The organism is Calothrix anomala FACHB-343 (assembly GCF_014696435.1).
Classification (GTDB): domain Bacteria; phylum Cyanobacteriota; class Cyanobacteriia; order Cyanobacteriales; family Nostocaceae; genus Aulosira; species Aulosira anomala_A.
The window spans coordinates 1-57,671 of record NZ_JACJQG010000023.1 but is presented as its reverse complement, the minus strand read 5'-3'; the positions used below and the strand labels follow the sequence as shown (position 1 = coordinate 57,671).

At 40.3% G+C, this 57,671-nt stretch carries 47 protein-coding genes and 1 pseudogene (1 of these 48 running past the window's edge); 23 read left to right on the top strand and 25 right to left on the bottom strand.

The window, feature by feature from the left end; all coding sequences use genetic code 11:
• From H6G08_RS15020 to H6G08_RS15005, 4 genes and pseudogenes are all read left to right on the top strand, one after another.
• On the top strand, nt 1–1,417 hold the 3' portion of the coding sequence (locus H6G08_RS15020) for a molybdopterin oxidoreductase family protein (RefSeq protein WP_190543893.1). The gene continues 773 nt to the left of window position 1, outside the view; the window shows 1,417 of its 2,190 coding nt (coding positions 774–2,190); its start codon lies beyond the left edge, outside the window; its stop codon occupies nt 1,415–1,417.
• Nucleotides 1,418–1,720: 303 nt separating this feature from the next.
• A pseudogene (locus H6G08_RS15015) lies at nt 1,721–2,173 on the top strand (phosphate-starvation-inducible PsiE family protein); the annotation flags it as partial.
• Nucleotides 2,174–2,338: 165 nt separating this feature from the next.
• Nucleotides 2,339–2,800 (top strand): nitrate reductase associated protein, encoded by a 462-nt coding sequence (locus H6G08_RS15010; RefSeq protein WP_190543886.1) that lies wholly within the window; start codon nt 2,339–2,341, stop codon nt 2,798–2,800.
• 588 nt (nt 2,801–3,388) lie between these two features.
• Nucleotides 3,389–4,753 carry a PrsW family glutamic-type intramembrane protease gene (locus tag H6G08_RS15005; RefSeq protein ID WP_190543883.1) on the top strand — a complete coding sequence of 455 codons (1,365 nt, stop codon included), beginning with the start codon at nt 3,389–3,391 and terminating at the stop codon, nt 4,751–4,753.
• Between the two features lie 306 nt (nt 4,754–5,059).
• On the opposite strand, the gene H6G08_RS15000 is transcribed toward H6G08_RS15005, so the two are convergent.
• The 4 genes from H6G08_RS15000 to H6G08_RS14985 all read right to left on the bottom strand — a co-directional run bounded on the left by H6G08_RS15000 (nt 5,060) and on the right by H6G08_RS14985 (nt 11,238).
• Nucleotides 5,060–5,698 (bottom strand): hypothetical protein, encoded by a 639-nt coding sequence (locus tag H6G08_RS15000; RefSeq protein WP_190543881.1) that lies wholly within the window; start codon nt 5,696–5,698, stop codon nt 5,060–5,062.
• 234 nt (nt 5,699–5,932) lie between these two features.
• Complete coding sequence (locus H6G08_RS14995; RefSeq protein ID WP_190544033.1) at nt 5,933–7,519, bottom strand: CHAT domain-containing protein; 1,587 nt, start codon at nt 7,517–7,519, stop codon at nt 5,933–5,935.
• Nucleotides 7,520–7,657: 138 nt separating this feature from the next.
• A complete protein-coding gene (locus H6G08_RS14990; protein WP_190543877.1) occupies nt 7,658–9,946 on the bottom strand; it encodes a PP2C family protein-serine/threonine phosphatase in 2,289 nt (762 codons plus the stop codon).
• A gap of 935 nt (nt 9,947–10,881) precedes the next feature.
• Nucleotides 10,882–11,238 (bottom strand): NAD(P)H-quinone oxidoreductase subunit M, encoded by a 357-nt coding sequence (locus H6G08_RS14985; RefSeq protein ID WP_190543875.1) that lies wholly within the window; start codon nt 11,236–11,238, stop codon nt 10,882–10,884.
• Between the two features lie 1,140 nt (nt 11,239–12,378).
• Here H6G08_RS14985 and H6G08_RS14980 point away from each other — a divergent pair.
• On the top strand, nt 12,379–12,660 hold the full coding sequence (locus tag H6G08_RS14980) for an Npun_R1517 family heterocyst differentiation transcriptional regulator (RefSeq protein ID WP_096644437.1): 282 nt from the start codon (nt 12,379–12,381) through the stop codon (nt 12,658–12,660).
• Nucleotides 12,661–13,278: 618 nt separating this feature from the next.
• Here the strand turns inward: H6G08_RS14980 and H6G08_RS14975 are convergent.
• The 4 genes from H6G08_RS14975 to argB all read right to left on the bottom strand — a co-directional run bounded on the left by H6G08_RS14975 (nt 13,279) and on the right by argB (nt 18,295).
• Nucleotides 13,279–13,974, bottom strand: a complete 696-nt coding sequence (locus H6G08_RS14975; protein ID WP_096644438.1) for a response regulator transcription factor — start codon at nt 13,972–13,974, stop codon at nt 13,279–13,281.
• Between the two features lie 170 nt (nt 13,975–14,144).
• The gene (locus H6G08_RS14970) at nt 14,145–15,113 is read right to left on the bottom strand and encodes a glycosyltransferase family 2 protein (protein ID WP_190543872.1); all 969 of its coding nucleotides are present in this window, start codon (nt 15,111–15,113) and stop codon (nt 14,145–14,147) included.
• A gap of 104 nt (nt 15,114–15,217) precedes the next feature.
• Nucleotides 15,218–16,555 (bottom strand): carboxyl-terminal processing protease CtpB, encoded by a 1,338-nt coding sequence (gene ctpB, locus H6G08_RS14965; RefSeq protein ID WP_190543869.1) that lies wholly within the window; start codon nt 16,553–16,555, stop codon nt 15,218–15,220.
• An 840-nt stretch (nt 16,556–17,395) separates the two neighbouring features.
• Nucleotides 17,396–18,295 (bottom strand): acetylglutamate kinase, encoded by a 900-nt coding sequence (argB, locus tag H6G08_RS14960; protein ID WP_190544030.1) that lies wholly within the window; start codon nt 18,293–18,295, stop codon nt 17,396–17,398.
• A gap of 308 nt (nt 18,296–18,603) precedes the next feature.
• On the opposite strand from argB, the gene H6G08_RS14955 reads away from it, so the two are divergent.
• Nucleotides 18,604–20,004 (top strand): ABC transporter substrate-binding protein, encoded by a 1,401-nt coding sequence (locus H6G08_RS14955; RefSeq protein ID WP_190543866.1) that lies wholly within the window; start codon nt 18,604–18,606, stop codon nt 20,002–20,004.
• Between the two features lie 18 nt (nt 20,005–20,022).
• On the opposite strand, the gene H6G08_RS14950 is transcribed toward H6G08_RS14955, so the two are convergent.
• Complete coding sequence (locus H6G08_RS14950; RefSeq protein WP_190543863.1) at nt 20,023–20,568, bottom strand: shikimate kinase; 546 nt, start codon at nt 20,566–20,568, stop codon at nt 20,023–20,025.
• Nucleotides 20,569–20,655: 87 nt separating this feature from the next.
• Entirely contained in the window at nt 20,656–22,248 is a 1,593-nt protein-coding gene (locus H6G08_RS14945) for an NB-ARC domain-containing protein (RefSeq protein ID WP_313941856.1), read from the bottom strand.
• A 457-nt stretch (nt 22,249–22,705) separates the two neighbouring features.
• Between H6G08_RS14945 and H6G08_RS14940 the strand changes: the two genes are divergently transcribed.
• A complete protein-coding gene (locus tag H6G08_RS14940) occupies nt 22,706–22,903 on the top strand; it encodes a hypothetical protein (RefSeq protein WP_190543860.1) in 198 nt (65 codons plus the stop codon).
• An 88-nt stretch (nt 22,904–22,991) separates the two neighbouring features.
• Here the strand turns inward: H6G08_RS14940 and H6G08_RS14935 are convergent, their stop codons facing one another.
• The 3 genes from H6G08_RS14935 to H6G08_RS14925 all read right to left on the bottom strand — a co-directional run bounded on the left by H6G08_RS14935 (nt 22,992) and on the right by H6G08_RS14925 (nt 26,807).
• Nucleotides 22,992–23,672: a LapA family protein gene (locus tag H6G08_RS14935; protein ID WP_190543857.1), complete on the bottom strand. Its 681-nt coding sequence runs from the start codon at nt 23,670–23,672 to the stop codon at nt 22,992–22,994.
• A gap of 143 nt (nt 23,673–23,815) precedes the next feature.
• The gene (locus tag H6G08_RS14930; protein WP_190543854.1) at nt 23,816–24,436 is read right to left on the bottom strand and encodes a flavin prenyltransferase UbiX; all 621 of its coding nucleotides are present in this window, start codon (nt 24,434–24,436) and stop codon (nt 23,816–23,818) included.
• Nucleotides 24,437–24,452: 16 nt separating this feature from the next.
• Nucleotides 24,453–26,807, bottom strand: coding sequence for a ribonuclease R family protein (locus H6G08_RS14925; protein WP_190543851.1), 2,355 nt, complete (start codon nt 26,805–26,807; stop codon nt 24,453–24,455).
• 780 nt (nt 26,808–27,587) lie between these two features.
• On the opposite strand from H6G08_RS14925, the gene H6G08_RS14920 reads away from it, so the two are divergent.
• Complete coding sequence (locus H6G08_RS14920; RefSeq protein ID WP_190543848.1) at nt 27,588–27,731, top strand: hypothetical protein; 144 nt, start codon at nt 27,588–27,590, stop codon at nt 27,729–27,731.
• A gap of 148 nt (nt 27,732–27,879) precedes the next feature.
• On the top strand, nt 27,880–28,752 hold the full coding sequence (locus H6G08_RS14915; RefSeq protein WP_190543845.1) for a slr1353 family protein: 873 nt from the start codon (nt 27,880–27,882) through the stop codon (nt 28,750–28,752).
• A 210-nt stretch (nt 28,753–28,962) separates the two neighbouring features.
• Here H6G08_RS14915 and clpP read toward each other — a convergent pair whose 3' ends face one another.
• Nucleotides 28,963–29,568 (bottom strand): ATP-dependent Clp endopeptidase proteolytic subunit ClpP, encoded by a 606-nt coding sequence (clpP, locus tag H6G08_RS14910; RefSeq protein ID WP_096644454.1) that lies wholly within the window; start codon nt 29,566–29,568, stop codon nt 28,963–28,965.
• A gap of 753 nt (nt 29,569–30,321) precedes the next feature.
• Between clpP and H6G08_RS14905 the strand changes: the two genes are divergently transcribed.
• The 3 genes from H6G08_RS14905 to H6G08_RS14895 all read left to right on the top strand — a co-directional run bounded on the left by H6G08_RS14905 (nt 30,322) and on the right by H6G08_RS14895 (nt 32,153).
• Entirely contained in the window at nt 30,322–30,477 is a 156-nt protein-coding gene (locus H6G08_RS14905) for a QAALIT motif small membrane protein (protein WP_190543842.1), read from the top strand.
• A gap of 435 nt (nt 30,478–30,912) precedes the next feature.
• Entirely contained in the window at nt 30,913–31,110 is a 198-nt protein-coding gene (locus H6G08_RS14900; RefSeq protein WP_096644455.1) for an NblA/ycf18 family protein, read from the top strand.
• Between the two features lie 239 nt (nt 31,111–31,349).
• Entirely contained in the window at nt 31,350–32,153 is an 804-nt protein-coding gene (locus H6G08_RS14895; protein ID WP_190543838.1) for an LmeA family phospholipid-binding protein, read from the top strand.
• 163 nt (nt 32,154–32,316) lie between these two features.
• Here the strand turns inward: H6G08_RS14895 and H6G08_RS14890 are convergent, their stop codons facing one another.
• The gene (locus tag H6G08_RS14890; RefSeq protein WP_190543835.1) at nt 32,317–32,799 is read right to left on the bottom strand and encodes a hypothetical protein; all 483 of its coding nucleotides are present in this window, start codon (nt 32,797–32,799) and stop codon (nt 32,317–32,319) included.
• A 220-nt stretch (nt 32,800–33,019) separates the two neighbouring features.
• Entirely contained in the window at nt 33,020–34,384 is a 1,365-nt protein-coding gene (locus H6G08_RS14885; protein WP_190543832.1) for a hypothetical protein, read from the bottom strand.
• A 377-nt stretch (nt 34,385–34,761) separates the two neighbouring features.
• On the opposite strand from H6G08_RS14885, the gene H6G08_RS14880 reads away from it, so the two are divergent.
• The 3 genes from H6G08_RS14880 (at nt 34,762) to H6G08_RS14870 (ending at nt 39,027) form a co-directional block, all read left to right on the top strand.
• Nucleotides 34,762–36,837 (top strand): thioredoxin domain-containing protein, encoded by a 2,076-nt coding sequence (locus H6G08_RS14880; protein ID WP_190543829.1) that lies wholly within the window; start codon nt 34,762–34,764, stop codon nt 36,835–36,837.
• 50 nt (nt 36,838–36,887) lie between these two features.
• Entirely contained in the window at nt 36,888–37,517 is a 630-nt protein-coding gene (locus tag H6G08_RS14875) for a molybdenum cofactor guanylyltransferase (protein WP_190544025.1), read from the top strand.
• Nucleotides 37,518–38,124: 607 nt separating this feature from the next.
• Nucleotides 38,125–39,027 (top strand): ABC transporter substrate-binding protein, encoded by a 903-nt coding sequence (locus H6G08_RS14870; protein WP_190544021.1) that lies wholly within the window; start codon nt 38,125–38,127, stop codon nt 39,025–39,027.
• A gap of 119 nt (nt 39,028–39,146) precedes the next feature.
• Here the strand turns inward: H6G08_RS14870 and H6G08_RS14865 are convergent, their stop codons facing one another.
• The 7 genes from H6G08_RS14865 to H6G08_RS14835 all read right to left on the bottom strand — a co-directional run bounded on the left by H6G08_RS14865 (nt 39,147) and on the right by H6G08_RS14835 (nt 45,502).
• Nucleotides 39,147–40,091, bottom strand: a complete 945-nt coding sequence (locus tag H6G08_RS14865; protein ID WP_190544019.1) for an FTR1 family iron permease — start codon at nt 40,089–40,091, stop codon at nt 39,147–39,149.
• Nucleotides 40,092–40,263: 172 nt separating this feature from the next.
• Entirely contained in the window at nt 40,264–40,698 is a 435-nt protein-coding gene (locus tag H6G08_RS14860; protein WP_190543826.1) for a ferritin-like domain-containing protein, read from the bottom strand.
• A 172-nt stretch (nt 40,699–40,870) separates the two neighbouring features.
• Nucleotides 40,871–41,905 carry a ComEA family DNA-binding protein gene (locus H6G08_RS14855; protein WP_190544016.1) on the bottom strand — a complete coding sequence of 345 codons (1,035 nt, stop codon included), beginning with the start codon at nt 41,903–41,905 and terminating at the stop codon, nt 40,871–40,873.
• Nucleotides 41,906–42,306: 401 nt separating this feature from the next.
• On the bottom strand, nt 42,307–42,546 hold the full coding sequence (locus tag H6G08_RS14850; protein ID WP_190543824.1) for a hypothetical protein: 240 nt from the start codon (nt 42,544–42,546) through the stop codon (nt 42,307–42,309).
• A gap of 104 nt (nt 42,547–42,650) precedes the next feature.
• Nucleotides 42,651–43,124, bottom strand: coding sequence for a hypothetical protein (locus H6G08_RS14845; protein ID WP_199322585.1), 474 nt, complete (start codon nt 43,122–43,124; stop codon nt 42,651–42,653).
• A gap of 52 nt (nt 43,125–43,176) precedes the next feature.
• The gene (locus tag H6G08_RS14840) at nt 43,177–43,794 is read right to left on the bottom strand and encodes a hypothetical protein (RefSeq protein WP_199322583.1); all 618 of its coding nucleotides are present in this window, start codon (nt 43,792–43,794) and stop codon (nt 43,177–43,179) included.
• A gap of 715 nt (nt 43,795–44,509) precedes the next feature.
• Nucleotides 44,510–45,502 carry a multicopper oxidase domain-containing protein gene (locus H6G08_RS14835; RefSeq protein WP_190543821.1) on the bottom strand — a complete coding sequence of 331 codons (993 nt, stop codon included), beginning with the start codon at nt 45,500–45,502 and terminating at the stop codon, nt 44,510–44,512.
• Nucleotides 45,503–46,428: 926 nt separating this feature from the next.
• Between H6G08_RS14835 and H6G08_RS14830 the strand changes: the two genes are divergently transcribed.
• The 7 genes from H6G08_RS14830 (at nt 46,429) to H6G08_RS14800 (ending at nt 52,843) form a co-directional block, all read left to right on the top strand.
• A complete protein-coding gene (locus tag H6G08_RS14830) occupies nt 46,429–47,352 on the top strand; it encodes an energy-coupling factor ABC transporter permease (protein WP_190543819.1) in 924 nt (307 codons plus the stop codon).
• Nucleotides 47,345–48,004, top strand: a complete 660-nt coding sequence (locus H6G08_RS14825) for an energy-coupling factor transporter transmembrane component T family protein (RefSeq protein WP_190543815.1) — start codon at nt 47,345–47,347, stop codon at nt 48,002–48,004. Before H6G08_RS14830 ends, H6G08_RS14825 begins: the two co-directional genes overlap by 8 nt.
• 31 nt (nt 48,005–48,035) lie before the next feature.
• Nucleotides 48,036–48,800 (top strand): energy-coupling factor ABC transporter ATP-binding protein, encoded by a 765-nt coding sequence (locus H6G08_RS14820; protein WP_190543812.1) that lies wholly within the window; start codon nt 48,036–48,038, stop codon nt 48,798–48,800.
• 178 nt (nt 48,801–48,978) lie between these two features.
• Complete coding sequence (locus tag H6G08_RS14815) at nt 48,979–49,458, top strand: hypothetical protein (protein ID WP_190543810.1); 480 nt, start codon at nt 48,979–48,981, stop codon at nt 49,456–49,458.
• A gap of 293 nt (nt 49,459–49,751) precedes the next feature.
• The gene (locus H6G08_RS14810) at nt 49,752–50,411 is read left to right on the top strand and encodes a DUF1361 domain-containing protein (RefSeq protein WP_190543807.1); all 660 of its coding nucleotides are present in this window, start codon (nt 49,752–49,754) and stop codon (nt 50,409–50,411) included.
• A 390-nt stretch (nt 50,412–50,801) separates the two neighbouring features.
• Nucleotides 50,802–51,974 (top strand): baeRF3 domain-containing protein, encoded by a 1,173-nt coding sequence (locus tag H6G08_RS14805; protein WP_190543804.1) that lies wholly within the window; start codon nt 50,802–50,804, stop codon nt 51,972–51,974.
• A 50-nt stretch (nt 51,975–52,024) separates the two neighbouring features.
• Nucleotides 52,025–52,843 carry a hypothetical protein gene (locus H6G08_RS14800; RefSeq protein WP_190543801.1) on the top strand — a complete coding sequence of 273 codons (819 nt, stop codon included), beginning with the start codon at nt 52,025–52,027 and terminating at the stop codon, nt 52,841–52,843.
• 118 nt (nt 52,844–52,961) lie between these two features.
• Here the strand turns inward: H6G08_RS14800 and H6G08_RS14795 are convergent, their stop codons facing one another.
• A complete protein-coding gene (locus H6G08_RS14795) occupies nt 52,962–55,340 on the bottom strand; it encodes a putative PEP-binding protein (RefSeq protein WP_190543798.1) in 2,379 nt (792 codons plus the stop codon).
• A gap of 924 nt (nt 55,341–56,264) precedes the next feature.
• Here H6G08_RS14795 and H6G08_RS14790 point away from each other — a divergent pair.
• Nucleotides 56,265–56,702, top strand: a complete 438-nt coding sequence (locus H6G08_RS14790) for an MgtC/SapB family protein (protein WP_190543795.1) — start codon at nt 56,265–56,267, stop codon at nt 56,700–56,702.
• Here H6G08_RS14790 and H6G08_RS14785 read toward each other — a convergent pair whose 3' ends face one another.
• Nucleotides 56,703–57,158: a hypothetical protein gene (locus tag H6G08_RS14785; RefSeq protein WP_242046163.1), complete on the bottom strand. Its 456-nt coding sequence runs from the start codon at nt 57,156–57,158 to the stop codon at nt 56,703–56,705.
• Between the last annotated feature and the right edge of the window lie 513 nt (nt 57,159–57,671).

Genomic DNA, 57,671 nt, shown 5'->3' with positions numbered 1-57,671 from the left:
TACGAGTAACTTTCCTGCCTATGCAGAGGTGATTCGTCATTATGCTCCCGATATCGTGGCGGATCGTTGCGGTATTAGCGTTGCAGATTTGGAAACAGCAGCGCGTTATTGGAGTCAATCCGAGAGGGTGTTGTCTTTGTGGTCGATGGGTGTGAATCAATCCAGTGAAGGGACAGCGAAGGTAAGGACAATTATTAACCTGCATCTGATGACAGGACAAATTGGTAAGCCGGGAGCCGGGCCTTTTTCTTTGACCGGTCAACCCAATGCAATGGGGGGACGGGAAGCTGGCGGTTTAGCGCATTTATTACCCGGTTATCGCTTGGTGAAAAATCCCCAGCATCGCGCCGAAGTTGAGGATTTTTGGGGCTTAAAGCGAGGACAAATTTCACCAAATCCCGGTTTAACGGCGTGGGATATGATTACTGGATTAGAAGATGGCTCAGTGGGATTGCTGTGGATAGCGGCTACTAACCCAGCTGTGAGTATGCCAGATTTAGAACGGACTAAAAAGGCATTGTTGCGATCGCCCTTCACTATCTATCAAGATGCCTATTATCCCACGGAAACGGCTGCTTACGCTCACGTTCTGTTACCTGCGGCGCAATGGGGTGAAAAAACTGGGGTAATGACTAATTCCGAGCGTACAGTCACCCTATGTCAAGCATTCCGCCAACCGCCTAGAGAAGCTAAAGCAGATTGGGAAATTTTTGCCGAAATTGGACGGAGATTAGGTTTTATCAAAGAATTTAGCTATGCTAACTCCGCAGAAGTTTATGCAGAATTTGTCCGCTTAACTCGCGATCGCCCTTGTGAAATGACTGGTATTAGTCATGAAGGATTGCGAGAGTTTGGCCCCACCCAATGGCCTCATCCAGAAGCAGCAGAAACTCCGAGACATGAAAGAAAGCGCCTCTACACAAATCTCCGCTTTCATACCCCTGATGGCAGGGCGCGGTTTGGCGCGTATCACTCACGGGGATTAGCGGAACCACCAGATCCCAATTATCCTTTTGTACTGACTACAGGACGCCTATACGGACATTGGCACACGCAAACCCGTACTGGACGGATTGGAAAAATTCGCCAAATGCATCCCGATCCGTTTATCGAGATTCATCCCCGTGATGCAGCAAAGTTGGGGATTACAGATAACCAATTGTTAGAAGTGCGATCGCGTCGCGGTAAAGCCAAATTTCCTGCTAAAGTCACAAAAGCGATCGCCCCTGGTACCGTATTTGTCCCTATGCATTGGGGCGCACTTTGGGCAAACGAGGCGGAAGCTAACGCCCTGACTCATCCAGAATCTTGCCCAGATTCATTACAACCAGAGTTAAAAGCTTGTGCAGTACAATTAGTACCCATGTCTGTGGAAGTGACATTTAAAAATTTTCAACTCCAGTCCTCCCAATGGTAAGCTGCTAAATAGATTTCTCAATTTTGATTGAGAATATAACCCATAGTTAATATTCAATAGTTACGATTATTTTTTTAAATCCTCTAGATTTATCTATAGGATTTTTGTTTTATGTTTGAATATTTACTATGGATCAGAAAGAGTAATTTCACAAATAAGCAAACTATTCATTAGTAAGTTGGGCACTGCTTAACATCCACTCAAATCTTGAATGGGACAGTTATCGGCAGTGCCTAGCCTACAATAATTTATTTGTATTTTTATTTTTGATAATTAAATTTAGCTAAAAAATAGGGGCAGCAAATGAGGAGACTATTCAAAAATTTGGCAGAAAATACCAAAGATGAGAAATTTATGCACTTTATTGAAAGTATCGAAGTGCTAGTTTCCAAGATTTTATCTTTATTAATGGTATTGGTAATTTTGGCAGCATTAGGAGATTTGGTGATCTTTCTGGCAAAAGAGTTATTTACTACCCCATACGGCAAATTTAATACTACCTTATTTAAGATATTTGGTTTATTTCTCAATATTTTGATAGCTTTAGAAATCTTAGAAAATATCACTGCCTACCTGCGTAAGCATGTAGTTCAGGTAGAATTAGTAATTGTTACATCTTTAATCGCTGTCGCTAGAAAAATTATTATTCTTGACCTAGAAAAAGTGTCAGGAATTGATATCATTGGGTTAGGTATAGCAGTTTTAGCTCTATCAATTAGTTATCTCATAATTCGTTATAGCAATTCCCATTCTCGAAAAAATAAGGTAAACTCATCTCCTTTGGTGTATAAAGAACTTGATAAATCCAAGAAAATAATCAGAAAAGACCATTCTTGATTTCAAGATATATATCTTAGGAAAATAGAGACACAAATAATTCATACTGCTGCCATATCCCCTTTTGTCGATCGCAAATGACAAATGACTAATCATCAAACTTTCTTTGATTTTGAAGCAGATTTCGTTGAATCCCTCCGTTGCATCCCCATGCAAGTGCGCTACAAACTAGATACTTGTGGTATCAAACTCAAGTTGTCTGATTGGCATCAAATGTCTCAGGCTGAACGAGAAGCTTTAGTTGAATTACCTTGCACTACAGAAACAGAAATTCAATCTTATCGCCATTATCTCGAACAGTTAATTGTCACTCGTACAGGTGTACCAGCTAAACAATTACCCATTGAACCCCATCCGGAGTGGATGGACTCGACTAATTTACCAGCTAGCGTTCAAGAAAAAGCTCAAGAAGTAGGTGTTGCGATCGCAACTCAACAATGGGAAGCTTTAACCCCTCTACAGCGATTTGCGCTGATTAAACTCAGCCGTTCCGGACACGAGAACAAAAACTTTCCCAAAGCGGTGAGAGAATTTCATTTACTCTGAAACTAGAGGCTAGTACGCATCAACAGTCAACAGTCAACAGTCAACAGTCAACAGTCAACAGTCAACAGTCAACAGTCAACAGTCAACAGTCAACGATATTTTCAAACTAGGTACAAGAAAAGATTAATTTTCATAACCTAGTAGTGTAATTTATCACATAAACTTTAGCATCAAGATAGCATTGAGGTTACACCATTGGGACAAGATTTAATGTTAGGGTTGTCAACAGTCCACAATCCATAGTCTATAATTTGTTGACAATTGATCGTTAAGCATCTACAGCCTCAACTCCAAATCAACCAAAGATATAGTCTTAGTGCTAACAATCTACAGCTTGTCAGCACGCGATCGCATAATTTTGGTTTTTACGGAGAAAATTTCGGATTGTTGAGCAGTGAGTGAAGCTATATTGTATTTAGCCATGCCGCAGTTACAGTAATCCAGTATGATGAACAAATTTAAAGTCACAATTCAGGTACGGCAGATAATTTTTTTTGCAACATTTAAATGAGATTGCTGTAAATTGGTTAGGCTTAAGTTCTAATAACAAGTAATTTCCGAATTCTTTGAGACAAGCAATCTAACTCGATGACAGGCAAAAACGCAAGACATAATGCATTTCTGCGGCTAGTGTCTGGTAATGGGGCACCTCTTAGGTCAGAATTCCGCTACTCGCTGCTCCCAAGTCAAGAGATGATCGTTGGACGCGACCCCAGCTGCCAAATTGTCTTGGATGCCATGATGTATCGGATGGTATCTCGTCGTCATGCTGTGGTTCGTCCGCTCTCTTCCCCAGATAACAAATTTAGCTGGCTTATTTGTGATTTAAATAGCGCTAACGGTACGTATTTAAACGGACAGCGCATCCAAGGTTGTCAAGAATTACAGCCAGGCGATCGCATTTCTTTAGGTGCTGACGGGCCGCAATTTGTGTTTGAGCATGATTATGTACCCCAAGCCACAATCATGACCAGGCCAGCCACACCTCTGCCATCACCAGGGAGTTATCCCGCACCCTTAAAATCTGATTCGGTGAGCTTTACTCAACTGTTCCCGATTATTTCCACTGGTAAAGATTTAACTCGTAAAGCTTATCTCATACCAGGAATTTTAACAGTAGTATTTGTGGTATTAATGTTTGCTACGGTAGGCAGACCACAAGCCAATCAAGTGATTGTTGCTAGTTATATAGCCTTTGCCGCTTATTACTTTGTATACCAACTCTGCGGTAAACAAAAGCCTTGGTGGGTACTAGCATCTGTAGCTTTAGGTACCGCAGTAATATTGAAAAGTCCCCTATTGGATTTGTTTATTTTTGTATTTCGCGGTTTATTGCCTGGGAACTTACCTTCATCTCAGGATACACTAACCTTCACCGAATTGCTGATACGGATGTTTTTTGGTGCAGGTTTAATGGAAGAATTACTGAAAGCATTACCTGTATTAGCAGCCTTAGCTATTGGCCTGATATTGCCCTCACCTTGGCGAGAACGCATAGGTATCTGGGAACCTTTAGATGGCATTCTCTTAGGAACTGCTTCGGCAGTGGGTTTTACTTTATTAGAAACTCTTGGTCAGTATGTGCCTGTTATTACTCAAAATGTGGCGCAACAAGCGGGAGTAGGCACTGGTCAACTCGTAGGTTTACAATTACTAATTCCGCGAATTTTAGGTTCTGTAGCCGGACACATGGCTTACAGTGGCTATTTGGGCTATTTTATCGGTTTAGCTGTACTCAAACCCCGTCTAGTTTGGCAAATTCTCCCCATTGGGTATGTAAGCGCAGCTGCACTTCATGCCTTATGGAATGCTACTGGTTCAATCAATGCCTTGTTATTGGTAATTGTTGGGGTATTATCCTACGCCTTTTTGATGGCAGCAATTTTAAAAGCACGTGCCCTTTCACCCACGCGATCGCAAAATTTCGCTACTCGCTTCCTCGGCCCTAAATGAGGGAGGAGGGAGAAGAGGAGGACAAGGAGGACAAGGGAGACAAGGGGGACTATTGACCATTGACCATTGACCATTGACTATTGACCATTGACTATTGACCATTGACCATTGACCATTGACTCTTTTCTACCTTGAGATAGATAGCGCTGCTTCCGCAATCAGCCTATAGTTGGAATTATACTAGGGAAATTGTCTTTAAAAATAACGAGAAAAAAAGTATAAGACCCGCAATACAAGCGTCGAGTGCGGGCAAAAGCAAGAAGTCGCCTGAATTAACTGACCCCTAAAGGATAAAAGACAACTGATTTAGGATTCTGACTGAAAGCTGTGAAGTTGGGTCAGAGCATAGTAAGAAATCGCTAAACTAACCTTTGCTCGCTCGACATCGGATAAACTTTCCCATTCCTTATTTTCAAATTTACTCATCACAGATCCTGGGTTATGTGGTTCTCCGCTACGCATAGCATAGGCATAAGGACGGGCTAAAACTAAGAGATCTTCTGCTGCCCAAGTTGGTAACACTCCTTGAACACACTCCACTAATTGCTCGCCAAGAGATTGCTGGGAGGTAAACATCTCAGTGGCTTTTTGGGCAATGTTATTTAGCCATTCTTGGGGTATGGCTGCGGCAAAAGCTGCTTGGAGATTAGCGAATAAAGTCTGACTGCTATTAGCTTGTTCCGGGGAATCAGTCGCATCTTCTGGCCATAGTGTATCAAGTTGTTGGTAAAAACCATGCGATCGCGTATTTAGCTCTTGTTCGTCCCATAACTCATCACTGAGAAACTGCTGTTCTAAAGCGCAAAAATAAGCATCTGATTCACTATCAGCAGGGTTCCAAGGGTAAGTTGCATCTTCTACTTCTAGTAAAGCGGCGAGGAAATCTAATTCGACTTGAGATGGTGAAGAAGTAAAATTAGCTGAGTTGTTAATATTGTTAATCATTTGTCGCCTCCGAGTTGATGATTGAGTTGATTATTTAGCGGTATTGACAGCTACAACTGTTCTTATTCCATTTCCGCAAAAATCAAATGAAATTTGCTGAGGATGAAACTATTTTTTCAGGCTGTTATTTTTTGGATAATCATTGAAATGCGATTAGTAATTTGGATTTACACAAACTACATAAATCACTCCTGTCTTGACAAGAAATCAAAACACGTTAGGTGTATGAACTAATTAGGAGTCTTCAATAATAAACTCCCAAGTTTCACCTCTGGAACTCCCAAACTTTAACTGCATTCCTGAGGTTAAAGGTACTTCCTCGCGGAGGATTTGTTGCCAGCCATTAGAACTAGAAACCCAGGTTGTACCGTAGGTAGATAAATCTTGTAAATAATAAGTTCTAACTGGATTTGTCCCGCTAAAAGTATTCCGACATAAAATTTCCGCATGGCGTTTAGACACAGAAGGTTCGGGAATGACAAGATCGTTGTCTTTAGTCCGACCAATGCGGGTGACACCAGAACGCAACAAGCAAGTTTTATCTGGTACTGCCAGCGATCGCAACGAAGCTGTAGGTACCGAAGCAATTATACTCGGAATTGTCGTATCTGGTAGTTCGGTAATTCCTTCATCAAAACTTTTAATGAGTTCGCCATCAAAATCAGGATGGAGATAGAGAACTGGTAAAGTCCAGGCTGGTTGATTAAACCTATATACTGTTAACAAATGTTGTCTAGCTTGGGCGACAGCTTCATCGATGGATTTACGCGATCGCAATGCTTCGGTAAAAGCTTGAATAAAACTGTGGCTTTCCGCATCCGCAATCTCATCTCGCATTCCCAAAACTGCCGGTACACCATGACGAATTAACACTTCTGCCAAACTGCTAGAAGGTATGGCTTGTTGATTAACCGCTGCCGGTCTTGCTAACCAACAAGCATTAAACACTGCTAATTTCACACCATTGCGAGTCAATACCTGAGCTAATTCTATGCCATTAAGAGTCATCCCCGGTCGTAAAAATAGTAAACCCCCGTCTGGATCGGGTAAACCATGACCGGCATAGAAAAAGACATTGTATGCTTTAGTTTCTAATTCTTGAATTAATTCCTGTGGTTGGGGTTGCAGCAATGTAGTTACCATACATGGTGCATATCCCTGAGAATAACTACCTAAAGGCCCTGCTTTAGTCAGAGTTTGTTTTAAAATTTCTGCTTCTTTTTCTAGTTGCAGATTTTTATTTTCATTTTCGCCTAATACCAACAGAATTTTCAGCGTCTGTTCTATACGTAAAGGCGGTAATGATTCAACTTCACTCGTAGTTCGGCTAAAGAGTAAATCTTGTGACAGCGACATTACCGATTGACCGGCTTCACGCTGCATAATTTCCCAAGGTAAGGCAATTAAATCCGGATCGCGAATTTCTAAGCGAAAGCGCAACCGAGTATGCTGTCCCATAGCTATACCCCGACTGCGTTCTAAACTACCGAGAATTGGCCCGTCAAATAACCAGCGCCACAGACTCATTCCCAAGTATTGCATCAGACGACTGCTATAACCTGCTGTTTGCCCTGAAGGGGATGAAGTCAAATTTATTGGTAATGGGGCTTTCTGTGGGAGGGATGCACCAGAAGCAATATTTAAAGGGTTATCACCTCCGAACATTTCCTGCCATTCTTGCCAAACTTGAGAGAGTTCAACTGGCCATATACAGTCATGCAAAACATAGCCACTAGGATAAGGCGCTTTAACTACCCAAATGGCGAAATTATCTGTGCCAGTGTTGGTCAAACGAGCGATCGCCAGGTTCAGGCATGGCAATGAAGTCATTAAACTTAAATGTGAAAACAATTATTTTCAATAACAGTTTTTCCAGGTAAAAGTCTTTACCTTGGCAGTTTTTGATTTTGGTTACTACCTGTATTATTTCAGGTTTTATCAGTTTATGGCGCAATTCCACTAAGTTGCATCACCGTCGGCTTGTGGTTTAGTTACAGGTGGCTGATTTGTTGGCTCTGGCTTGTTGGAGACACATGGATTTGGGTCATCTGCTTTTAAGACAGTCAAATCAGAGGCGGCTGCTGAAAGTTTAAGTTGAGATAGTCTAATCTTGACTTTTTTAGGGGGTACTGATGAAGCCGAAGGATTTTCTGGGACTGTATTTTGGGTTTCTTCATTATTTGGACAGACTCGGAAATCCACCAAAAAGTCACCTGGTTGACCATCTACAGAAATAGGTTTTTTATCAATTACTTGAAAAAAACCTTGAGGTAACTTTTCTTTGGTCGTTTCTCTTTGTATTTCTTTGTTAGTTTGAATTACCCAACCTGCCGCCAGATTATCAATGGTTCGCTCTGTTGGCGATGGATTGGGATTTGGCTGTGAATTAGGGCTGGGGCTAGTAGTAGCAATTTGCTGTTTCCCCTGGCGTAATTGCATGACTAAGTATCCCAAACTACCAACTATCGTCACCAACATTAAAGGTACAATCAACTGTAGCGGTAGTTGAGCAAAGCCGTTACGCCGCTTGTATTCATCAGGAATAACTTTGGTTTTATTGTTGGGATTGCTGACTAAATTCGGCTGTGCTGTTGTCGGATATGGTTCAGTAGAATTACCAACAAATGAGCTTTCCGGGATGATGGCTGTTATACTTAAATCTGGTTCTGTATATTTCGCCTGATAATGTACTAAAGCAATGGTGACATTATCGTGACCATTTTTAGTATTGGCGATTTCGACTAATTTCTCTGCCACGCTAGCAATATCTGCTTCGGCTTTGAGAATGGGTAAGATTTCTGTTTCCCAATAATCTTCGATCCGGTCAAAATCACTTAAGCCATCGGATGTGAGTAAAAATACAGCATCTTCATCGAGAATAAACCTCTGGGCGGTGGGATGAAGTGATGTACTAGGACTCATCCCTAAGGCTTGGACTAAGGAACCAGAACCACTTTGTTGTATGGCTTCTCGATAGAGAGCATAGCCTAACCTAACTTCGCGGGAGGCAACATCATCATCTAGGGTAACTTGATAGCAACCTTGGCGGGTAATCCAATAGGCACGACTATCACCCACATGGGTAATATAAATTTCATGACCAATGGGTAATGCCATGACGATAGTTGTACCCATGCGTTGACGACCTTGGCGATTTTCGCTGTCGTTGCGCTGGCTAATTTTATCATTGACGACTGCTACCGCCGATTCTAAGTCAGTTAGCAGCATTGAAGGATCGATATGATCGGCCGGAACTTGTGTGAGTCGCTGTACCTGCTGTTGAATTGTTTCAATGGCTAAATTTGAAGCCACATTACCACCTTCATGACCGCCAATTCCATCACAGACAATGGCTAAGGCTGTAGATTGAGGCGGTTTGGTAACTAAAGTCCCACTGAGAGGATAACAAGCATCTTCATTGCGTTGGCGACTGGGGCCTGTATCGGTTTTGGTAAAAATTTTAATATTAGAGGTTTGCGATCGCCCTAATTGACCTAGTCCTCGATCTAATGCTGCAATTAATTGTTCGGCTGAATTTATTTCTTCTGCTATTAAAGAACTACTAATTTTGTGAATAAATTCCGCTATGGCTGGTTTTGCTGTCTGCTCTAACTGCTGCCAAAATTTCCCTAATTCCGATAAACTCGGCTGGATACCAGCGTCAGAATGCAAATCTAACAAGCGGACTAAAGTACCTTCTACTCTAATTAAATCTGGTTTAAGTATAGTTGTCGCCACACCTTCACTTAACAGTGGTTGCCACAGATTAGCTAATTGCCACAGCCAGTGCAGTTGGCGTATAGAACTAGCATTACCCCAAGCGGCGATTAAATTCGGGTAGAGTTGGACTTGTCGCCCTGTACTATCGGTAAATATTGGCGGTTTTTCTAAAAGTAATATTTCTTGTTGAGAGCGTCCCTCAATGGGCGGTATAACTCCATACACCTGGGGCACTTGTACGCGATAAGGTATGAGCCGCAAATAAGGTCTAATTACAGACAAACTCTCTAATTCTGGTGTCTCAGGAACTAACCCCGGTCTGATATCTAAGACCACAGAGCGATCTATAACTAAATAGCGATCGCCTAATATCTCTCCTGGGGTGGCAAAACTCAAGCCTTCACCCTGCACCCAAAGATAGCGCTTAGGTATAGCTGTAGAACACCGCAAGCAAAACTTATGGGTCAGGGGATTGGGAGATTGACAAAGTTCATTTGGGCAGTAGAGCGTGGGAGCATCATTTTCCATAGTTTTTTCACCGATCGGCAATTGGCAATTTCTTCAACAGCATTGGCAGCGACCGTCTAGACCGCTCGTGTTTTTTGAACCTGGTATATGCAACACTTTGGTTCAATGATTTTAGCTGGTGGATCGCAGTGCTAAAACTTAATGATTCTACGATCTACTTATTCAAACAACTTACTCCTCAGTCAAACCTACAGCCCCATCATAGCCTCTATAACCTCTATCACTTTCTTGTCTCCACAATCCGCACAATGAATTTTCACCCTGTCACCAAAGTTTAACCCCAGCATCACGCTATTGCTGACTATTGTTGAATGATTTGATTAACAATAGGCAGATCGTGCTGGTATTTCTTTAGTTTATAATTTACAAGCTAGGAATTAACTTTAATTAAGAATTAAGATAGCTAAATATATATATCAAATAATTAATCGCTGCCGGAATTTTAAGAAATATTGCAGTCATCGATCGCAAAAAGTAAAAAGCCGATTGAGCATTTTTACTGTCTGGCTTAGGCGTTATTAGCCCTGGCTGTCTGTAGAAAGTAAATTTTGGTAACCTTCTCACAGCAAAGTTGGCACAAGATTGGGCGCTTTGTCATTGATTGTTGATTTTTCTGGCATCATTACAGGCTCTCACTAGTGATGTTTTGGCGGTAAAATTTGCGACTTCAGAATTTCCTGCCTTCATCAAGAATATTAGCAGATACAAGCCAGATATAAGATTAGGGCATTGTTACCCAATGCCCTAATGAATCAAGAGATACAAAAAATTATAAGTAAGTTGTTACGCACTTAGATCAAATATCTTCGCCTTAGGGCTGTCCAGGGTCAAGAGTCAAAAGTCCAAGCTGGCTTTTGACCCTAAACTCTGGACTTTTGACAACCTGAGTGCGAAATATCCACTTTAAATGCGTCACAGCTTAACTTTGGACTTGATTACTTATCGTCAACTGCTACTTGGGGAAGTCCCATGCTGTAGTTAGTGACGCGACTTTGCAGATTGTAGCTGATTTCGCCTTTTTGCAAGAGCGATCGCAAATAATGCTCTAGGTCGGAACCAACGCGACGTAAGTTGTAGTCCGTTAAATCAGCGCCACTAGATGCTTCTACTAGTTCATCAAACTTGCGATAAATCTTTTGTAGGGCATCTTCATTCCAGTTAAATTCATTATCTGGGTCAACATCTAAAGTTAAGACCTGATTACTGGGAAGTAGTTCGCCATCCTGGTCAAGTTCTGCCGCAAAAATGCGAATATGCCTAGTTGTAGACTTGAGCAGCGTCGGGTTGTCCATAAAAGGTGTAAGATTTTGGTTGACTACACTGAAATCATTGTAGACCTTATGCTAGAGCTTAAATGCCCGCCATCTAAAGCAATTCCTCTTGATTAGTCAGGCAGAAGCTCAAAATGCGTGCATCAACAGCATCTGCTGATAACTCCAGTAAGGGAGGTTTATTCAACGAGAAATGGCAGACACAATTTCCGCCAACTTCATGATGGGTGGGTTGTTTTCATTTCTTGTGGAAATCTCAACTTATTGTAGTGGTAAAACAATCATATATTCAGACAAATGTCAATATGTTTGCCCTCAGAATTTATGCAGCATCAGGGTAAGGTAATTAGGGCAAACAGGCAAAAGGTTTATGGCTAATTTGACTGACTTGTTGCTGTTTTGAGAGTAGTTAGTTAACTTTGTCCTAATAGACATTTAATCCCTTCAGAAATCGCCACCAGAAGCCACTGCGCTCAGGCGGTTTACCGGAGGCTAACTTCACAAACAGTAGCTTTCCCAAGATAGTGCGTCTCCTCAGGGTGGAACACAGCTTTAGCGAGCAAACTCAATTTTAATTTATGGATAAATATTCCATTGCCTTACATCTGCGACTTTTGCCGCAATTTTTTCATAGACTGTCATTAGTCTGTTGCAATGTTTATAATTCTGATTCAGAACACCAACAAAGCGGGAATTAGTTGGATGAAATAAATGTACATCTAGTAAATTTACGTACTTATGGTAAAACTACCTCTAGCTTTCATCAAAAAGCAAAAATTTAGTGATAACACGTAAGTAAAAACACTAAATTTTCAGTAAAATCACAAACTGTTGTTGACGTTCAGATAAAGTTGATGTAAAAACCTTTAAAAAGCTCGAACAACTTCTTACAGAAACTTTATTGTATAGAATCTTAAAAACTGAATAATAGTTATGGCTTAACTTGTGCCACCTCTGGTACAGGAGAAGAGTAGCCTAAGCAGAGTGAGGTCTGAATGAAAAAACTCAAGGAGATGGCAATGGAAGACAAATGTGGTGAATAAAGAATAATTCTTAATTCAAACACTTTGGATTCAAAAGAAAATATAAAGAATTAAAGAATTTTTGCTGGAGATTAACTCCTAAACCCGATGACCACCAAATAAAGGAATCCTGAAATCTATGAACTCCAAAGCCTTACCACGCCAGATAAATAATATTGAAGTAGGTGTTTATGAGTGCGAAATCCATCTCAAATTCCGGTTGATTGAGGAAAAAAGTCTCTTGAGCGATCGCGAACAGCTATTACAGGTATTGTTAGATGCTTTGACCGAAGGCTCTGATGACTTTTTAGAAACCTTGCAAGCATCAGTCAAAGCTCAGGAAATTTCTGAGTTTAAAGCTTCACCACAAATGCGTCGCCAGTTAATGCGGTTACGTAATTTCGCTGATAATAATCAATAATTATTGCTGTTAATTATCAGTAGTGGCAATTGGTTAATTGAGCCGCAAATGGTAAATTTGTGATAAATTTGTCATCCGCTCTCAACAATAACTGAGTTGGCTTGTGTAATTTTAAACTAAGGCTAAAAGCCGATTGGATTTACCAAACAGCTGTCAAAGCCTCGCAGTAGCCCTCACCCTTTGCACTACGGAAATACTTGGGTGCCTACTAATGTATGTAATACTTCCTCATGAGGGCGGGTTAGAGTTTTTCAAAAAATATATTCTGAGGAATTTAGGTTTAATCAGGGTGTTACTTCAAGTTGGCGAAATACTAGGAAGCGATCGCCTATCTGACATACTCAAAAAATTTTGCAGATTGCTGAATTTATAGCTCTATTTTTGAGCGATCGCTTGTATTCGCAATTTTTTCTCTGCTATTTTGCGAGCTTGAAGTTGCATTCCGCCCAGATTGTTCAGTAGGGGCGGGTTTGTTCATATCATCTCTAATCGGCACCTAGAGACGCGATGAATCGCGTCTGTACAATCGCGATGAATGGCGTCTACAATTGTCCGCAAAGCAATAGTTATTGATGATTCTGCCTTGTGTTCCTTATTTCTGGTTCGGTTGTCAGATATTTATTTAGCCAAACCATGTTCTAAGGCAAAACGGACTAACTCTGTACGGCTATTTGTACCAGTTTTACTAAACAAACGACTCACGTATTTTTCCACGTTCCTGACGCTGGTCTCTAAGCGTCTAGCAATTTCTTTATTCATTAATCCTTCAGCTACTAAATTTAAAACGCTTTGCTCTCTGGGCGTTAAGTCAATTTTAAAAGGGGCTGGTGATTGCGAAATGGCGTTTCTTTGGGTTAATAACGCCTTAATTTGGGCAATCTGATTTGCTAATTCAGCAATATCAGGTGTTTCATTTTCTTCACCTGTACTCTGAGGTTTAGCCATGCGTCGATTTAATAAATTTTCTACGATGGCAATTAATTCATCCGGGTCAAAGGGTTTTGGTAAATAAGCATCAACACCAGCTTGATAACCTTGGATGCGATCGCCAGTCATCCCCTTAGCAGTCAAAAATACAACAGGTAGGGCTTGAAAACGCGGATCTTCACGTAGCTGTTTCAAGAACTGATAGCCATCCACCTGAGGCATCATGATATCCGAAATCACCAAATCAGGTGTATTTTGCTGCATCAAATCCCAACCTTCACGGGCGTTACTGGCGACTTGAACGCTGAAACCGCTTTCTTGCAAATAATCTTTCACGGCTTCCCGCAATCCTGGTTCATCATCTACCAATAACAATTGTGCTGACATTGAAAATTTCCTTGAATATACCTTGTTCCAATTTAGCGAAAGTTGGCAGGCATTGGAAGAAGCAGGGGGCAGGGAGCAGGGAGCAGGGGGACAAGGAAGACAAGGAGGACAATTGTAGAGACGCGATTCATCGCGTCTTTGCCCAATGCCCAATGCCCAATGCCCAATTCCTATAACCAATCAATCATTTTGGCGTTTTCTGGAAGTTTGGCTTCAGTTTGCCCGCAGTAACGTGCTTTGGCTGTAAATAAGCCTATAGGAGTAATCAAAAAGTCTATCAGGCTAGCTTTGCCTGCGATCGCTTTTAAGGTGTTTTTGGGAATTTCTTTGACTAACCAACGTCCTAAGCAATAGCCGTAGTCTTTGGATGTAAATTCTGACATTAGCTCCACACCATAAAGTTCATGTAGGTAGCGATTTGAACGCCCGTAACGCCGCCATTGACTTTCCAATTCCTTAAGTGTGGTGCGGTGGCGATGTTGAACTATGGCATCTGGGACAAATTTTAAATCTCCTATCTTTTCCTTGAGAATGCGCCAACAGATGTCTGCGTCGCCTCCAGTGGTGAGATAAGGACGGAATAATCCAACTTTTTCTAAAATAATGCGGCGAATGGCTAAATTAGCAGTTTGACCGTAAGGGCAGAAGGGATGGGAAAGGGTATGCTTTTGGGAGAGAGTTTGTTGATAATCTGCGTATTTTTCTAAAATATTTTTACCTGGTAGTGCGGTAATTTCACCTGCAACAATTACTATATTTTGTTGATTAAAAGGTTGAATTAATGATTCTAGCCACTGTGGTTGCGGACGACAATCAGCATCAGTAAAAACAATTATTTCACCTTGAGCAGCGCGAATACCAGCGTTACGGGCTGCATAGGAGCTTTGAATTTGATTTTCGCTTAAAGGATGAATATTGAGGTGACTAAGTTCTGCGGTGGTTTTGAGAAAATTTAAAGTGCGATCGCTACTGTTATTATCTACCAGTAAATACTCTACCTGCTCTTGCGGGTAAGTTTGAGCTAAAAAACAAGAAATTAAATCGGGTAAATCAGCCTCACCATTATAAATAGGCACAACCACCGACACATAAGGCAAAAAGCTGTGGTCGGTGGTTGCATCAACTGGGGAATTATTCATAAATAAAATCAATGGTTGATTGGGATTACTTGCTATTATTCCCAATCAACGCACTTAGTTTGCTGGAATACTCAGATTTTTATCCTGATTACGCAAGCTAAACTCTAAAATTTCAAGTCTCTAGCACTACTGCTCATAGCTCCAGTCGGTTGAGTGGCTGGTGGTTGAGCAAAGTTAGTGTTAGATAGCGCACTAATAGCCTTTGCATATTGTGGATCGTTTTGTGTACCAATTAAATTTGGATTAGATGCTAATTGACGTTCTTGAGCTTCTGTCAAATCTAATGTGATATCTGGTGTAATTCCTTTATGGTTAATATCTGTACCTTTAGGAGTGTAATAGTGAGCGATGGTGACTGCTAAACCAGAACCATCAGACAGTTCATGAACCGACTGCACTAAAGCTTTACCAAAGGTTTGACTACCAACAACTACAGCCCGTTTATTATCTTTGAGTGCGCCTGTGAGGATTTCGCTAGCACTAGCTGAATTACCATCTACCAATACTGCTAAGGGAAGATTAGTTAAGGCTGTGCGATTCGCTTTGGTATCTTCAGTTCCGCCTACACGGTCTACTGTGCGAACAATACCACCTTGATCCAACCACATGCGGGCAATTTCAATGCTGGCTTGCAACAAACCGCCTGGATTTCCGCGTAAATCCAAAACATAAGCATTAACTTGCTGAGAGTTCAAATCGCGGATAGCGCGGCGCATTTGGTCTGCAGCGTGGGAACTAAACTCGCGTAAGCGGATATAACCAACTCGGCGGTTACCTTCTTGCTTGACGGTATAACGGACAGTTGGTACTTCAATTGTCGCGCGGGTGAGCTTCAAATCGAAAGCGCTTTGTCCTGAGCGTCCCAAGCGCAAAGTTAGCATGGTACCAGCTTTACCACGGATCAGTTTGGAAGCATCATCCACTTTCATTTCTTGGGTGGATTTGCCATTAATCGCTAAAATTTCATCGCCTGCTTTAATTCCAGCTCTTAGGGCTGGAGAATTTTCTATAGCTTCGACAACTGTGAGGCGCTTAGTTTTTTCGTTTAATTCCATGCGAATACCAATCCCAGAGACTTCCCCTGAGGTTTGGCTGGTTAAAGCTTCATACTGTTTAGGGTCCATAAATCTGGTGTATGGATCGCCCAAAATTTTTAAAGCTTCACGAATAGCAACATAAGCCTCTTCCCGAGAAGCATAGTTTTTACTTAAAAGGCTTTGTCTAGTAGCTTGCCAATCTTGTTGATTAAATTTTCCATCAACGTATTCACGATTCACCAATTGCCATACTTGGTCTACTATTGCTTTCGGACTATCTTGTAGAGCAGCACGAACGCAGCGAGTCCAAGCAGGGCCAAATACGGATGCGGTGGCTGTCGTGGCGATCGCTCCACCAATCAAGGCTACTTGGAGCGGTGAGTAACGTTTCGCAGATTGGTTCATGTATATCAGCTGGAATAATTGTGTTGTTGACAGTTTAGCAATCAGGATTTCCAGAATTTTTTAAGTTTTCATACTCAAACTAAGCTTTTCTTTGTGATTATTTCATGTAGAAACGATCCTAAAAATACAGCTTAAGTTTCAACCATCATTTCTCTGTTTGCTAGCTTTCTCTGGGACGAGCATCGAGAGAGATGATGGCACTTTTATATATGTCATCTTTGTCTCTTCGATTATTTTTATAAGATAGCACTTCGCTAACTTAGTTGCTGGTATTTTAAACACCGACTCACTAAGCTTTTCTTAATTGTGTAATGAAACGTAATGGTTCCATTAATTCAACAAATTCCCGTAGAACAAAACCGAGGGAATTGTGGCGTTGGATACAAAATTTTTTCTGTGGTATGTGGCTTATATTTGGCTTCTGGCTGATCTGTACTACTATAACCTGAGTTTCCGTATCTTCCCAGCCAGTAGATGCTCTGCTAGTGCTGGGCGGAAGTATTTGCCGTGAAATTTACGTAGCAAAGGAAGCTAAAAAGTACCCTGATATTTCTATATTAATCTCTCATGGCTCTTTAGAAACTTGAATGTGGTTAATTTTCGATGAAGAAAATACTGAGTTACAAAAAGTTTGGTTATCAAACTGCACCAATTCGATTTGGGAAAATTCCTACCATAGTATTCCCATTTTGCGATGCTGAGTAACAAATAAGGTAAAACTAATTACTTCTACACTCATTTAGCGCGTGCTAAGGGACTTAGAACTAAATAAAGGGAAGGGGGATAAGGAAGATAATTGTACAGACGCGATTCATCGCGTCTCTAACAACTGACTATTGACTATTTCCCAATAAACTGGGAACCGAGAATCATTGTGCCAATACCAACGTCGGTGAAAATTTCTAAAAGTAAGGCGTGGGGAATGCGACCATCAATAATATGTGCGGCTTTGACTCCTTGAGCAAGCGATCGCACGCAACAATTGACTTTAGGAATCATTCCACCGCTAACTACGCCGGAATTAATCAACTCACGGGCTTCGGGAATATCGACTTTGGGTATTAAAGTAGAAGGATCTTTGTAATCTTTTAAAATCCCTCTGGTATCAGTCAACAAAATTAATTTTTCTGCACCCAAGGCGGCGGCTATTTCTCCAGCTACAGTATCTGCATTAATGTTATAAGCTTGTCCTGTTTCGTCGGCGGCGACACTGGAAACGACGGGAATATAGCCGTTACTAGCTAATGTTTCCAAAATTTTGATATTGACGTTGCTGACTTCCCCAACGAAACCAATGCCTTCTTGACCTTGGGGACGGGCTGTAATTAAGTTACCATCTTTACCACAGAGTCCCACTGCCAAACCGCCAGCTTGGTTAATTAGTTCGACAATTTCTTTATTGACTCGACCGACTAACACCATTTCTACCACATCCATTGTGGGAGCATCGGTGACGCGCAGACCATTTTTAAATTGGGGTTCAATTCCCAGTTTATCTAGCCAACTGTTAATTTCTGGCCCGCCACCGTGGACGAGAATGGGACGCAAGCCGACGCAGGATAAAAAGACAATATCGCGGATAACTTGATCTTTGAGGGTGCTATCTTTCATGGCTGCGCCGCCATATTTTACCACTACAGTGCGTCCAGTGAATTGTTGAATGTAAGGCAGCGCTTCACTTAGCACTTGTACACGAGTGGCTTCGGTTTGCCTGATGTACTCAGTATCGTTGACCATTATGAGGAGCTTTTAAGACTTAAACACCTATCAAGTCAGTGTACAAGACTTTGTCAATAGTCAATAGTCAATGGTCAATAGTCAATGGTCAATAGTCAATGGTCAATAGTCAATAGTCATTGGTCATTGGTCAGAGACGCGATGAATCACGTCTGTACAATTGTCTTCCTTGTCTTCCTTGTCTTCCTTGTCTTCCTTGTCTTCCTTGTCCGCCCTGCTCCTCGATCGCGCTAATCTGTTATTGAGTTAGTGCAATTTTTGCGAACAGCAAGATAAGTATTAATTCTAAATTAAAATGTATTAATTTATATATGAATTCGCAAAAAGAAACCAAGCTACTAGTTTTATCTCTGCTGTTAACTACTGTTTTACTTGGTTTGGGCTTTTGGCTGTTGAGTAGAGTTTCTGGTAATAATTTAAATTCTTTATTATCAGGTAATAATTCGCCTGCACCTTCTGGTTCTACCTCAACTAAGGTCAGTATGGGTGAGAAAATTTTAGTAACTGCTGATACTAGTCCTGATAAAGAAGCGGGAGTACAAGCTTTTGCTAAGGGTGATTTTGTCACGGCTACTGCTAAGTTAAAAGCATCTTTGGCAAAAAATCGTAACGATCCAGAATCCTTAATTTATTTAAATAACTCCCAAGCACAAAATAGTAAATCTTGGAAAATTGCTGTTAGCGTTCCTATTGGCGGGAATTTAGATGTCGCTAAGGAGATTTTGCGGGGTGTAGCGCAAGCTCAAGATGAGGTAAATCGTGGGGGTGGGATAAATGGTAAACTGTTGCAGATTGCGATCGCGAGTGATGATAACGATCCAAACCAAGGGCAACAGGTAGCTACACAGTTTGTGAAAGACAGCAGTATTTTGGCTGTAGTCGGACATAATTCGAGTAATACTTCCATCGCAGCTGCACCAATTTATCAACAGGGAGGATTAGTAATGATTTCTCCTAGCAGTACAGCGCAAAATCTTTCGGGAATTGGTAGCTATATTTTTCGGACTGTTCCTAGTAATGGCGCTTTTGCGGAACGTCTAGCTAATTACACTGTGAAAACGGCGCGGAAAACTAATATTGCTATTTGTACTGATTCTAAATCGATTGATACTCAATCTTTTAGGGATGAGTTTATCAAAGGTTTAGTCGCTGGGGGTGGAAAGGTGAATTCTACAAGTTGCGATGTTGCTAGCGCAAATTTCGATCCAAATACCTTGATTTCCCAGTTTATTAGTAGTGGTGCTGATGGTTTAGTTTTAGCGCCCAATGTGGATAGAATTAACAAGGCTTTAGAATTAGCAGCTGCTAATAACGGCAAATTAACATTATTTGCGAATCCCACACTTTACACATTTAAAACCTTACAGGTAGGAAAAGCCGATGTTAACGCAATGGTGTTACCTGTACCTTGGCATCCTACAGCAATTCCAGGCAATCCTTTTCCCCAGAATGCGGTAAAACTTTGGGGTGGAACTGTGAATTGGCGAACAGCTACAGCTTATGATGCAACTATAGCGATCGCTAAAGGTTTACAACAAGCTAGTACTCGCGACGGTTTACAGCAAGTGCTGCATAGTTCGAGTTTTACCGCCAAGGGTGCTACAGGTACGATTCAATTTTTGCCTTCAGGCGATCGCAGTGGCACGGCTATATTAGTTAAAGTGCAACCTAGTAGTAAATCTGCTACTGGATACGACTTTGTGCCATTTTAGTGCTGATTGCTATCAGTTTTAATGGGAGACTGTCTTTTTCAAAACGCTGGGTATAGCTGCGATTACTCTGTTTGCAATGTCTTCTGGTGTTTCTTCGGCGCTGATGGTAATTTGCAAATCTGCTTGGGAATATAGCGGTTGTCGTTGTTCGAGAAGCGATCGCAATTTGCCTAAAGGATCGACATCTTTTAATAATGGTCTTGTGGTATCCTCTTGCAAGCGGCTATAAAGTAACTCTACTGGCGCGTCTAACCAGACAATTAAACCATGATGTAGATAACTCCAGTTTTCTTGGCGGGTGACAATACCGCCACCAGTAGCTATGGTTAATTTAGTGAAAGCACAAACCTGTGCTAGAACATCGCTTTCTAATTGACGAAACGCTGCTTCTCCAGACTCAGCAAACAGCTGATTGATAGATTTTCCTGCTGCTTGGACAATGACATCATCGGTATCGACAAATCCATAACCGAGATGCTTGGCTAGTAAGCGTCCTACTGTACTCTTACCGCTACCCATCATCCCAATTAAATACAGATTCACCCCTTGCAATAAGCTATTCACTGAACTACCGTTCTCTCTCTGACTTCAACATTTATCAGCTATTATACCAACTGAAAAAACATTAGAATATGTCAAAGTAGTTAAAAATTACATCTGTGTCTTAGGGTGCTGATTTTGCAGATATTGTTTGAAGTATTCTGTAAAAATTGTATTACTTAGGAGTAAATTATAATCTTTATCTGCTTGCAATTGAGCGTTTTCTTCTATTATTCTTTCAAGAATATACTTTCGTAAAACTGGATTTAGAGACAAGCCAGACGCTTGTTTATCAAGGAGAGAGCGTCTTTGGATTAATTCCATAGCTTCCAAGATTAATCTTTGAGACATTGGCGGCGATAATCCTGGTAAGAGCAGATTTTGCTGTAACTCTCTGATTGACTGCAAATTATCTTGGACTGATAAAAAGTATAATAGCTGTTTTTCTAACTGAGATAAGCGATTAAACTGTTGCTCAATAATTATTCTGATATTGCCAAAAATTCTGGTTTCTTGGGCGATAAACTCAGCTATATTTCCCGCAAATAATTCTTGAATTGTTGTCGCAATTAATTTAATAAATAAAGGATTACCAGCATACTGCTCAATGAGTATTTGACAATCTGATTGTGAAGATTGATTAACCAAACCTTTATCTTTAAGCAGAAAAATGCTGTCTTGTTGATTTAAACCATTTAATTTTAAACAATGAACTGGTAATTCTATCCCTTCTAAAGCCGCAAGTTCCTGAGTTTTTTCCCGACTAGTCAATATGACACAGCTTTGATGTTCTATATCGCCGATGCGGTTGATTAACTCAGCGTAACCTTCATACCCTTGACGATAAGAGATTTGGTTAATCGTTGGTGTATTTGTTGTAAGATAGCGATCGCTATATTCTAAAATCCCATCTAGCCGATCTAGTAGCAACAAACACCGATGAGAACGCAGAAAATCAATCAGTTGAGCGATTTTTTGGTCGATTATTCCAGGAAGAGTTGCGGGGGAAGCTGGGGATAGCTGTTGAATGAGTTGATCTAAGAATAACTCTAGGGGTGGTGCAAATTGCAGCGATCGCCAAATCACATAATCAAACTGTGGTTTTATGTCTTCTATCAGCTTGAGTGAAAAAGCTGTTTTACCAATCCCAGCCATACCCAAGATTACCACTAACCGACAACGTTGTTGAAGAATCCATTCTTTAACTTGAGTCAATTCTGGTTGGCGTCCGTGGAAGACATGACTATGAATTAATTGATCGCTACTATCTTTGAGTATGGATTTATCAGCAAGTAAATCTAACTCCATATCTTTGTTGTCGATGATGGGATTAATTGGTTGTAAATTAAACCAACCTTTTTTGTAGCCAGCCTTTTCTAGCAACTGGGTGACTCTACTCCAAGTCTTTACTTTTACTGAGTCTCCCACTTGATTACTCAGCATTTCCTCTATATATTTATATAATCCATTTGATAGATATACTCTCACAGTACTGCTACTGCCACTTTGATATACTACCTTGGCAATCTCTGCAGGGCTACAACCACAAAGCAAACCCCGCAAGAATTTTTTCTCTACTGGTGTCAAAGCTTTTCCCTTGGCTGATGCCAAATCCACGTATAATTTTTCTAACTCCCAATTATTTTTAGCTTCTATAAAGTCTGCTTCTAAGCGATAAGAATCATCGGCTGCCATTAGCTTCATTAATGTAATTAAAGTAACTTAGGCAATATACTAACGATTCTTATATCAAAGAAGAGTAAACTAACAATGAAATTCTAACGAATTTAATAACTGGCGTTAGGTGACTAAGGGCTTGTCACTTGGTTATCTTGGGCTTAATTGAAATTTAATAAAAATTGTTTGAAACTTTAAGTGGAAAAATTCGGTCAATCTCAATAGCTAAGACTTTCTTTGCTGGAACGATTTTAGGTTTACACAATACTGTGTTTCTACTAATACAATGCAAGCGATGTAAGATTCAGTTCTTGTAAGCTTTTGTTCCCTAATCTGGTAGATACAAGGTGTAAAAAATAACTATTTTTTAACTGAAATTGTACAAAAAATATTTGTCACTTTGACAATTTAGTTAAAGAAACTACGGAAAATTTCACCTGAGTCAGTCCAGATCAATAAATGTGGTATGTATGAGGTGCCGGCCATGACTCGAATTCGTGATGTTGTGAAAAAAGCTTTAGCATGTGGCTATTTAACTGTAGAGGCAGAAAATCAATTAAGACATTTATTAACCACTAGATATGATTTAGAAGATTTCAACGCTTTTATGAGTTTGCAAGAAGCAGCGATGAATGGTAACGTCAGGCAAGAATCACGGGAGCGTTGTGGAATTAAGTATTAGTTATTGGTCATTAGAGACGCGATGAATCGCGTCTGTACAATTGTCATTTTTTATTTATTTTTTCGTCGCCAGCCTCTAGCCCCTAGCTTTAGCGACGAGGTTTGTCATCCTCAAAGTCTTCGTCGTCATCAAAAAAGCTCCAATCATCTTCATCATCATTAGCTTGATTGGTAGTCGGGGGTTGATAGGGGGGAACGATTACTCGGTAATCAGCATCGTAAACAGATTCGGTTTTACCAACGGCTGTATTTTTTGGCTCGCGGTAGTTGTAGGAGTAAACAGAACCAGATTGAGAAGAACTTTTAGGTTCTTGTTGACGCTCATAGGTTTTAGGCTCGGAAAATTCTGAAGTTTGCTGTCTAGATGCTGATGTCTCCTGGGGATTTTCTTCTAAGTTCCAGTCATCATCTTGATTATTTGTATTCCAATCATCAAATGTATCGCTGGCACGTTTTTCTGTTTGATTAGTTGGTGCTGGTTCAGGTGTTGGTTGTTTATAGGCTGTTTGATTACGGGGTCTGGTTGCTGATTTATAGCGAGTTTGGCGTTGTTCTGGGACAAAGTAAGTTGATACTTTGATCAAACTCATGATAAATAAAGTTGTCAAACCACCTGCGGTAGTAGCAAGTAACATCCACATTGCTAATGGTAATGGTTGAGTCCGCATACCGAGAAATACTAACGGTATCTCAGGCGACCAATTTTGGGTTAACAAAAGCGTTAGCCCTCCCAATATCACTACCAACAGAATTAAGCGAATTACACTCATAAAATTGTTAAAAAATAAAAGATAAAGAATGAAGAATAAAGACCAAAGATGAAGGTTAAAGGAGGTTTCTCCAGTTAGGTTTAAATTTTATCCTTCAAACTTCAGACTTCAAACTTCAAACTTCATGCTTCATACTTCCTACTTTAACGGTGACCTTGCCATCGCTGAATGGGGATGCAGTCAATATCGAGTTGATCTAAAGCACGAGCAACTACAAAATCAACTAAATCCTCAATACTTTGAGGTTTGTGATACCAAGCAGGAATTGCCGGTACAACCCGAACGCCAGCTTCGGCTAAAACGGTTAAGTTACGCAGGTGAATCAGGCTAAAAGGAGTTTCCCGGGGAACAATGACTAATTTGCGGCCTTCTTTCATCTGCACATCAGCAGCGCGTTCGAGTAAATCGGAACTTAAGCCAACTGCTAATTTAGCAACGGTACTCATGCTGCATGGCATGACAATCATGCCCAAAGTGCGAAAGGAGCCGCTAGCAATCCCAGCTCCCACATCGCTCCAAGGATGACAACGTAGTTTCCCGGAATTGCTAACTCCTGCTTGTTCGCGCCAAAATTGCTCTTGCGCGGCGGCTTCCGATGGCATTTTGATATCTTGCTCGGCTTGCCAAACCATGTAGGTTGATTTGGAAGCCACTAATTCAACTTGATAATCTGCTGCTAGCAGGTATTTTAGAGCACGAACGGCGTAAATCAAGCCAGATGCGCCTGATACGCCGAGAATTAAAGGATATGTGTGATTAGACACTCGATTACTAGTAGATTTACTCATCCTCCTCGTAAGGTTCTAAGTCAGCCGGATCGAGATGGGCTGAGAGATAAATTTCCGATAAATCGTCATTCTGGCTGTTGAGATCCAAGCCTTTAGCGACGCCATCGCTACCCACTGTAACGAGGTCGATTTGCTGACGGTAGTAATCAACACTCTTAACTTGAACAGAAACGCGATCGCCTAATCGATAAGAAGCACGATTTTTTCGCCCAAATAAGGCTTGTTGTCTGGCGCGGTATTCATACCAGTCATCTTTAAGGGAACTGACATGTACCAACCCTTCAACCCGCAAGGGGACGCCAAGATGGCTACTAGCTTCCACTTCGCTGGCGGGAACTTCAATTTCTACAAAGAAACCGTAGGATTGCACGCCAGTAATGACGCCTTGAAATACTTGGCCGATGCGCTGTTTCATTAGTTGGGCTTTTTGCAGTCCGGCTAAATCGGCTTCGGCTTCTTGAACTTCTTTTTCCCGGTCGTTAATTTGGATAATTACCCGCGTTAAATCGCTTTGCAGTTCTTGTTGCAATTCTGGGGGTAGAACGTTCCAGTTAATTTCAATGTGGGAAGAAGAATGGCGCAGATTGACACGTTCTTTCACGCGGGTGTTGCGGCGATCGCGTCCGTGTTCGAGTAATGTGTAATATACGCGCTGCAAGAGTAAATCAGGATACCGTCGTAAGGGGGCTGTAAAGTGGACATATTCCGGTAAAGCTAGCCCAAAGTGCGGTGCTTTGGTGGTGCTATAACTTGATGGCTTGAGTGTATCTTGTAACAAATATGTTAATACTTGCTCGGAAGCAGATTCCACAAACGCCCTAGTTAAATGTTGATAATCTAAGGGTTGAATATCTACTTCTGGTTCTAGAGACAGTTCCACACCTAAGTTAATTGCCAATTTCAGCATTTCTTGGACATCTTCGGCGTCGGGTGTACCTTGAACGCGCCAAATGGCGGGGACTCCCAAAGCGCTGAAATGGCTAGAGATGAGTTGATTTACTAACAGGACTAACTCTGTAATTAGAGAATGAACTGGTAAATCATTGACGACTACCGCACCGAGAATTCCCTCATCGTAGTAGGGATTTTGACTGGGCGGTAAATTTAACTGTAAGCTACCGCGATCTAAACGCACCTGTTTCAGGATTTTCCGTAATCCTTCCAGGTTTTGCAAAGTTTGCACCACCTGTTCTGGTTGTTTGTGCTGTTCGCCTGCGAGGACAGCTTCGGCTTGTGGCTTGGTGAGACTGTTATCGACGTTAACAATGCTGGGTTGAATTTCCCATTCTTCGATTTCTCCCGATTTGGGATCAATGGTAATTAAGAATGATAAAGCGAGGCGATCGCTCCCAGCAACCAAAGAACAGCGATCGGCGACGGTTTCCGGGAGCATCGGTAATACTAATTCTCCCAGATACACCGACCGCCCGCGCTTGAGTGCTTCCCGATCTAAGATTTCATCTGGCTGGATAAAGTGGGAAACATCGGTGACATGAAATCCTAAACGCCAATAGCCATTGGCAGTTTTTTCCAAACTAAAGGCATTTTCTATTACTTTCGGGTCACCGTTGACCCCGGTAATGGTGAAGGTAAATAAATTGCGTAAATCCAGGCGATTTTTCAGATCGGCTTTCAGTAGTCTTTTTGGTAATTTGGTAGCTGCTTCTAGCACTGCTTCTGTAAAATTACGATTCAAGTCGTGCTTACAGGTGACCAAATCTATGTCAGCAGCAGCTTCCGCATCGCTTCCCAAGATTTGCACTACTCGACCCAATGGGGGATATTGTGCTAAGGGATACCTTAATACTTCCACATGGGCCAGGTGGTCGAGTGCTTCATCTAACTTCATCCCGTTGGTTTGTAATTTGAGTTCAAACAACAGGCGATCGTCGAGAGGAACCGCACGGAAGCCGCTTTCTACTTGCTTAATCCGCGCCAGTAAAGTGTGATTAGAGCGTTCGAGAATCAGCTTGACTTCGCCTTCTGGAGAACGCCGACGACTACCTTCTTTGAGGACTCTGACTAAAACGCGATCGCCATTCCAAGCATTACTCAGATGGCTTTCCCGGATATAAATATCCTCAGCCCCTTCCACATCTTGAATTGCGAAGCAAAATCCTTTGCTAGAACAGCGAAGTTTAGCTTCAATTAAGCCTTCTTCCACAACCCGGCGATATTTACCGCGTTCTTTGACAAGAATGCCAATTTTCTCTAAAATCTCCAGGGCAATGTGAAGTTTTTCTAAACTAAGTTCATCCTCGCAGCCAAGTTTTTTTTCCAAAACCTTACGAGCTACCAATTTATCATCGGTGAAATTGGCAAGGAGTGTAGCGATTGAAAATTCCATGCAGTGAACCGACCTTTGGTCAAAACATCATTTTTCTTTTAATCTGGTTGTTTCCTGTATACCCTTAAGGACTACAGACTCTAGCTAGAAACTAAATACCCTCAAGCAGGGATTCTGAAGTTCCAAGGGGTTTTGCTGACTCAACTGGCGAAAATTCGCAGTAGCGTCTACAAGCTTCTCACTGCACGATAATCTCAGAGTTCGCTTGGGTTTGAGTTCCTTCATCCAGTCCAACCGACAAAGCACGCCTGATAAGATTTTGCCCCACAAGGTAGTTACGCGACTAGTTTTGAGATGCCGGGCTGGTAGAAATACCCATGCGACCTGAAAACGTTATACAGGGAAACAGGTGTTTAATTGTCTAGACTCAAGGTACTTTTACGCCATTAGAATCTGATTTTTACTAGGAGAAACTGCCGATTGACCTAACTTTCCCATATGTAGAATCGGTAACAATTAGGTAAGCAGCTTAACGGGCAGTGAGGGCGAACCTTACCTTCATTATTGTAGATTTAGAGCGCATTTCCAACAAAGAGTTCTGCATATCGAATTGGGTAATTAGTATAGCATTGCCTGCACTCCTACTCAGATTTGATGATTAGTAGCCAAAAATGTTCTCGCAAAAGAGCTACTGCTACAATCGGGACACAGGAGTGAGGAGCGAAGATTACTTCGATCCATGAGAGCATGGCAAAGTTTGTGACATCTGGTTACAGTTTCCTCTCCAGCCAAGCTGCTATGAAAGTGAGGAGGGGAGAAAATTTGATTTCGTAGTACGTCATGCCGGAAATCAACATATCATTTGACAAAGTATCCAGCGCAAAAGAATACAATTCTTTTGATATTGCCGATGAGGGATTTTGTGGCTTGATCCCGCGCCACTGCTGGGAGGAACAAATTCAAAATTTAGGAAAAATCCTCTAACCTTCTTTCTGGGGTGCTTGGGTTCAATCCCACATTTCAAATCCCACAGCCAAAATTAACTTTTGGTTTATTCGGCAGAGGTACTAGCTTGTATACATAGTTAGTATCACCCCCTTTATTCAACAGAATTAAAATTGGTGGCAGTATTATGTTGGCTCAATTCCAGAGCTTGTATCCCAAAGGTAGTCTTATTTCTGAGTTAGTGCAAATTTTTCAAGGAAAATATATAGTTCGCGCTAGCGTACAAATTGATGGCGTTACCCGCGCCACTGGTTTAGCCGCAGCAGATACCGTAGAAGCAGCAGAAGATCAAGCGAGAATGAGAGCGCTAATGGTTTTGGGAATGGAAAAAGCACCCCAAGCAACGGTGACAGCTGCTCCCCAAGTTCCAGCACAGGTACAGCCTAAACCTGCTAGCTTGACGAGTGGATTGAATGAACCTGCTTATTCACCAATCAAGGAAAGGGAATTTGTTAATAGTCAAGAACCTGCTGTACCATCCTTTGCGGGACAAAGTATAACTGGGGATAATGTAAAGAGCGATCGCGAATTGTTCGCTAATGATACAGCTACCGCTAGTAAAATCCCTACTTACAGTCAGGAATTAAATCACAACTTCTCTACCACTAATGAAATTTCCAGCGAAATTTCCAGCCAATTTGATACACCTAGCGATAACTTAGGCAGTATTTTTGGGAAAAATCCTGACAATCAACCTTTATCTGGGGTGACTCCTAGTAATGTCACTCCCTTTACACCCCGTAACCATAGTTCATCAGAAGACGTTGCGACACCAACAACAGCCAGTAAGAGAAAAAAGAAAAGCGAACCTGTAGATTTATCTGATGTCATAGCCAAAACAGATGTCGAACTACAACGTTTAGGCTGGACACCAGAACAAGGAAGGGAGTATTTAATTAAAACCTACGGTAAGCGCGGACGAACTTTACTTACCGAAGACGAGTTATATACCTTTCTGCAATACCTACAATCTCAGCCAGATCCCATAGCCGGATTTTGATTAATTGGTCATTTATCATTTGTCATTTGTAATTAGCAAAAAACCCCGTTCAACTTTCCTCATGAGTCAGGATTGTTGAATGGGGTTTAATTAAATGGTGTAAATGACCATTGACTATTGACTATTGTACAGACGCGATTAATCGCGTCTCTAACAATTGACCAATGACCAATGACCAATGACCAATGACCAATGACCAATGACCAATGACTAAACAACAGCCATTGGACGGCTACCAGCAGAATGGCGGTCAATTACTTGGTCAATTAAGCCATATTCTCTGGCTTCTTCTGGCGACATGAAAAAGTCGCGTTCAGTATCGTCTGCGATGCGTTCTAGGGGTTGCCCTGTATGTTCGGCTAGATAGTCATTTAGCCGCCGCTTGTGATACAAAATTTCTCGCGCTTGAATTTCAATATCAGTTGCTTGTCCTTGCGCGCCACCTAGAGGTTGGTGAATCATAATCCGAGAATGGGGTAGACTCATCCGCTTACCTTTAGTACCAGCGCTGAGGAGGAAAGCACCCATACTCGCCGCTAATCCGGTACAAATGGTACAGACATCTGGGCGGATATGCTTCATAGTGTCAAATATGCCCATACCGGCTGTCACCGAACCACCAGGAGAATTGATGTATAAATAAATATCTTTCTCCGGGTCTTCAGCATCTAAAAATAGTAGTTGGGCAACAATCAAGTTCGCTATGGAGTTATCAACCTGTTGTCCTAAAAAGATGATCCGCTCACGCAACAGCCGTGAGTAGATATCAAAGGCGCGTTCGCCGCGACCCGATTGTTCAATGACTATAGGAATCATGCAGCCTGCTTGTAGCTATTTCAATCCATTTTATCGTTTGTTTTTGAGTATTGGGTATTGGGTATTGGGTATTGGGCATGGGGCATGGGGCATGGGGCATGGGGCGAAGGCAAAGACGCGATGAATCGCGTCTCTACAATTGTCATTTGTCTGCCTTGCGGCTTCGGGAACTTTTTATCCGTAGTCTGTGTCTTAATCGATATCCGCAAGTCGTGGTAACTAATCTAGATGTTTGTGGGTTGGCTGCAAAATTTTTGTAGCATGTTCACCAACCTCACCCTTGAAGGGTGAGGATTGTCTAAACCAATTTAGGCAACGCAAGAGGTGAATACCGCATTGAGACACAGGTTGGTACGCACTTCCAGATACTTCCCTAGTCTGGACTATCTGCAAGCCTAATTGGTTAGGTGCTGTTAGACAGGACATCTTATCTGTGTTGCGGGAAGGGACTTAAACGGGTTTTGCTGGTTTCCTGGGCTTATCGCCATTTAAAAATCAGTCCCCGTAAGGGGCTTGTAAAGCCGTCCTTATAGGACGGGGTTTCTACCCATTTTTCTGATGACGAAATTTATTAACATCTGCACCTGATTGGTGCTTTTTTGTCAGGTGTGGGTAACTTTTTAAACAATTCTTCAAGATTGTTATGGGCAATTATCCGGAATATTAAACAATTTTCGGTAATGCAATAGTACAGGGTGTAGTTAGAGTAGCTAGTCAATGTAAAAACGCTTTCCGTTGAGAAGGAGACCTGCCATGCCAGAAAAACTTGTGCAAGCCGCCATTATCACTTTCTTACTTCATTTAATAGTAGGTCTTAGCCCAAATACTAGAGTTCAAACAAAGTCTTCAGTGTCTTTGCCAGAAACACCAGCCACAATTGTTAACTCGCTGTTTGCTTCTATGCGCTAAGAAACTGGTGTGAATTAACACGCATGGGTTGTTTGTTCGCTACATTTGTGGTTTATTGACCTAAATTCAATATTATGGCTGCATTAAATAGCCCCTTTAACTAATCTTGCTCATGCTTGATGTTGTTAAAGGGGCAACTCGTTTTTATTGACTATTGATGAAACGGGAAAAATTCCAATCTGCAAGCCAAATCACAAATAATGTTTCTTTGCTTAGGTGTCTATCTCACCAGACTCCATTTTGTAAATATTTTGTTATAGTATTTAATATAACTACACAAAACTGTCGCTCTCATGTGGTGAACCACTAAACAAGCGAATGCCGAATACCTAAATGAGTGCATGAGTTACCGACATCAGCGAGTTAATTAGCCAGACGAATATTAGTCAGCATTCAACCTCTAGTTGTCGCCCAATTTGGGCATAGGAGCCAGAAATGAATCAGCCCATTAAATTATCTTTAGAACAAGAATTTAGCCTGAGAAGCTTTGCTAACCAAGTGCAATATATGTCTCTTGAACAAGCCCAGGAATTTTTGCTCAAACTGTATGAGCAGATGTTGATTCAGGAAACAACTTACAAAGAATTGTTGAAGCAGGAGTGGGAAATAGATTCAGGTGCATTCTCTGGCTAAAGCTAGAAAGCAAATATAGGAATCTGGTTTGACTTTTGAAAAATTGCCTAGACTTGAAGTTTAATTGTAGGCAATTCCCACTAAAACCCTGATAAGCTGGGGAGTTGCCCACCTAAGTGTATTCTGTACAAGAAGATAAAATGAGGTAGGAGCTTGCTAGCGTGACTCCTAGAGTATGTCTTCAACTAGCTCAGAGGCATTGATAATTAAGCCAAAGAAGTTTTACGGAGGCAATCTCTATGTTCAACAGTCTAACAAGTTTAGCCAATCCTACTGACGGTGATTGGGGAGAGCGTTTACTTAACACCGTTGCTAGCAAAACAATTCGCTACTTATTTACTCACAGCGAGTCTGTAGAAGTTTTTGTCAAATGTCATCCTTCGAGTAAACTTTTGCAAGGTAGCATCGATAGTTTCAAAATGAATGGGCGTGCACTAGTCATTCGTGGAGATTTCCAAGCGGAAGAGTTATCTTTTGAGACAGATGCTGTAGTAATTGATTTTAGTAATGTTTTGAGAGGAAAATTGACTCTCAAACAACCAACCCAAGCTATTGCCCAAGTTACTTTATCAGAAGCTGGGATTAACCAAGCTTTTCAGGCAGAACTGGTAAAAACGCGGCTACAAAATCTTTCTCTGCCTGCTTTAAGTGACATACTTGGTGGTGAGTTCGTTTCCTTTGAAGCTATTCAGTTCAAATTGTTACCTAATAATGGGGTAAGGATTTTCGCACAAGCCGATCTCAGTAATGGTGAAATTGTGCCGATTAGCTTAAGTGCAACCATCAGCATTGAACGGCGACGCCGCCTTGTGTTCTGTAACCCGAAATTTGAAGCAGATACTGTGCCAGAATCTCAATGGAAAATATCTCAAACTTTGTGCGCTGTATTAGCTGAAATTTTGGATCGGATGGTTGATTTAGATCGCTTTGATCTTGATGGCATTACTATGCGAATCAATCGCTTAGAAACTCAAGGTAAACAATTAATTTTCATTGGCTACGCACAAATTGAACGTATTCCTAGTAGTAGTTCACCACATTAATTTTATGGCTACGTAGTCAGTACAGATTGTGCTGAAGATAAGGAATCAAGTCCTAACTACGTCATAATTTTTCCATCATTATTAATGTAGCAAAGTACTAGTAAAACATGGTGGAAAAGCCCGAAATACAATTATTTTGACTTTTAACTTCCGCATAGCGGTGCTAATCCAAGAAAAATTTTCTAAAGGTGGGAATTTCTTTGAGGGATTGAATAAAATCCTTCAAACTCAATAATTTACCTGTGAAGGTGAACTTAGGGGTTCCATTTTTAGAAATGATTTTCAGATCACCATCTTGGATTTGAATTTGATTTTTAATAGTTTCCCATAGAGTATCGAAGCTATCGTCATCCTGACAACCATTTGCTTCGAGGAACTTTTGTCGTACTTCGGTTTTGAGCGCTCTTACTTCTGCTGCTTGGGTGCGCGTCTCAAAGTCTTTAATTACATCTTCATAGGTGCTTTCTCTAAGAATTTTATTTTCAGCTTGAACTTGCTCTAACTGATTTTTGATAGCTTCCAATTGTGATGCTAAAGCGGCTGACTTCTGGTATTGAACTTTTAAGGCCTGCTTTGCATTAGTTAACAAGACTTTGTAATCTAGCTGGTCTTCGTTTTGAATTGGATTCGATTCTTGGCTATTCATAAGAAAATACAATCTATTATTTTTGTACCATTAACTAAATTTTATCTTTTATTTAGAAAGTTGATTAATAATAAATACAAATTTTATCAATAAAATAAATTGCTTTTAAATAAGGTATATCTAGTCATTATTTGATATCTTTTTGATTAAAAAAATGGATATAGCATCGTGTTTATCATGCCAATTTAACCAAAATTTATAAGCTCTACTTCTTCAATAATCAATCATTTTTTTGTATCCAAAACTCTGGATTAAACATCCTAGATAGAAATCGGCTAAAATACTCTCGATTGTTTAATATGTTTATCGCATAATTTGGAATACCATCATATATAGGATGTTTAAATCCTGGTGTTTTTGCTGTAGCTTCATAATCTATACTTGTTACATCGCAATATATTTCTCTGACTAATCCTGTTGTTATAATATCAAAATTCTTACAATAACTATCTTCCATCAAACTTTTCTGATAACTTTCCCATGTCATACAAGCATGATTAATTGAAATTTTTGAACCTTTGTAATCTTGATTAACTCGTTTAACTACATTTAGACCAATTCTAAATAGATGTGAGTTCCAGAGGTCATACAAATTAGAAAGATAGTTATATTCTTTATGAATATTTTTTGCACTTTTATTCAGACCAGGTAAAATATTGGTAATTTGAAAATTTTTTCTATTTAGCATTTGTGAAATGTTATTTTCTAAATAATTATTTTCCTTTATGTACCAGTAAGTATTGCCTATAATGTAGGGATTTAAAGCTGCTATTATCATTGAGTTAGGGAAAGGGAAAGCTTTATAAAGTTCTGGCCATACTTGAGAGCAATAGACAAAACCATGAAGTCCTTGAGCTTCCATTATTTGTGCTGTCAAAACAGAAACTCGATTAAAATTTGCAATTACCCAATCTGAAGGATCTTTATTAGGTTCATTCCAAAATTCTGGAATATATTCCCAAGCTATTTTTACCAAGCTAAAGTTTTTATGATCAAAAGCAACTCCTGTAATTTTTGATAAATCTTCTGAGGAAGGAATCCAAGGTTTTAGGCGTAAAGTTTCAATATTATCTTCGTCCGTAAAGTAAGGAATTAATGCATAAATAGGTCTTCTATCAAAAACAAGAGTATGTATTACAGACTCTCTAGTTATTCTTGCTTCCATTGGAGCAATGAGAACAGAATAAATATCTTCTTTGCACGTAGTAGGAAAAGCTGTAGTTATATGGTTGGAATATGCCAAAAGTTCGCTAAATGCTTGCCTTTCTGTTTGAACATTTTTCTTTAGCTCAATAATGGCGAATATTGGTTCATCTATGGATGCCCCTAAAAAATCTGCTCTTAATGTAGAATCTAGTTCCTTATCTAAAGGTACTTCACAACCAATTAACTCTATTGTACGAACATTTTTATCAATTCTTGAAAGACGATTATATATATGATTCTGAATCACAGAATTTGGAGTAATATCAGATAGATCATCAGCAAATAAATATGGCTCAGAAATTTCTGCTATATCAATCAATTCTGTCCATGTATCTCGCTGTTTCCATATATGTTCTTGAATTTGTTTTTCAGAAAGCATTAGTTAAAAATTTCCTCCAAATTTTATATGTTTAGTTATATCAGCTTGGCGGTTCGATAAATTAAGCTTTTTGGTAATTTTTGCGTAAGTTCTATATCATTAGGAGTCTAAAAAGTGGGGCAAATGCAAATTGATAAGAGAAACTAAATCTCGTCTATCCTTAAGAACTTGAGTTTTTTACCAAAGTTTGGCGATTGCTTATTTCGTTGTAAAGGGATTTTACATGACGGTTATGAATCAACGTTCTGCTTTGCTTAATTTTACGATGATTACAGGAACAATTCAGTTCGTCAGGTTTTGCTGGTAAATATTGACTGCTGCACTCAGGCTGTGGAGCGATAGACTGGGCAAAGAAGGTAACTAACTCCCATCAGATCATGACTAACCGTCTTGTTGAAGCAAAAAGTCTCTATCTGCGCAAACACGCTGAAAATCCAATTGATTGGTGGCCTTGGTGTGATGAAGCACTAGCGACTGCAAGGGAAAAAAATCTGCCGATATTTCTTTCTATTGGGTACTCTAGTTGTCACTGGTGTACTGTCATGGAAGGTGAGGCTTTTTCTGACTTGACTATTGCTGAGTACATGAATGCTAATTTCTTACCCATCAAAGTAGATAGGGAAGAAAGACCGGATATTGATAGCATTTACATGCAAGCTTTGCAAATGATGAGCGGTCAAGGGGGATGGCCGTTAAATGTGTTTCTTTCTCCAGACGATTTAGTACCATTTTACGCTGGTACTTATTTCCCATTGGAGCCGCGTTATGGTCGTCCAGGGTTTTTACAAGTGCTGCAAGCGCTACGGCGTTATTACGATACAGAAAAAGATGATTTGCAGCAACGCAAAGCTGCAATGGTGGAAGCATTACTGACATCGGCTGTATTAAAAGATGGTACGGCGGCTGATGTTGCAGAACAGGAATTACTCCGCAAAGCTTGGGAAACTTGCACAGCGATACTGACGCCTAATCAATCTGGTAATAGTTTCCCAATGATTCCCTATGGGGAATTGGTATCGCGTTTAAATCGGTTTAATTTTTCTTCTCGCTATGATGGTACACAAGTTGTTACTCAGCGAGGACTAGATTTAGCGTTGGGTGGAATTTACGATCATGTGGGTGGTGGTTTTCACCGTTATACTGTTGACCCGACTTGGACAGTACCCCATTTTGAAAAGATGCTCTACGATAACGGGCAAATTGTCGAGTATTTGGCAAATTTATGGAGTGTGGGAGTACAGGAACCAGCTTTTGAAAGAGCGATCGCTAAAACTGTACAATGGCTCAAAAGAGAAATGACTGCACCTGAAGGTTATTTCTATGCAGCTCAAGATGCTGATAGTTTCATTGACCCCTCAGCCGCAGAACCAGAAGAAGGTGCTTTTTACGTTTGGAGTTACAGCGAACTCTCACAAATACTCGCCCATGAAGAACTCGCTGAATTACAAAAGCAATTTACTATCACTCTTAGCGGTAATTTTGAAAGTCAGAATGTGTTGCAACGGCTACAAGCTGGACAACTGAGTGAAACTGTAGAAGTTGCTCTAGATAAGCTATTTGCTGAACGCTACGGAAATACACCTGAGTCGCTCGATACTTTCCCGCCAGCACGTGATAATCAAGAAGCGAAAACTTATAACTGGCCGGGACGGATTCCTTCAGTCACAGATACAAAGATGATTGTGGCTTGGAATAGCTTGATGATTTCTGGTTTAGCTAGGGCGGCGGTTGTCTTTCAAGAATTATCATATTTAGAACTTGCAGCCAAAGCGGCAAACTTTATTTTGGCGCATCAATTTGTCGATGGGCGTTTTCATCGACTCAATTATGACCAGCAACCCCATATTTTAGCCCAGTCTGAAGATTACGCCTTTTTTATTAAGGCGCTGCTAGATTTACACCAAGCTTCCCTGGGGATGGGAGATATAGCTTCCGCTTCATTGTGGCAAGAAAAAGCGATCGCGCTGCAAGATGAATTTAACGAATTTCTTTGGAGTGTAGAATTAGGTGGCTACTATAATGCCGCAATTGACGCTAGCCAAGATTTAATCGTCCGCGAACGCAGCTATGTAGATAATGCTACACCCTCAGCCAACGGAATTGCGATCGCTAATCTTGTCCGTCTTACCCTACTCACCGACAATCTGCATTATCTCAATTTAGCCGAGCAAGGTTTAAAAGCCTTTAAGACTGTCATGGCTCGTTCGCCACAAGCTTGTCCCAGTTTATTTACGGCTTTAGATTGGTATCGAAACTCAACCATTATTCGTAGTAATACTGAACAAATTAAGTCACTAATGCCCAAATACTTGCCGACTGTAGTATTTGCCTCTGTATCAAATTTACCAGAAAACACTATAGGCTTAGTTTGCCAGGGTTTAAAATGTCTTGCACCAGCACAAAGCATTGAACAATTATGGCAACAAGTACAGCAAAGCCAGAGTAGGGGATGAAGGAAAGCGGACAAGGGGGACAAGGGGGACAAGGGGGACAAGGAGGACAAATGAAAATTGTACAGACGCGATTCATCGCGTCTCTGACAAATAACCAATTAACAGCCATCGTTTTAGCAGGTGGGCAAAGTTCGCGGATGGGTGAAGATAAAGCCCTGATTCCCATACAAGGAATACCAATGCTACAGCGCGTTTGCAGCATTGCTCAAGCTTGTGCTGATACCGTTTATGTAGTCACTCCCTGGCCAGAACGCTATCAACACCTACTTTTACCAGGTTGTCAATTTATCCCAGAAACCCCCATATCCCCCTCATCCTCCTCCCACGGGCCACTAGTGGGATTCTCTCAAGGACTGGCGCAAGTACAAACCGACTGGGTGCTGTTGCTGGCTTGCGATTTGCCTAATTTAAAAGTTGAGGTATTACAGGAATGGATCGCTAGACTTGATACTGTGGGAGATGATGCGATCGCAGCTTTGGCTCATCATGCTAAAGGCTGGGAACCTTTGTGTGGTTTTTATCGCCGTCGCTGTTTACCCCAACTTTTAGAGTTTATCAATCAAGGCGGGCGATCGTTTCAACAATGGCTGAAACAACATTCTGTGCAAGTTTTACCTGTCCTTGAACCAGAAATGTTATTTAACTGTAATACACCAGAAGATTTAGCTGGTAATGAATAAACTTTATCCCAACCTTATACAAAGGTTAAAGAAATCAATGCACTTACTTTCGTAACTTTAAGGTTACTTAATAAATCCCCGATATGCTTTTGGACAAACACTTATACCAATTTGAAGAATGATCGCTACAAATGTAGGTTGGGTTGAGGAACGAAACCCAACATCCCAAAGCCTTGTATATGTTGGGTTTCACTTCGTTCAACCCAACCTACGTATCTGTCTTAATAAATCCCCAATACGCTTTTCTACGAAGACTTATATTTCTGTCTAAGAAATAACATTTTTTAAGACAATGTCAATGGAAAATTAAAATTTCAGTGAATTATTGATAAAGGAGAAAATATCGCAAAAAATCTTATAAGTTTTCAAAAAAATATTTTTTGGCTGTAATATTTTAGGAATTATTACTATATATTAAATATAGGATTTCTCAATAAGCCTTGTATAGTTCCGAGCGAGTAACGCAGTCATCATCTGATTCATAGATTTTGGCTAGTGATTATACTCGCTTTTTTCTTGTAAAGAATTGTATAATATGAAAATTTGCCAGAAATCAGATCATTTTGTGCAGAGATTTTTATCTATACAATTCATCAAGGATTTTGATATGCTGCGTCGTTGGCTATTACCTGTTTTCGGAGTTTTATTAACTATATTAATTGCTGCTTGTGACAACGCAACTATTCAGCAGCCATTAACAAATTCACCGATAAACCCCAATTCTCAGGAAGTAGCAAAAGCACCTGCGAAAAGAGTCGTGGCTCTCTCTTCCCTAGCAGCTGATATTATTTACCAACTCGATGCAACAAAGCTAGTAGGGATTACTGGAAGTAGATTATTTAAAAATGATGCAAGATTCGCTAATATTCCGCGTGTGAGTGAAGGACAAACTCCACCTAATTTAGAGAAAATTATTGCTTTAAAGCCAGATTTAGTGATTGGTGCAGAAGGTTTTTCTAATCAACCTATTCAAAAACTCAAGGATTTAAAAATTCCTACTCTTCTTACCCAAGTTAAAAATTGGGAAGCTCTAGAAAAGTTAACTCAACAATTAGCCGAGTTAATTAATGCCGATCCTCAACCTTTATTAAACCGCTACAAAGATTTTTTAGCAACTAAATCAAATCAAAGTCCTTCGACTTTAGTGTTGGTAAGCCGACAACCAATATTAGCACCGAATAAAAATAGTTGGGCTGGGGATTTATTAGCAAAGTTTCAAGCGAAAAACTTGGTAGCTGAACTCCAAGGAACAAGTCCCATAGGTGGTTATGTAACCCTATCAGCCGAGAAGGTTTTAGAAGCAAATCCAGATATTTTAATAGTAGTTAATAATGCAGATCCTCAACTTTTAGATTCTTTAAAAAAGGAAGCGTTTTGGCAAAAACTTCAAGCTACTCAAAATAACCGAGTTTATACTTTTGATTATTATGGGCTAGTGAATCCAGGTAGTATTAATGCAATAGAAAAAGCTTGTCAGCAATTAACGCAGGTTTTATCTACAAAATCATGAATTGAGGGCTTTTTTCAGCCTTCAATCTAAAATCCAAAATCTAAAATCTAAAATATTAATGGTGCGTTAGCCTGCGGCATAACACACCCTACTTATGCTACTTATGCTTATTTTAAAATTTAGGCAATGGGTTTGATATTTTTTGTTTGAGTAGAAGAATTACCAGTGATACTGCGGAAATAAGCACCGCCAACTGTTAGTAAAAATGTTAAGTAACTGACTGCTTGTACCAGATAAAGATGTTCTCTGTAGCCAAACAAAGTTTTGAAAATCACACCAGGGAATTGTTCATCGGGTAGGATTTTATCTGTATTCCAAACCATTGGGCCTAAAATACAAGAATGAATTTTAGTAAAGCGCTCGTAATAAAAACACAGACTTTCAGTAGCGCGACTACTTAAAGCTAAGTTGGCGACAGCTTCGTCAAAATGTTTTAACGCCGAAACTACTAAACCAGCTACGATCAAAACTAATAAAATACCCATTACTTGAAAGAATTGGCGAATATTAATTTTGATACCCCATTTAAATAACATAACGCCAATGGCGATCGCAGTTACTAAACCACCAATAGCACCTAAAGCGGGCATAAATCCTTGTTGAAAATTAGCCGCAATAAATAAAACCGTTTCAAAACCTTCGCGAACTACTGCAATTAAAATTAAGCTAAAAACACCCCAACCTGCATTTGATTTTTGTGTCAGCGCTTCTGTAACTGCTCCCTCAACAGCAGCTTTCATCGATTTGGCTTGTTGAGTCATCCAGATTAACATCCAGCTGAGCATGATAATCGCTAATACACTGAAAACACCTTCGAGCATTGGCTCAACGACAGAGGTGTATTGAGGATTAATTTTGCCTAAAGCTTGAATTATCCAGCCGAAAAGTACGCCAATGAGCGCACTAATAGCAATCCCAACACCAACACCAGCATATACCCAAGAATTGAGTCGAGATTGTTTGCCTTTTTTGAGTAAAGCCAGCACAATCCCAACCACAAGGGCTGCTTCTACTCCTTCTCGGAGTGTAATTACAAACGTAGGTAAAGCAGTACTAAAATCCATTTTTAATAGTCCAACGTCAACAGTCAACAGTCAACAGTCAACAGTCAGTAGGGGCGGGTTTATTGAGAATATTCATTGATCAGTGAGCATATTTGTGAACCCGCCCGTACAGTTGTCAACAGTCAACAGTCACAATATAGACCATTGACCATTGACTTTTGACTAATGACTATTAACTAAAATCACGTAACATTTTTTTCAATTCCAGATTATGCATCTCTTCTTGACCTATCATGCCACGGGCGAACTCTTCTAAATAGATACTGGCATTAGTGACAGTTTCTAGCAGAGCTTTATACAAATCCAACGCCTTTTTTTCATGAGATAAACTTTCAGCCAAAATATCTTTGACTGAATGTTGGTAAGTTTCCTCCATTGGCGCAATTCTTAGGGAAGGATGGCCCTCTAAACCTGTTAAAATCTCTCCTACTTGTTGAGCGTGGAGTAAAGATTCACTAGCTTGGGCTTTAAAAAAAGCCACGATGGGAATGCGGTTAGGGCCAGTTACCATCAAGGAATAATGGGTATAGCGGACTACACCTGCTAGTTCAAATTCCATGATGGCGTTTAATAAATCGACAGTCTTTTTGTGGTCAAGCTCTTGCATCAGTTGTTAAGTTTAGCAAAGGTTAGGAATGTAGAGTAATGAGAAATAAGTTAAGGATGATACTTTTTTGCAGTGTTAAAAGTTACGAAGATTTTAACTTTTAGCTCCTAACTGTTTTCTCATTATTAACTTATTTTAAACTCCTGTTTCCATCTCTAGTCCAGGCCAATTATTATTGTTGTGCTTGGGTGCTAGTTTTATCGATAATTTTTTGAGAGTTTTGCTCAATAGTTTTTACCAGTTTGGTGACTTCTTCTGGGGTTTTGACTGGTGTAGCAGGTGGAATAGCCGCAGGCCAAACTTTCAGTAAGTCAGCAAAACTGGCTTCAATGGCTTTATTTGCTTCGGGATTGGTTTGTGCTATTTGGCTAGCAATTCCTTTGTACAAGTCATTAGCGTAGACAACAAAGCCACGGGAGTCTTGATATTCAATTGCAGCAGCTATTTTACCATCAGCGATCGCAGCTCCATATTCTGAGTTAGCTGCATCTAACAATCCGTTAATCACTTGCAGCACAAATCCAGGTTTTGTCCGTTGCGCTTCTGGTAAAGCCGCGATCGCGCCGTCAACTGATTGCACTGAAGCGGTAAAATCAGTTTTAACTTTGGCATTCTTGGGATTAGATTTGACCAAATCTTGCAAACTCACCAAAGTAGTCTTAAATTCTTTGACTTTGCGCTCGTTGAGTTGCTCTTCCACATCGACATAAATCTCTTCCACCGGATGTCCAATATGGGGTTCGGCTTGTTTGGGCTGATTTTGATCTAAAAGTTCTTGGGCGACTAAAAGATGTCCTTTCATTAAGCCCAGTTTTGTCATGTAATCAACATCTTTAGGCTCACCTGTAAGCACAACCTCTTGCACAGTTACTGCATCTTTAATTTTGTCAAACTGTTCTTGAGTAATGACTTTCTTGCTAACTAAATCTTCTGGGCTAGCGTATGGTCGATTAGCCTGAATTTTATTAGATAATGCTGGAACGCCTAACTGTGCCTCAAATTTATCCAACTCCGACAAAATCGCAGTATTAATGTTAATTTTCGCTTTCCCACCGTGATTGCTGTGAGTTGTTGTTTCAGCTACCTGAGCGCTAGAGTTAGCAGATGGTGTAGCTGGATTTTCTGCTGTGGGTGTACTGTTACAGGAACTTAAACTAACTATGGCAGCAGCAGCAATAGTGAGACAGATATAGCGATATTTTATCATTTGTGCTTTGGTGATGATTTTGGTGGATGGCAATTGCCACATCTCAAACTACAAGCAGTAGTTTCCTTCGACAATTTGTCATAGATTGTACTTTCACATATAATGCAACTATTTATCAACTAGGTACAAAATATTAACTAGAATTTAATAATTTTTCTAATTTATTTATGTGACTTGATTTAACTATATCAACCAGAAAAATGCATTTAAACGCCTAAATTAGCTATTACCAGGGATAAGACTGTTAGTAAAGTAGTTAAAAACATTGAGATTTGATAGCAAAAACTATCTGGGTATTATTGCCAATAGTCAAGAGTACACAGTCAATGTCTAGAATTTATAACTATGGACTTTTGACCATTGACGATTAACAATCCTAGAGTCAATGCGAGAACAAGAGTTTACTTCACAGATTGAGAATTTTGATTGTTAGCTGGAGCCAGTGAGGTATAGGAAGATACAGGTCTTTGTGGCTCATCCCAGGATAGGGATTTTAAAGCTGCATTACCATACTTATGGCTTTGACTGACTCGCAAGCAAGCAATGGGAAAAGTCAGACCAAATAATACCAAAACACTCACCATCGCCAAAACATAATGGTGTAATTGGCGAATTTGTTGGTTGTATTTTTGTGTGTGCATATTTTCATTCCTCCTAGAGTTTGATCAATTAACAAATCAGAAAAGCTGGTGAAAATTCTCTTTTTTGGATAATAGAATTTTCTCCAATTACCGCAAACTGCTGCTTATGTTGGCATTAAAGGTAAATAAGGGAATAAAGGATGCCAATTCATTACAGTTGCAGCTACCAAAAAGCAAAATAAGCAGAAAAATATAGTTCTCGCTTTAATCTGTTTATCTTGCCAAAGCTTACTGAGGATTAACCAGCTAACTAACCAGCCAATTAAAAGCACAGTTTCTTTACCAGCGTAGCTGCCAATTTCACCATATAACGGATTAGCATTGTGGCTACCTGGTATCCAATCTCCCAGACTCCAAATAATTTTTTCCCAAGGTTTGAAAGCCGATGTAATGTGTTGCCCAACCATTAAAATAAAGCAACCAAATGCTGCGCTAATTAATGCTGCTGCCGCCGGGCCGGAAACAGTGGGAGATGTTTGAGAACCTGCTGAAAGTCCTTTAGGAAAGGTTTTTAAGCGGTTCCAAAACTTGACATATAGGGGCAGTGTTTGAGAATCTTGCGATAATTTATGAACCATTAGTTATAACCTCCTAATGGATAATTAAGTGGGATATTCACGTGAAATATATTTACAAAGTATGGATTCTGGCGACGTTTAATCCACTCACAAAACCGCCAATTGCAAAGAACATCATTGCCATTAAAGCAACGCAAGTGGCATTGAGGACTACACGATTCTTTTTATCTAAAATTGAGTCGCCATACTTCCACAAAATCCAGGTACAAGCTACTCCCAAAGGAAATGTAAATAACACTGTAAATTCATGGTATTCCATGAAAAGGTAATGAACTAAAGGTGTATTTTTAGTTAACCAAGCGCGGGCACCACCTATAGGTGCGCGGTAACGCATATACACCCAATTACCTGAAGCAATTGCCATAAAAGATAGGCAGGTAGCCCAAAAAGTTAGAGTCCGCATTTGGGGTAAAATTTTGCCTACTCCTCGCAGTAAAGGAAATGCCATATGTCCGGCATAAGCAATGACAACTACTGCTAATAAGGCTGCTGTTCCATGTATCGCACCCATATAACGTTGCCAAGGGCTAGGGCTAAGTAAATTAACTAACGGTAAAAACAGGAATAAACCCGCAGATAAGATACTCAACCCGTAAATACAAATTGTGGCGATATCTAATTGTTTAGGTAAATCGCCGGTAACGGAATCAGCGTTTGTGTTGAATGTCATCAGGAAACCTCAACTTAGAAATACTCGCAGGAATTTTTAGCGATATCGATGCGATCGCTAAAAAAGCTAAACTTATAACACTAAATATTTAGTGCCTAAATTTTTATGTCCTAAATACTTGTGAATATGTATCACAAGGCACTTTGATCGCATCAAAAATTCGGGAAATAGATAGTTTCATGGGTAACTATCTTTCCTCAACAAGGTGACTATGCCTAAATAACTTGATTGCTGGCAGATATCCTAGCAATCACGGCAAATTCTCAACAGAATGATTTTGCGATCGCATACTTGCTAAGGGCGTGCAAATTAGCGGAGAATTTCGATATGCCCTGTTTCAAGCTTCTATGTTCTTTGCTTGATTGGAAATGTAGGCTGCACCAAAAACTTGTGGTAGGTTAGCTGTCTAGCTTTACCTAAACCTTATATTTATTGACTAATGTGAAGTCTTTATCAAGGATACCATACAAGATTCAGATTTTAATGTCAAATTTTATGCTTGAATTTGCACAAAGCCTAGTAGATACAACATTAAAGCCTGCAAAATTTATCTCATAAAGTATCATTTAGAGAAAATTTTTAAACATTAATCAAATTAAATTGAGTTTTTTCACGATCTGTAAATCACGTAACGCAAAATTGCGATTTCAGGTATAAATCGCCCATTTTTTGCCATTTTAAAAACGCTCGACCAAGGTAACATCTCTGCAATGTGTTATGAATTGATGACTTCAAAGACACCCATGCAACCGTTTTCTGCGATCGCATCTTGGTGGGGATGAAACATATACTTACCTGGATAGCGAAAGCTAAATTCCAGAATATGTCTTTCTGCCACACCCATCGTAATCACATCTGTTTTCTCGCTCGGAGTCAAAGTCATACCTGAACGATAAACATCAAAGAAGTTGGCATGAAGGTGAAATGTAACTGCTGGATCGTATTCAATAATATTCAGCACATACAACCGAATTAATTGATCCTTGTAAATGCGAATGGGATTGTCCATATAGTGATGGGGCAATCCATTGAATGCATAATACTCATTGTGGCTATCATCATTTACGTCATACCCAGCCATAACTAGGACAATTTCATCAGCTGGCGGGCGTGGCTTGGGTGGATCGATGATGAACATCCCATATAGCCCTTTAGCAATGTGACGAGTAACAGGCTCAATATGACAGTGATACAAATGAACCCCGTAAGGTTCAGCATCAAATTCATAAATTGTGGCACTACCGTTACTGACTGGGCGAATTCCATCCATATCGGCTGAATGCACGCCATGAAAATGTAAAGAGTGAGAATGTCCAGCTTTATTGAGAAAAAGTATCCTTACCCGTTCGCCTTGTTTAACCCTGAGTGTGGGCCCTGGTATATGCCCGTTTAAGTCCCAGATATTGTAGGAAACAGCACTATTTAGTTGAATCACGGAAGTTCCCGCAGTCAGCCTAAATTCGCGGATATTACGTCCATTTTCATGCTTTAGCGTCCCATAATCGAAATTTCTCAGCATCTTCATCGGTTGAGTTACGCCTTCAGATACCGCAATTTCTGTGGGTGGAACTTTGACAAGAGACTGGCTGTGATTTGCCATTTGCCAAAGCGCTGCTGCTCCGACTACGCCAGTGCCACCTAAACCCAGCTTTAGTAATTGACGACGGCTTAAAAGTTGTTCTTTTCCCAAAGCTAAGTTACTGGGCATGACATTAAACTGCTGTTAGCGCTAGAATATAATGTTGCAAACAATTTTCAATTACTTCTGTGTATATTAGTTGAATTAAAAATCATTGTCAATAATTCTTCTTTAGGAGATCTTCATAATTTATTTGTTAAGCTCATCCCACCCTGAAAACAAAGTAGGATTTCGCAGGCATTGGGCTTGTAAGTCTTCCCATGCCTGATGCTTTATGATCTACCACGGCGGGCAGCGAGGGGTTCATCCCACCCCCTTGAAAGAGTAAGCGTTATCGCCGAATTTACTTTGTGTAAAGAGAAAACTGAGTTAGAAAAACTTGTCAAAAATTCAGAGTCGATATCAAGGTGCGATCGCATCTAAATGGCTAAATTTTGTCACCCAATAAAAACTTTTATAAAGCTTTGTTGTGATATAAACTACGTTTGCATGATGTGATAATCAGCAGGTTAGTCCTGGCTGAAAAAAGGTAACGATTGAAGAATAATTTTTCTACCTTGACTGTGCTTGATTTGGGGAATATCTATTTTGTAAAGCAGGTTTTAGATTGCCTAACGATCGATAAAATATTGTGTTAACTTGCTGGCAAAATAGATAAATATCAAATGGATATGCTGCTGAAGATAGATAAATATAAATATTTACAACTAGTTATCTAGTCTATTGTGGATGAAATCATCTACATAACATCAATCAATAGAGTGTTTTTGGCAGATTTGATTAGTGAATTTAAAAACAACTTAATAAAACTCTACATAATAAAAAATAACTATATTAGTTATGCAATATTTTATTGTCAATCTACCGGAAGTATCACTATAAAATCCCCCAATAGGGCATTGTATAAAAGGTGGTTTTTCTGCTTTTTATTAATTTAATGCCGCAGATAAATTGAGTAATTTGTGTGAAGCAAAACATAACACACGGGGCACATCATGCATATTCCTGATGGATTTGTTTCTTTACCAGTTGCAGGAGCGACTGGTTTAGCGAGTACGGCAGCACTTTTTGTGGCTTTAGGGCGATCGCAAAATGCTTTTGGGATTCGTCGCGCTCCTATACTGGGTTTAACCACAGCCTTTATTTTTGCTGCCCAGATGGTAAACTTTCCCGTAGCAGGGGGTACAAGCGGTCACTTGTTAGGGGGAACCTTAGCCGCAGTAGTTTTAGGTAGCCCTTGGGCAGGGGCATTGTGTATTGCTACAGTCTTAATTATCCAAGCTGTGCTATTTGCCGATGGTGGAATTACAGCCTTAGGCGCAAATATTTTAAACATGGCCTTTATTGGCGTTTGGGTTGGTTGGGGGTTAACTAACACTCTGCAACGGCTATTTGGCGGTTCTAAAGGGCGTTTACCCTTAGCTGCGGGGATTGCTGCTGGTGTAAGTGTGGTAGTTGCAGCTTTAGCCTGCGCTCTTGAGCTAGCCCTTTCAGGAACAGCACCCGCCGCTATAGTTTTAGGAGCCATGACAGGAACTCATATTCTCATTGGTATTGGTGAAGGATTAATTACTGGAGGTGTATTAATTTACCTTGCCAAGCAAAGGCCAGATTTGTTACCAGGGGAACAACAGCAATTTCGCGGCTGGGTAGTGCCAGTTGTGAGCATTGTTCTCGTGGCGGGTGTATTATCACTATTTGCCTCAGCTTGGCCTGATGGTTTGGAAAGGGTAGCCGAAAATTTAGGCTTTATCGACTTAAGCGAAAAAGTACGAGTAATTGTACCCACACCTTTAGCCGATTATGGCATTCAGGGATTGGGAACCATTGGTACGAGTATTGCGGGTTTGGTAGGTGCGGCTGTTTGCTTTGCTGTCGCCTTTGGGATTGCTAAGGTAGTGAAACCGAATAATGCTTAGAATTTCCTTAACCTTACGCTTACAAATAGCGCTGATTATTGTGATTGGGGCAGCTTTATTAAAGCATCATGCTTGGTATAACTTGGGTGCTTATGGAGCGATCGCTCTTTTATGGGCTTGGGTGTTACAGGTAAAGCTTCCCCAGTTAGGAAAATTACTCGGTACAGAGTTAATCTTCCTCTCATTTTTAGCTTTGCCCTTGGGATGGGAACGAGCTAGTTTTCTGCTAGTGCGTTCTTTTATCTGTTTAATTGTGATGAATAGTTTTTTGTTAACCTTACCCCCCCATAGTTTTGGTATAGCCCTCAAAAGCTTACCCGTACCGCTAGCCTTAAAGGAAAATTTGCTCTTAGCAGGTCAATACCTAGAAATTTTGCTATCAGAAGTCACGAGAATGCAGCGTAGCGCCCAATTACGGGGTTTAAATGGTACAACTGGCTGGTTGCGCTACACCAGTGCAGCCACCATTGGCGCTTTATATCTCCGTAGTTTAGATAGAGCCGAGCGCGTTTATACCGCAATGGTAGTTCGGGGTTACAACGGACAATTACCAATAGACTCAACATTAAAACCAAAAGAGCGTGTGGCTGTATTCATAGCAGGTGCGATCGCGGCTTGTTTAACCATCAGTTCTTACCAGTTAACTCAGTAAGAACGCAGTTGTGCATTTTGAGTTGTAAATTTTGAAATCATTAACATCTAATCCCCAATCTTCAATTCATCATCCCCACGCAGCTGTGGTGGAGGTGCAAAACTTGGTGTACACCTACGCCAATCAAGAGCCTGTATTGCGCGAAATTTCCTTTACATTACAACCAGGCGATCGCGTGGCGTTAATGGGTGCAACTGGTTCTGGTAAAAGCACCTTACTAGAAAATCTCATCGGCTTAAAACAACCACAAAGCGGGAAAATTTCCATTAATGGCATTCCCGTAGAATCTCAAACTCTGTCTCAAATCCGCCGTCATATTGGTTTTACCTTCCAAGATGCCAACGATCAATTATTTATGCCGACTATCTTAGAAGATATTACCTTCGGCCCGCGCAATTACGGCGTACCACCAGCTTTAGCCATAGATAGAGCCAGAGAATTATTAGCTGATTTTGGACTAGAAGCTTACGCCAACCGTTCAGCCCATGAACTTTCTGGAGGACAAAGACGCCTAGCAGCTTTAGCGTCAATTTTAGCTTTAGAGCCGAGCATTTTGATTTTAGATGAGCCAACTAACGGTTTAGATCCTTATTGGCGGCGGCACTTGGCGCAAGTATTATTAAATTTGCCCGTGCAAGTAATGTTAATTGCTTCCCATGACCTCAATTGGTTAGGTAAAGTAACTCAACGTGCATTGGTACTTTCCGGAGGACGAATTCCCATAGATCGACATATCCAGCCACTTTTACAAGATGGAGAAACTTTAGAAAGGCTCGGCTTGCCAGTAGGTTGGTAGAGAGGCAGAGAGACAAGGGAGACAAATGACAATTGTAGAGACGCGATTCATCGCGTCTTTGCCTTTGCCCAATACCCAATGCCCCATGCCCCATGCCCAATGCCCAATACCCAAACTCACTACAAAATTCCAGAATTGTTAGATACTATGGTTGGAATTTTCATACTGGTGAGTTTTCATGTCTGTTGCGCGGAAAAATAATCTTATTGCTGTGATGAGCCTGAGTATTGCTTTAGCGATCGCTGGTTGCAATGAAAATAAAGCCTCTCAATGTCAGCGATTGGTTCAGGCTGTGAATGAAGGTAATTCTCTGATTGACAAAAATAAAGGGCAGCAGGTTACTACAAGCATACAACTATCTAAAGATTTAGAAGCTGTTACCAAGTCTATAGAAGAATTGAAGCTCAAAGATCCGAAGTTACAAGAATACCAAAGTCGGTTTGCCAAGAATTTTAAGAGTTTGAGTCAAGCGATCGCCAAAGCTGCTAGAGCTTTAAACACAGCTAAAACTGCTGAAGCTACCCCATCAGGTAGAGAAAAACTGGAAAAGGCTAGAGCCGAGATTGATACAGCACTAACAGCCGTAAGCAAAACCGCCGGTAAGGACGCTGATAAGTTAGTTGGCCAGCTAAATAAATACTGTAACGAACCAGAGTAAGTATTTTATCAGTAAGATTGATCGCTTACTTTTGCTTTTAAAGTTCACAGATTTGCCCGCCAAGATTTTCTCGCTATACTAGTAAATTAGCCTGTTGAAGTAACAAATGAGAGAGTAGCAATTATTGCTCTGGGTAGGAACGTAAAAATTTTGTATCAAGTCTAGGTAAATACATTTTATTGAATAGTCACAAAAATACATTTCCTGACACCTGGATTGATAGCTGTTCAGTAAAATTACCTGGAAGCATTTTAGAGACAACCTAAATCAATCACACCATTGTGAGTCAGCTTATGAAAGCGGAATTGATTGAATTAATGAACAGATTATTCCAAGTCTTACAAATCAATATGAGATGGATGACTTGGAACCTTTTTCTAGCTTTTATACCCTTAGCCTTAAGTGTCTGGCTGTTTCGGAAAAATCGCCGCAGGTCTTGGGTTTGGTGGCTGGGATTAATAGTTTTCTATGCGTTTTTACCGAATGCACCCTATCTACTTACCGATGTAATTCATCTGATAGATGATATTCGCACAATTCAATCAATATGGGTTATTACTTTAATATTAATTCCCCTTTATCTATTAGTAATTCTAGCGGGTTTTCAAGCTTACGTTATATCTTTAATTAATTTAGGTAATTATTTACACTTAATTGGTAAAAGCCAATGGATTTTTAGAGTTGAGTTAATTACTCATATCCTCTCAGCTATAGGTATTTACTGGGGACGATTTTTACGTTTCAATAGCTGGGATTTCATCACCCAGCCAGATGCGGTATTAACTAAGGGAGTAGAAGAACTTCTAGGAAAACAGCCTTTAGTAATTATTGCTATTACCTTTATTATCCTGACAGCGTTGCACGCAATTATGAAACGTGTAACTTTAGGATGGGTTCGCAAACCCCAACCAGAAGCACCCGTCAATTCTCAACAAGCAAAAAATGGATCGTAGATGGTTGACGGTTGACTGTTGACGGTTGACTAATGACTAATCACTAATCACTAGTAATACCAATTCCAGAAAAAAATGAGACAGATGTGTAGGTTGGGTTGAACGGAGTGAAACCCAACAATTACAGGACTTTGAGTGTTGGGTTTCGTTCCTCAACCCAACCTACATCCACTTGACTGTTGACTGTTAATCAATGCCCAATGCCCAATGCCCAATGCCCAATGATTAGTAAGTCCAAAGAAAGATGAAACTTTACCCTCCTTGACGTGAAATAAATCCAGATTCATTGTTTTTGCTGTTCAATTCCACATCAAAAAACATCTCATCAGAACTTTAAATATTTTGTGTTGATTCTGATGTTTCTGGTCGCGTTGCTAGGAGGGATATTTTATGCAATTAATTTCTAGAGAAGAAATCAAGCCACTTTTACAACAGCCAAAGGGTAATTGTGTGTCAATTTATATGCCAATTCACCCCGCAGGGCCAGAAGTGCGACAAGACCCGATTCGCTTTAAGAATTTAATTAAGGAAGCAGAAGCATATTTAATTGACGCAGGTTTGGAAGCACAAGAAGCAACTGCGCTATTGCAGCCAGCAATTAATCTTGATAACCAAGAATTTTGGGAACAAATGGGAGATTTGGGATTAGCAATCTTTATTTCTCAAGAATTTTTTCGTTACTATTCTTTGCCATTTAATTTTCAAGAGTTGGTTGTCGTCACAGATAGATTTCACATCAAACCATTGTTACCGATTTTAAATGGTAATGGACGTTTCTACATTTTGGCTTTAAGTCAACAAGATGTGAGGTTTTTTGAGGGAACTCACTATACGATTAACGAGGTAGAAGTAGAAAATTTACCAAAAAGTTTAGCAGATGCTCTCAATCAAGATGAAACTGCTAAAGAGGGTCAGTTTCGCATTGCTACATCTAAAGGTGGAACTGCGAATTCTTTTGTCCAACCAGGTGCATTTCACGGACAGGGAAGTCCAGATAGAGACCAGCATCAAGAAGAAATTCGCCAATTCTTTTACATAATTGATCGAGCATTGCAGGAAAAGCTGCGAGAAGAAACAGCGCCTTTGGTATTGGCTGGAGTAGAGTATCTTTTACCTTTATACAAACAGGCGAATACTTATCAGCATTTAATGGCAGAAGGTATCACTGGAAATCCAGAAATTCTCAGCGCTCAAGATTTACACGATCGCGCTTGGCCAATTGTTGAGGCTGATTTCCAAAAGTCACAGCAAGAATTTCTGGAACGATTCCATCAACTCTTTGGTGGCGATTCAGGTAAAGCTACCAACGACCTCAAAAAAATCATCCCGGCTGCTTATTTTCAACGAATAGATTCATTGCTGGTTGCTGTCGGACAACAGCAATGGGGTTTGTTTGACCCCAGTTCAGAAGCCGTGTATTTACATGAAGATAAAGAAACTGGCGATGAGGATTTGTTAGATTTAGCCGCAACTCATACCTTATTAAATGGCGGTACTGTTTACGCTGTTCCACCGGAACAAATACCTTTTAGCACACCAGTTGCCGCAATTTTCCGATATTGATGACTATGATGGTGTTGTAAAAATCAGTCTGAATATATACAACACCCATAATGAATTTTATTCGTCAGTTTCGGAATCCATCTTTAATCGGTTTAGCTTTTATGAGTGCTGTAGCGCTATTTACTCAAGCTGCTACAGCCGAAACAATTACTGGTAAGTCAGGAAATGTACAGGCACAAATTTCCTATGACAAACCGGAAGAATTTCAATATAAAAATGTGCGGTTACAAATTACTCGTGCTGGTAAAAGGATTTTGGAGCAAAAGTTACCCCAAGATAGTGAATATGACCGCCCTATCGGGGAGTTTGACGCACAGAAAAATCAAATACCAGTGCGAGATTTAGATGGTAACAAAGAACCGGAAGTAATTGCCGATTTCTTTACAGGGGGAGCGCACTGCTGTCTTTATTCCTTAATTTACCGTTATGACAGTAAATCTCAGCAATACAAACAAATTCGTCATGAATGGGGTAATGCTGGTTACCAACTCAAAGATGTAGACAAAGACGGAATCCCAGAATTTAACAGCCGCGACGATCGCTTTGCTTACGCTTTTAGTTCCTACGCTGCTTCTGGCTACCCACTGCAAATTTGGCAATATCGTCAAGGAAAGATGGTTGATGTTACCCGCCGCTATCCCAAGTTAATCGCCAGCAATACTAAAGAACTATGGCAAACTTACCAGGAAATTCGCCAACAAGGCGACGACGGTAAAGGATTTTTGGCGGCTTATTTAGCCAGTAAATATATGCTAGGTCAAGGACAAGACGGTTGGCGACAAGTGCAACAGGCTTATAAAAAAAGCGATCGCGCTCAATTTTTCACCGACCTCCGCAAGTTTTTACGAGAAACAGGGTATATAAAATAGTGGGCATGGGGCAGAAAAAGTCAAAAGTCAAAAGTCAAAAGTCAAAAATATTTCTGAATGCGTGAATTTTGAATTGATTTTGTCCCCCTTGTCCTCCTTGTCCTCCTTGTCCTTTTCCTTATCCTCCTCTCAACTGTCGCCTTGCGGCTTCTAAAATCAGGCGATGTTCTGCACGAGCGATCGCGTGATATGTTCGCTCTACTGCTTCAGGTTCTACGGAAATGGCTGTAATTCCCCATTGCACTAAGCGGTCAATGATTTCGGGATACAATACTGGCGCTTGACCGCAGATTGTACAAGGAATACCCGCATCTTTGGACATTTCGATTAGTTGAGCGATCGCACTCATTACTGCTGGCTGAAGTTCATTAAATCTTCTGGCTAGTTGTTCTTGCTCTCGATCTACTCCTAGCAGCAGTTGGGTAAGATCGTTACTACCAATAGAAATCCCGGCGACGCCTGCTTTGACATATTCTGGTAGCAGAAATAACACGCTGGGAACTTCTGCCATAATCCAGAGTTGAAACTGGGGTAATTGAGTTAATCCAGCTTGCACAACTTTTTGCTGACATAAAGAAAATTCTTCGACGCTGCGGACAAAGGGTAACATCAGATTGACGTTGCTGTATCCGGCTTTTTGCACATTAGCTAAAGCGGCTAATTCTAACTCGAAAATTGCCGGATTAAGTAAATAGCTAAATATTCCGCGATCGCCTAAGACGGCTTGTGATGTAGATTGATGTTCTTGGGTAGCGGATGGTAATTCGTGCGATCGCCAATCTAAGGAGCGATACAATACTGTTCGCGGTGCAAAGCCACAAGCAAATTGTATAATCTCCTCAGTCCAAAGTTCTAATAATTCTGTTTGTCTGCCATCGGCTAGCCAACTATTAGGGTGTTGTCCTTCTAGTACGGTTAACATCATCAGTTCGGAACGCAGTAATCCGACTCCATCCACAGGTAAACTTTTGACTTGCTCTATTAAGCTGCTTTGACTGAGGTTTAATAATAGCTGAGTACCAATTAGCGGTTGAGAAGGTATCCCAGAACTACGTAATGGTGGGGATTGCCAAGGATTAGAGATGGCATGATTATCATCGAAATCGATATTTTCTGCTGAACCGCTTTTTGCTACGATCCTTTCTAAAGTTATGTCTTCTCGCACTCGCGAAACTTCGCCGCGATCGCCATCTACCAGTAATCTTTCACCTGGTTGAATTAAGGCTGTAACATCTGTAGCGCTGACTACTGCGGGAATACCTAATTCTCTCGCGAGGATGGCTGCATGGCTAGTCAAGCCGCCTTTCTCTGTAATAATACCGATAACTTTCTGTAAAATTGGTAACCAGTCTGGCGTAATGGCTTTGGCAACTAAAATCACGCCTTGAGGTAGCTGTTCTGGTTTTAATTGGGAATTGGCAATTACATAGGCATTAGCTGTAACGCGCCCTCTAGCGGCTCCTATACCCTTAATAATTTGGACGTTGGGAATGGCTGATTGGGGGGCGCTAACTTGGGTGAGGTAGAGTTTGGGTACTGGGCTAACCTGAGAAATTGTCCATTCTATGTCAAATTCGCTACCTAGTTCGCTGACTAGCTGATTGCCCAACATAATGACTTGTTGTAGGTATTCGGCTTGTAAAGCGTACTGTTTTTGTTTGCTTTCTTCGAGTAAATAGGCGACTAGACAATGATTATCTAGAGTCAGTACTGATGGCGTGACTGGTTGCAAACTATCTTTATTTGCGGAATTTTCAATTCGATAAGCGAGGATTTTACTACCTAGTTGCTGCTCGATTAACTGCCCGGTTTCTGGGTGAATATAGTAAACATCGGGTAAAACTTCACCATTAGCGATCGCTACTCCTAATCCCCAAGTAGCGCTAATTTCCCAGCCAGAGGTATTTGCATGAAATAAACCGCTAGCGATCGCATTACGCACCGGCTGGATTAAAACTGCAAAATTGACTCTTTTTAGCTCAATTCCGGCTCGTTGCCAATATAGTAAACTTTTGGCGCGAAATAACTGACTCCAAGTGCGCTTTAACCCAGATGCGATCGCGTCTGGATTACAAGGACAAAAAACCGACTCTAGTAATCCTGAGATATTTCCCGCCTTAGTAGCGCTTGGTACCATTACCGTAGGGCGAAAAATTAGATAGTCGCTGTCCCATTCTCTCGCTGCTGAGAGAATTTTTCCTACCCAAGATAGTGGTACAGTAGCAGTCACAATTTCCTGGCGCAAACGACCGGCTACTTGTTGCAGCTGACGCCAATTATTTACATCCAAATACAACGAAGAATGGGGTAAGTCAGCAACTAATGATTCCGAGCTATTAAGATTTTCTAAAAATTGTTGCAAGACTTCTGCACCTACAACAAAACCAGGTACTACAGGATAGCCACGCTGCATGATTCGGCTCAAGTAAAACGCTTTATCACCTACCTTGGCGCGGTCTTGGAGTTTAATTTGGTCAAGCCAGTAGAGTTTGTCCACTCAATTTTGTTGTTCTCTGTTGTAATTCATTGGTTATGGTCACAGTAGTAACCATTTGTGCAAGAGTGAAAAAAGTTAATAATTAGTAGCCAAACAGCCAATAGTACTACAAGCAGAAATTTATATTTACTTTGTACCAGAGTTTCAGATATTGCCAATAGGTGGTTTATTGACGCATCATTCTGTGCTTGTTAAGCTAATGCCTATCTAAATTGCATAACTACTAATAAGGGCTGTCAACAGTCAACAGTCAACAGTCAACAGTCAACAGTCAACAGTCAACAGTCAACAGTCAACAGCCAACAGCCTTCACAATGGATTGTGCAACTTAAAAGCAGATTAGCTTATCTACCCTTATGTTTCTCTGACTGTGCGCCTGTGAAACCTGTAAACCAGCAGTTGTGCTGTACTTGTCTATTTTTAACCTATTTCAGTCACAACTGAATATTTATAGCCTGAGACAGCGAGCCGAAAAACCATACCAGAATTAGCTTATTGCTGAAATTGCTACCTCAGGTTAGTTCCTGAGTCTAATTAGCTGGCAAATGCATATTTTTATTTGATTCACGCCAGTTATACTCCTCAAATAGCGATCGTTGCTGCAAATCTTGACTGTATGCTTAAATATAGCAATTTACAGTAGAATATAATGTTTAAATTATTTATCGCCATTAAATAATCATAGCTACAGCTTTAAATTACTACCTTTAACCAATATCATAAATAGTAGTACTAGCAGAATTAAAATTATTTATCTGCGATATCCTCAAAGGTAATTCATAATTGGTAATTACCTGGTTAAGCATTGCTTATTAAGAGTTGCTGAGTTCTACTTTGTCAGTTCAACAACCAAGTTAAATAGCTATATAGAATTTAATTATTCATTATGCAAATATTTTTTATCACTAACTATTTTGATGCTGCATGAGCCTTAATTTGCAAAATATTCTCTTTAGATTGTGCATAGCGTTACTCACTGGCGCAATCATCGGCTTAGAACGACAACTAAGACACAAACCGGCTGGGTTGAGAACTCATATGTTAGTCAGTCTGGGTTCAGCTATTTATACTCTTATTCCTTTATCTACAGCCGGAATGAATCCCAGCGCTGATGCTTTAAGTCGAGTTATCCAAGGTATAGCTGCTGGTGTTGGTTTTCTGGGTGCGGGAGAGATTTTACGCCAATCTCCTAATGAATCACAAAGGACAGAAATTCATGGATTAACCTCAGCTGCGGCGGTTTGGGTTTCAGCAGCCTTGGGAATAGCCGCAGGTTGTGGTTTATGGGAATTGGGACTAATTGGTGCTGTGCTAACTTTTTTAGTACTTAATTTTTTCAAGAAATTAGAACGAATGAATTAGTTATTGTTTATTTTGGCAATTAAATAACTCTAAAGCTTTGGCAAAAATAGTTTCATCGGCTCTGGTTTGCAAAATCAATTTTGCTAAATTCACGAATTCCCAATCTGTCTGCATATCATTTTCAATTGTCTTACTCGCTGCATAAAAGCTGACATCGTTGTCATGCAGTTCATTAGTAGTGCCAGTTTGGAATTTTAATTTTTTACTATCCCAAGAGATAGCTTTACCGCGTAGCGTTAATTGAAACCATAATATTTCATCATTTTTTAATTCAAAGAACACATCAAAATATGGTTCTTCTCCTTGAAACCATAGTCTGGTGATTCCTGTATTTTGGGATTGCTTGAGTAACTTCTGTTCAATTTCTCGCAATGATGCCCCTAAAACTGCAATTTCATCTTTGTGGGCAATTTCGTTTTGTGAATACATATCTAAAATTTCCAGAGATTTACTCATGTTTATTAGTTTTGGGCAATAGGATTTACTCAATAATTAAAGAAAATTACTGCTTATTTTAAAGCAGTAATATCAGGAGAAAGCAAGGGTGAAAATATTAAATCTAATAAATAAAACAGTGAAAATTATTAAAGATTGCTAGTAAAGACTAAATTCCTCAGGAAAAAATCAATTCCTAAATTTTTACATTGCTTAATATAGTTAGTTTTTTTGCACCGCTTTACTTAATAGATAAGTAGGTTTATTAATCAGTAACGATTATCTTGAGAGAATAAAATTTTTATTTAACTTTCTCAATTAATATTCACAAAAATTACCCGCAATCCGGAAAAATATCCTGACTGCTAGTTGTGCGAGCCATAAAGTTTAGATAATCCGATTTTTTTATACCCAAGTGCAATCTAAACCTATCTTCCGCACCCAGAACTGTCACACCCAAAAAACCGGATAGATATAGTACATAAGAACTAGCTTCTAGTAGAGCTTATTCCAGCTAAATAAGAATAACTTCTA

What these genes read in the sequence shown, in the direction of transcription:
- clpP (WP_096644454.1), bottom strand. Translation starts at nt 29,568, where the DNA reads ATGATTCCTATAGTCATTGAACAATCGGGTCGCGGCGAACGCGCCTTT.
- H6G08_RS14990 (WP_190543877.1), bottom strand. Translation starts at nt 9,946, where the DNA reads ATGGAAAATGATGCTCCCACGCTCTACTGCCCAAATGAACTTTGTCAA.
- H6G08_RS14845 (WP_199322585.1), bottom strand. Translation starts at nt 43,124, where the DNA reads ATGGTTCATAAATTATCGCAAGATTCTCAAACACTGCCCCTATATGTC.
- H6G08_RS14880 (WP_190543829.1), top strand. Translation starts at nt 34,762, where the DNA reads ATGACTAACCGTCTTGTTGAAGCAAAAAGTCTCTATCTGCGCAAACAC.
- H6G08_RS14955 (WP_190543866.1), top strand. Translation starts at nt 18,604, where the DNA reads ATGAATTCGCAAAAAGAAACCAAGCTACTAGTTTTATCTCTGCTGTTA.
- ctpB (WP_190543869.1), bottom strand. Translation starts at nt 16,555, where the DNA reads ATGAACCAATCTGCGAAACGTTACTCACCGCTCCAAGTAGCCTTGATT.
- H6G08_RS14815 (WP_190543810.1), top strand. Translation starts at nt 48,979, where the DNA reads ATGTCTGTTGCGCGGAAAAATAATCTTATTGCTGTGATGAGCCTGAGT.
- H6G08_RS14805 (WP_190543804.1), top strand. Translation starts at nt 50,802, where the DNA reads ATGCAATTAATTTCTAGAGAAGAAATCAAGCCACTTTTACAACAGCCA.
- H6G08_RS14890 (WP_190543835.1), bottom strand. Translation starts at nt 32,799, where the DNA reads ATGAATAGCCAAGAATCGAATCCAATTCAAAACGAAGACCAGCTAGAT.
- H6G08_RS15005 (WP_190543883.1), top strand. Translation starts at nt 3,389, where the DNA reads ATGACAGGCAAAAACGCAAGACATAATGCATTTCTGCGGCTAGTGTCT.
- H6G08_RS14920 (WP_190543848.1), top strand. Translation starts at nt 27,588, where the DNA reads ATGCCGGAAATCAACATATCATTTGACAAAGTATCCAGCGCAAAAGAA.
- H6G08_RS14970 (WP_190543872.1), bottom strand. Translation starts at nt 15,113, where the DNA reads ATGAATAATTCCCCAGTTGATGCAACCACCGACCACAGCTTTTTGCCT.
- H6G08_RS15010 (WP_190543886.1), top strand. Translation starts at nt 2,339, where the DNA reads ATGACTAATCATCAAACTTTCTTTGATTTTGAAGCAGATTTCGTTGAA.
- H6G08_RS14980 (WP_096644437.1), top strand. Translation starts at nt 12,379, where the DNA reads ATGAACTCCAAAGCCTTACCACGCCAGATAAATAATATTGAAGTAGGT.
- H6G08_RS15000 (WP_190543881.1), bottom strand. Translation starts at nt 5,698, where the DNA reads ATGATTAACAATATTAACAACTCAGCTAATTTTACTTCTTCACCATCT.
- H6G08_RS14905 (WP_190543842.1), top strand. Translation starts at nt 30,322, where the DNA reads ATGCCAGAAAAACTTGTGCAAGCCGCCATTATCACTTTCTTACTTCAT.
- H6G08_RS14900 (WP_096644455.1), top strand. Translation starts at nt 30,913, where the DNA reads ATGAATCAGCCCATTAAATTATCTTTAGAACAAGAATTTAGCCTGAGA.
- H6G08_RS14975 (WP_096644438.1), bottom strand. Translation starts at nt 13,974, where the DNA reads ATGTCAGCACAATTGTTATTGGTAGATGATGAACCAGGATTGCGGGAA.
- H6G08_RS14790 (WP_190543795.1), top strand. Translation starts at nt 56,265, where the DNA reads ATGAGCCTTAATTTGCAAAATATTCTCTTTAGATTGTGCATAGCGTTA.
- H6G08_RS14940 (WP_190543860.1), top strand. Translation starts at nt 22,706, where the DNA reads ATGACTCGAATTCGTGATGTTGTGAAAAAAGCTTTAGCATGTGGCTAT.
- H6G08_RS14810 (WP_190543807.1), top strand. Translation starts at nt 49,752, where the DNA reads ATGAAAGCGGAATTGATTGAATTAATGAACAGATTATTCCAAGTCTTA.
- H6G08_RS14825 (WP_190543815.1), top strand. Translation starts at nt 47,345, where the DNA reads ATGCTTAGAATTTCCTTAACCTTACGCTTACAAATAGCGCTGATTATT.
- H6G08_RS14895 (WP_190543838.1), top strand. Translation starts at nt 31,350, where the DNA reads ATGTTCAACAGTCTAACAAGTTTAGCCAATCCTACTGACGGTGATTGG.
- H6G08_RS14915 (WP_190543845.1), top strand. Translation starts at nt 27,880, where the DNA reads ATGTTGGCTCAATTCCAGAGCTTGTATCCCAAAGGTAGTCTTATTTCT.
- H6G08_RS14985 (WP_190543875.1), bottom strand. Translation starts at nt 11,238, where the DNA reads ATGGACAACCCGACGCTGCTCAAGTCTACAACTAGGCATATTCGCATT.
- H6G08_RS14865 (WP_190544019.1), bottom strand. Translation starts at nt 40,091, where the DNA reads ATGGATTTTAGTACTGCTTTACCTACGTTTGTAATTACACTCCGAGAA.
- H6G08_RS14840 (WP_199322583.1), bottom strand. Translation starts at nt 43,794, where the DNA reads ATGACATTCAACACAAACGCTGATTCCGTTACCGGCGATTTACCTAAA.
- H6G08_RS14935 (WP_190543857.1), bottom strand. Translation starts at nt 23,672, where the DNA reads ATGAGTGTAATTCGCTTAATTCTGTTGGTAGTGATATTGGGAGGGCTA.
- H6G08_RS14800 (WP_190543801.1), top strand. Translation starts at nt 52,025, where the DNA reads ATGAATTTTATTCGTCAGTTTCGGAATCCATCTTTAATCGGTTTAGCT.
- H6G08_RS14830 (WP_190543819.1), top strand. Translation starts at nt 46,429, where the DNA reads ATGCATATTCCTGATGGATTTGTTTCTTTACCAGTTGCAGGAGCGACT.
- H6G08_RS14855 (WP_190544016.1), bottom strand. Translation starts at nt 41,905, where the DNA reads ATGATAAAATATCGCTATATCTGTCTCACTATTGCTGCTGCTGCCATA.
- H6G08_RS14860 (WP_190543826.1), bottom strand. Translation starts at nt 40,698, where the DNA reads ATGCAAGAGCTTGACCACAAAAAGACTGTCGATTTATTAAACGCCATC.
- H6G08_RS14885 (WP_190543832.1), bottom strand. Translation starts at nt 34,384, where the DNA reads ATGCTTTCTGAAAAACAAATTCAAGAACATATATGGAAACAGCGAGAT.
- H6G08_RS14835 (WP_190543821.1), bottom strand. Translation starts at nt 45,502, where the DNA reads ATGCCCAGTAACTTAGCTTTGGGAAAAGAACAACTTTTAAGCCGTCGT.
- H6G08_RS14925 (WP_190543851.1), bottom strand. Translation starts at nt 26,807, where the DNA reads ATGGAATTTTCAATCGCTACACTCCTTGCCAATTTCACCGATGATAAA.
- H6G08_RS14870 (WP_190544021.1), top strand. Translation starts at nt 38,125, where the DNA reads ATGCTGCGTCGTTGGCTATTACCTGTTTTCGGAGTTTTATTAACTATA.
- H6G08_RS14785 (WP_242046163.1), bottom strand. Translation starts at nt 57,158, where the DNA reads ATGAGTAAATCTCTGGAAATTTTAGATATGTATTCACAAAACGAAATT.
- H6G08_RS14945 (WP_313941856.1), bottom strand. Translation starts at nt 22,248, where the DNA reads ATGAAGCTAATGGCAGCCGATGATTCTTATCGCTTAGAAGCAGACTTT.
- H6G08_RS14875 (WP_190544025.1), top strand. Translation starts at nt 36,888, where the DNA reads ATGAAAATTGTACAGACGCGATTCATCGCGTCTCTGACAAATAACCAA.
- H6G08_RS14850 (WP_190543824.1), bottom strand. Translation starts at nt 42,546, where the DNA reads ATGCACACACAAAAATACAACCAACAAATTCGCCAATTACACCATTAT.